The 53,871-nt window shown below is 51.1% G+C and carries 49 protein-coding genes and 1 pseudogene; 44 read left to right on the top strand and 6 right to left on the bottom strand.

Annotated elements, in window-relative coordinates; genetic code table 11:
• Positions 1-759: 759 nt before the first annotated feature.
• From GHC22_RS24925 to pilV, 15 genes are all read left to right on the top strand, one after another.
• Positions 760-1,446 carry a PAS domain-containing protein gene (locus GHC22_RS24925; protein WP_356829360.1) on the top strand — a complete coding sequence of 229 codons (687 nt, stop codon included), beginning with the start codon at positions 760-762 and terminating at the stop codon, positions 1,444-1,446.
• Positions 1,447-1,897: 451 nt separating this feature from the next.
• Positions 1,898-2,158, top strand: a complete 261-nt coding sequence (locus GHC22_RS24045; RefSeq protein ID WP_153754050.1) for a sigma-70 family RNA polymerase sigma factor — start codon at positions 1,898-1,900, stop codon at positions 2,156-2,158.
• Positions 2,159-2,443: 285 nt separating this feature from the next.
• Entirely contained in the window at positions 2,444-2,953 is a 510-nt protein-coding gene (locus GHC22_RS24040) for a transcription termination/antitermination NusG family protein (RefSeq protein ID WP_153754049.1), read from the top strand.
• Positions 2,954-3,190: 237 nt separating this feature from the next.
• Positions 3,191-3,871 carry a hypothetical protein gene (locus GHC22_RS24035; protein WP_153754048.1) on the top strand — a complete coding sequence of 227 codons (681 nt, stop codon included), beginning with the start codon at positions 3,191-3,193 and terminating at the stop codon, positions 3,869-3,871.
• A gap of 22 nt (positions 3,872-3,893) precedes the next feature.
• A complete protein-coding gene (locus GHC22_RS24030) occupies positions 3,894-5,012 on the top strand; it encodes a toxin co-regulated pilus biosynthesis Q family protein (protein WP_228553293.1) in 1,119 nt (372 codons plus the stop codon).
• A gap of 26 nt (positions 5,013-5,038) precedes the next feature.
• On the top strand, positions 5,039-5,449 hold the full coding sequence (pilM, locus tag GHC22_RS24025) for a type IV pilus biogenesis protein PilM (RefSeq protein WP_228553291.1): 411 nt from the start codon (positions 5,039-5,041) through the stop codon (positions 5,447-5,449).
• Positions 5,450-5,463: 14 nt separating this feature from the next.
• Positions 5,464-7,140 carry a PilN family type IVB pilus formation outer membrane protein gene (locus GHC22_RS24020; RefSeq protein ID WP_040231333.1) on the top strand — a complete coding sequence of 559 codons (1,677 nt, stop codon included), beginning with the start codon at positions 5,464-5,466 and terminating at the stop codon, positions 7,138-7,140.
• Between the two features lies 1 nt (position 7,141).
• Positions 7,142-8,446: a type 4b pilus protein PilO2 gene (gene pilO2, locus GHC22_RS24015; protein ID WP_153754047.1), complete on the top strand. Its 1,305-nt coding sequence runs from the start codon at positions 7,142-7,144 to the stop codon at positions 8,444-8,446.
• Complete coding sequence (gene pilP, locus GHC22_RS24010; RefSeq protein WP_153754046.1) at positions 8,430-8,930, top strand: type IV pilus biogenesis protein PilP; 501 nt, start codon at positions 8,430-8,432, stop codon at positions 8,928-8,930. The genes pilO2 and pilP overlap by 17 nt, the downstream gene beginning before the upstream one ends.
• A gap of 2 nt (positions 8,931-8,932) precedes the next feature.
• A complete protein-coding gene (locus GHC22_RS24005) occupies positions 8,933-10,492 on the top strand; it encodes a GspE/PulE family protein (RefSeq protein ID WP_153754045.1) in 1,560 nt (519 codons plus the stop codon).
• Positions 10,485-11,579, top strand: coding sequence for a type II secretion system F family protein (locus GHC22_RS24000; RefSeq protein WP_040231337.1), 1,095 nt, complete (start codon positions 10,485-10,487; stop codon positions 11,577-11,579). Before GHC22_RS24005 ends, GHC22_RS24000 begins: the two co-directional genes overlap by 8 nt.
• A 13-nt stretch (positions 11,580-11,592) precedes the next feature.
• The gene (locus tag GHC22_RS23995) at positions 11,593-12,207 is read left to right on the top strand and encodes a type 4 pilus major pilin (RefSeq protein ID WP_052463753.1); all 615 of its coding nucleotides are present in this window, start codon (positions 11,593-11,595) and stop codon (positions 12,205-12,207) included.
• A gap of 84 nt (positions 12,208-12,291) precedes the next feature.
• Positions 12,292-12,774, top strand: coding sequence for a lytic transglycosylase domain-containing protein (locus GHC22_RS23990; protein ID WP_123924696.1), 483 nt, complete (start codon positions 12,292-12,294; stop codon positions 12,772-12,774).
• Entirely contained in the window at positions 12,759-13,433 is a 675-nt protein-coding gene (locus tag GHC22_RS23985) for a prepilin peptidase (RefSeq protein WP_040231341.1), read from the top strand. Before GHC22_RS23990 ends, GHC22_RS23985 begins: the two co-directional genes overlap by 16 nt.
• Positions 13,430-14,653, top strand: coding sequence for a shufflon system plasmid conjugative transfer pilus tip adhesin PilV (gene pilV, locus GHC22_RS23980; protein WP_153754044.1), 1,224 nt, complete (start codon positions 13,430-13,432; stop codon positions 14,651-14,653). Before GHC22_RS23985 ends, pilV begins: the two co-directional genes overlap by 4 nt.
• Before the next feature lie 837 nt (positions 14,654-15,490).
• Here pilV and GHC22_RS23975 read toward each other — a convergent pair.
• A complete protein-coding gene (locus tag GHC22_RS23975) occupies positions 15,491-15,787 on the bottom strand; it encodes a hypothetical protein (protein WP_153754043.1) in 297 nt (98 codons plus the stop codon).
• Between the two features lie 581 nt (positions 15,788-16,368).
• Here GHC22_RS23975 and GHC22_RS23970 point away from each other — a divergent pair.
• The 28 genes and pseudogenes from GHC22_RS23970 to GHC22_RS23835 all read left to right on the top strand — a co-directional run bounded on the left by GHC22_RS23970 (position 16,369) and on the right by GHC22_RS23835 (position 48,406).
• Positions 16,369-17,532: a site-specific integrase gene (locus GHC22_RS23970; protein WP_370458822.1), complete on the top strand. Its 1,164-nt coding sequence runs from the start codon at positions 16,369-16,371 to the stop codon at positions 17,530-17,532.
• 19 nt (positions 17,533-17,551) lie between these two features.
• Positions 17,552-18,028, top strand: coding sequence for a hypothetical protein (locus GHC22_RS23965; RefSeq protein ID WP_123924625.1), 477 nt, complete (start codon positions 17,552-17,554; stop codon positions 18,026-18,028).
• A 144-nt stretch (positions 18,029-18,172) separates the two neighbouring features.
• A complete protein-coding gene (locus tag GHC22_RS23960) occupies positions 18,173-19,009 on the top strand; it encodes a hypothetical protein (protein ID WP_040231179.1) in 837 nt (278 codons plus the stop codon).
• Positions 19,010-19,111: 102 nt separating this feature from the next.
• Entirely contained in the window at positions 19,112-20,320 is a 1,209-nt protein-coding gene (locus tag GHC22_RS23955) for a conjugal transfer protein TraF (RefSeq protein ID WP_153754042.1), read from the top strand.
• A gap of 132 nt (positions 20,321-20,452) precedes the next feature.
• On the top strand, positions 20,453-20,926 hold the full coding sequence (locus GHC22_RS23950) for a DotD/TraH family lipoprotein (RefSeq protein ID WP_040231184.1): 474 nt from the start codon (positions 20,453-20,455) through the stop codon (positions 20,924-20,926).
• Entirely contained in the window at positions 20,923-21,729 is an 807-nt protein-coding gene (locus GHC22_RS23945; protein ID WP_153754041.1) for a type IV secretory system conjugative DNA transfer family protein, read from the top strand. The genes GHC22_RS23950 and GHC22_RS23945 overlap by 4 nt, the downstream gene beginning before the upstream one ends.
• Positions 21,730-21,740: 11 nt before the next feature.
• Positions 21,741-22,901: a plasmid transfer ATPase TraJ gene (gene traJ, locus GHC22_RS23940; RefSeq protein ID WP_153754040.1), complete on the top strand. Its 1,161-nt coding sequence runs from the start codon at positions 21,741-21,743 to the stop codon at positions 22,899-22,901.
• On the top strand, positions 22,898-23,185 hold the full coding sequence (locus GHC22_RS23935) for a hypothetical protein (protein ID WP_040231189.1): 288 nt from the start codon (positions 22,898-22,900) through the stop codon (positions 23,183-23,185). The genes traJ and GHC22_RS23935 overlap by 4 nt, the downstream gene beginning before the upstream one ends.
• A 40-nt stretch (positions 23,186-23,225) precedes the next feature.
• Positions 23,226-23,765, top strand: coding sequence for a hypothetical protein (locus GHC22_RS23930; protein WP_153754039.1), 540 nt, complete (start codon positions 23,226-23,228; stop codon positions 23,763-23,765).
• 361 nt (positions 23,766-24,126) lie between these two features.
• A pseudogene (locus tag GHC22_RS24920) lies at positions 24,127-27,342 on the top strand (LPD7 domain-containing protein); the annotation flags it as partial.
• A 1,289-nt stretch (positions 27,343-28,631) separates the two neighbouring features.
• Entirely contained in the window at positions 28,632-28,991 is a 360-nt protein-coding gene (locus GHC22_RS23920) for a conjugal transfer protein (protein ID WP_228553289.1), read from the top strand.
• A complete protein-coding gene (locus tag GHC22_RS23915) occupies positions 28,988-29,689 on the top strand; it encodes a DotI/IcmL/TraM family protein (protein ID WP_040231195.1) in 702 nt (233 codons plus the stop codon). Before GHC22_RS23920 ends, GHC22_RS23915 begins: the two co-directional genes overlap by 4 nt.
• Positions 29,690-29,699: 10 nt before the next feature.
• Positions 29,700-30,683, top strand: a complete 984-nt coding sequence (locus tag GHC22_RS23910) for a DotH/IcmK family type IV secretion protein (protein ID WP_123924694.1) — start codon at positions 29,700-29,702, stop codon at positions 30,681-30,683.
• The gene (traO, locus tag GHC22_RS23905; RefSeq protein WP_153754037.1) at positions 30,683-31,999 is read left to right on the top strand and encodes a conjugal transfer protein TraO; all 1,317 of its coding nucleotides are present in this window, start codon (positions 30,683-30,685) and stop codon (positions 31,997-31,999) included. Before GHC22_RS23910 ends, traO begins: the two co-directional genes overlap by 1 nt.
• Entirely contained in the window at positions 31,980-32,753 is a 774-nt protein-coding gene (gene traP / locus GHC22_RS23900; protein WP_153754036.1) for a conjugal transfer protein TraP, read from the top strand. Before traO ends, traP begins: the two co-directional genes overlap by 20 nt.
• Positions 32,753-33,277, top strand: coding sequence for a conjugal transfer protein TraQ (gene traQ, locus GHC22_RS23895; RefSeq protein WP_040231200.1), 525 nt, complete (start codon positions 32,753-32,755; stop codon positions 33,275-33,277). Before traP ends, traQ begins: the two co-directional genes overlap by 1 nt.
• Before the next feature lie 33 nt (positions 33,278-33,310).
• Complete coding sequence (locus GHC22_RS23890) at positions 33,311-33,715, top strand: DUF6750 family protein (RefSeq protein ID WP_040231201.1); 405 nt, start codon at positions 33,311-33,313, stop codon at positions 33,713-33,715.
• A 183-nt stretch (positions 33,716-33,898) separates the two neighbouring features.
• Positions 33,899-34,630, top strand: a complete 732-nt coding sequence (locus GHC22_RS23885) for a conjugal transfer protein TraT (protein ID WP_228553287.1) — start codon at positions 33,899-33,901, stop codon at positions 34,628-34,630.
• Positions 34,631-34,701: 71 nt separating this feature from the next.
• Positions 34,702-37,755, top strand: coding sequence for an ATP-binding protein (locus GHC22_RS23880; protein ID WP_153754035.1), 3,054 nt, complete (start codon positions 34,702-34,704; stop codon positions 37,753-37,755).
• Positions 37,752-38,324: a conjugal transfer protein TraV gene (locus GHC22_RS23875; protein ID WP_153754034.1), complete on the top strand. Its 573-nt coding sequence runs from the start codon at positions 37,752-37,754 to the stop codon at positions 38,322-38,324. Before GHC22_RS23880 ends, GHC22_RS23875 begins: the two co-directional genes overlap by 4 nt.
• Before the next feature lie 12 nt (positions 38,325-38,336).
• Positions 38,337-39,539: a conjugal transfer protein TraW gene (gene traW / locus GHC22_RS23870; protein WP_153754033.1), complete on the top strand. Its 1,203-nt coding sequence runs from the start codon at positions 38,337-38,339 to the stop codon at positions 39,537-39,539.
• The gene (traX, locus tag GHC22_RS23865; RefSeq protein WP_153754032.1) at positions 39,536-40,078 is read left to right on the top strand and encodes a conjugal transfer protein TraX; all 543 of its coding nucleotides are present in this window, start codon (positions 39,536-39,538) and stop codon (positions 40,076-40,078) included. The genes traW and traX overlap by 4 nt, the downstream gene beginning before the upstream one ends.
• 57 nt (positions 40,079-40,135) lie before the next feature.
• Positions 40,136-42,295: a DotA/TraY family protein gene (locus tag GHC22_RS23860; protein WP_153754031.1), complete on the top strand. Its 2,160-nt coding sequence runs from the start codon at positions 40,136-40,138 to the stop codon at positions 42,293-42,295.
• 61 nt (positions 42,296-42,356) lie between these two features.
• A complete protein-coding gene (excA, locus tag GHC22_RS23855) occupies positions 42,357-42,989 on the top strand; it encodes a plasmid IncI1-type surface exclusion protein ExcA (RefSeq protein ID WP_153754030.1) in 633 nt (210 codons plus the stop codon).
• Positions 42,990-43,299: 310 nt separating this feature from the next.
• Complete coding sequence (locus tag GHC22_RS23850) at positions 43,300-44,508, top strand: conjugal transfer protein TrbA (protein WP_153754029.1); 1,209 nt, start codon at positions 43,300-43,302, stop codon at positions 44,506-44,508.
• A 52-nt stretch (positions 44,509-44,560) separates the two neighbouring features.
• Complete coding sequence (locus tag GHC22_RS23845) at positions 44,561-45,760, top strand: thioredoxin fold domain-containing protein (RefSeq protein ID WP_153754028.1); 1,200 nt, start codon at positions 44,561-44,563, stop codon at positions 45,758-45,760.
• Between the two features lie 3 nt (positions 45,761-45,763).
• Positions 45,764-48,064 (top strand): F-type conjugative transfer protein TrbC, encoded by a 2,301-nt coding sequence (gene trbC / locus GHC22_RS23840; protein ID WP_115490298.1) that lies wholly within the window; start codon positions 45,764-45,766, stop codon positions 48,062-48,064.
• A 72-nt stretch (positions 48,065-48,136) separates the two neighbouring features.
• Positions 48,137-48,406 carry a hypothetical protein gene (locus tag GHC22_RS23835; protein ID WP_115490299.1) on the top strand — a complete coding sequence of 90 codons (270 nt, stop codon included), beginning with the start codon at positions 48,137-48,139 and terminating at the stop codon, positions 48,404-48,406.
• Positions 48,407-48,468: 62 nt separating this feature from the next.
• Here GHC22_RS23835 and GHC22_RS23830 read toward each other — a convergent pair whose 3' ends face one another.
• From GHC22_RS23830 to mobA, 4 genes are all read right to left on the bottom strand, one after another.
• Positions 48,469-48,984, bottom strand: a complete 516-nt coding sequence (locus GHC22_RS23830) for a type II toxin-antitoxin system YafO family toxin (protein WP_167335593.1) — start codon at positions 48,982-48,984, stop codon at positions 48,469-48,471.
• A 20-nt stretch (positions 48,985-49,004) separates the two neighbouring features.
• Positions 49,005-49,238 carry a hypothetical protein gene (locus GHC22_RS23825; protein ID WP_040231217.1) on the bottom strand — a complete coding sequence of 78 codons (234 nt, stop codon included), beginning with the start codon at positions 49,236-49,238 and terminating at the stop codon, positions 49,005-49,007.
• Positions 49,239-49,330: 92 nt separating this feature from the next.
• Positions 49,331-52,030 (bottom strand): relaxase/mobilization nuclease domain-containing protein, encoded by a 2,700-nt coding sequence (locus GHC22_RS23820; RefSeq protein ID WP_153754027.1) that lies wholly within the window; start codon positions 52,028-52,030, stop codon positions 49,331-49,333.
• 21 nt (positions 52,031-52,051) lie between these two features.
• Positions 52,052-52,387, bottom strand: coding sequence for a plasmid mobilization protein MobA (gene mobA / locus GHC22_RS23815; RefSeq protein WP_115490302.1), 336 nt, complete (start codon positions 52,385-52,387; stop codon positions 52,052-52,054).
• Positions 52,388-52,617: 230 nt separating this feature from the next.
• On the opposite strand from mobA, the gene GHC22_RS23810 reads away from it, so the two are divergent.
• Entirely contained in the window at positions 52,618-52,926 is a 309-nt protein-coding gene (locus GHC22_RS23810; protein WP_115490312.1) for a molybdopterin-guanine dinucleotide biosynthesis protein MobC, read from the top strand.
• Between the two features lie 79 nt (positions 52,927-53,005).
• Here the strand turns inward: GHC22_RS23810 and GHC22_RS23805 are convergent, their stop codons facing one another.
• Positions 53,006-53,839 (bottom strand): DUF932 domain-containing protein, encoded by an 834-nt coding sequence (locus GHC22_RS23805; RefSeq protein WP_115490303.1) that lies wholly within the window; start codon positions 53,837-53,839, stop codon positions 53,006-53,008.
• Positions 53,840-53,871: the final 32 nt, after the last annotated feature.

Here is a 53,871-nt window from a genome sequence, read left to right as displayed (position 1 = left end):
TACTTCCTGCGCTTATGTTGCACAGAAGGAGTAAGCACGGAATCTCTTGTCTTTTTTCGCGCACGGGTTATACTCCCATACAGAAGCAACAACTTCTGCATGATTTGTTAAGGACCCCGTTAATCTCGCGATGCCGCCAAGTATCTAAGATTATCGGGGTTTTTGCTTTTCTGGGCTTAGCTAACTAACCTGCCAGAACCTGTCACCTTCTTAGGCGTGACAACCTAATAAATTCATTTATAACAATAAGTTCACCGACTTTATCACCACAACAATGCAGGATCAATTTTTAGGATCTCTCCAGCTCCTAGATTAAGCTTCACTTCTTGAACGATGCGCTTCTGCGTCTCGTTTTAAGCTCTCGAAAAGCTCTAGTGGTACAAGATAAAACGCCGGCGCGCTACGATTCAGAATAGCAATAGCATCACCCTCTGCTGACTCGACAGTCCCTAACGGATCCCTTTTGAACTCCGTGATACCAGCGACTTTCGTGCAATGTATCGGATGTGCCATAACTCCTCCTGGTTTACAGATAGCACCTACGAATTATTGTATCGTAGCATACAATCAGACACTTAAAAGCATCATTAACTAATATTATGATCGCTGATCAAACTCAGTTAAGTGTAGTTTTACATGATATAGTACATCCGCACACAGAATATACCTCTAAAATTCAAATAGATACGGCCATTAGCGGATGATGTCTAAAATCATTTCTTCAAAAAAAAATTCCAACTTGCTCCTCAGGTTTTAAACCTGATTTCCAACAGCAGAGAACCTATGACGATCAAGAATGGTAGTCTGCAGTATGTAGCAGTTAACCAAGCCTTTCTTAGGTTATTAAAACTCCCTAATGATTATCCTATTGTAGGTAAAACATTAGACCAACTTCCTACATCCTTAGCTTACCTTTCACAGCGAATACACAATCAGGAAGAACTCGTTATGGAGCATGAAGACCAATTCTCTTCTATCGTTACGCATCCAATAGGTGAGAGCAACTCTATACATGCTTTGTGCTTCGAGTCCCGGCCCTATTATGACGATGAAGGAATCTGTTCAGGTACTATGCTTCAGGTAAGACCTGTTGATATTTTTGGACCAGATAGCTTGCTATCGGGAGACGTCCCCAAATCGTTGGTTTATAGGGTACCGTCCGAGATATTTACTAATGCTGAATGGGAGATCATTTTTTTAATATCTCTTAAATACAGCAGGAAAATTATGTCTCGGATATTAGGGACTTCTTTAAAAGCGGTAGAGCATAGAATCAGCAGATGCCTGCAGAAAACCGGGACCGCATCAGGGAGCGAGCTATTAGAAGTTTGCAAGAAGAATAACTGGGATGCCTACATACCCCCTCGATTTTTAAAGCCGAGATTTAGATTATTCAGAGCTGATCCTGATGCGTATCTAGTTGACTCATCACTAAGCAAACAGTAGTCTTCAAAAGTCATAGTAAATCCTGTGACCGGGCGTGAGAACCCGTATCTACACGTGCACATTGACACGCATCGCGTGTTTTTTTGTGTACTGAACCAGCACATCTGTGTAATGGCGGTTCAGGTAGGGCAACCGTAAGGTTGGCCGGTACCGTGTAGGCCGGTTTCTCACCCCTGCCTGGGCTGCCACCAGAGCGTGAGAACTCCGTGGCAGCCGATATCATATCTACACGGGAGCTTCATCTACAATGCGCAAGAACTTATCAAAGAATCCTCAATCCCCCCTAGCAAATATACTTGGCTTTCAATGGCTTGTAGCTGGTGTATTCTCTAAACAGAATGTCCTAACCCATACCACATATCACAACACGTTCAATGGGGTTTCTCCCCATTAAGGGAGATGCATTTTACGCGTAAATTTATTACGTACTGATTTGCCAGGGGACTTCACAATGATTAATGAGAACACTATTAACGCCCTGCATAGCGTTTTTCCGGAACTTTCCAGAAAGCAGTTAGAAATTGTGACTCTGTATGCCCACGGAAATACATATGAATCCATTGCTGACATTTGCAATATCTCTGTTGAGACGGTCCGATCACATCTTAAGCGAAGCACTAAAGCTCTGAACTTAAAAAGCAATGATGCAATGCGTGCTGTAATATTGTCACGCTCATACTTTTTTATGATTTCATTAATGATCACAAATTAATCAAAAAATGCACCCCTCAAGGGTGCATTTTTAAGACTTGGACTATTTACACTTTACTTTGATTTACCGAGATAGAATCATAAGCGCAGACCATTAAGTATTGCCGCCAATTTTACTTGAGGGTCTACCCTACAAGAGCACCCTGAACTATGAGACCCCCAATAACAGCTGACAAACTTAAGTGCTTGTTAGTAAGACTGTTAAGTCATCATGGTTGAGTATGTTCGACCCCGTTGAACATTGAATTATCCCGTCATGGATCAATTCTGCGCGAAGCGTTCAAAAATGAATATTGAGACTGTATGTAACCAACAATGGTATCTTGCTCTCTATATTACGGGGGGCAAAAATCGCGAGAAATTATTCGACTGGCTACACGACAGGAGAATTACCCCCTGGACGCCATTATCCTTAACGAAAATACGGCGTGCTGATGCACCGCATGTTTTCAGAAAAAGGGTATCTGCAGTTTTTCCTGGATATTTTTTCCTAAAAGCCAATTTTGATGTTCAAAAGATAGATACTATTAGGGCGCACTCAGCGTTCTGCGATTTTGTGAAGTTCGGTAGCCAAATCACCCCGGTGAACACAAGGGTGGTTGAAGCATTAATGAAAAAATACCCCGATCCTACCCATCACCCTGCTGCAAGGGATGAACTGGAAGTTGCATCAAATATCTGGCTTACAAAAAGTCAGTACAAACGACTGACACAGCTAGAACAAATGGAGCACCCCATATCCAGGACAGCGATGTTGTTCGATATGATCACCCATGCTGATGCATGGGGGTTTTGAAATGTACTTTACCGTAGCCTCTTAAACTGGCCTTAACCAGTTATCACTCCATCCCTTTTAATTCCCCCGTCTACGGGGGCTTTTTTTGCACCGTTTTCCGGCAATGACGTCTGGGCTGGTCCTGCCCGATGAACACCCTCTGTTCCTTTAACCAGCCTGCACTCAGGCTTCCTTCACTCTGGCGGAATGAAGGTACAGACGTCATTGCCAGAAACCGGAACCTAAGAGAGACAAACCATGCAATCCACCCAGGAACAGGTCAGCCATCTCTTGTGGTGCATTCTCGTTGCCTTACGTACGGCAGTCGAAAACCATCACATAACCTCAGAGCGTGGCAAACGTAGATTCATCACTGAATGGTTAAGCGGAGCAAGAAGAATACCGACATTCAAAGGAATGGGAAGCGAGTTTATGACTATCCGGCAGTTACTCGAAACCGAAAAAAACCGCTCCATTGATGCCGTTCTGACTACGCTCTGGACCAACTCTGTATCAACCGGAAACTGCGATCTTTTTCGGTTCCGGGCAGTACTTAATTCACTTCTAGGACTTGGCTGGAAACACTGCCTCTGCCCCTGGCCTGAACAAGTTGTCACCGAAATAATGGAGCGCCAGCGCACTCGGAAGAATCACATCCTGCAACTCACTCGTATGGAAGAAGCATTTACCGCAACAGGCTCAATGATTTCACCTATTACATTTCAACTCCTGCTGAAACAAAACGAGGACGAAGAAGTTGAAAAGTCTTTCTATCTCGATCGTTTCTCTGTTGTTCGAGGCCGGGACACCTCGTTGTCTAAAGCTACTTTACGCACTCTCTATATCGGACATAGTACCCTGCCGGAATCCGCCTGGGGCGCATGGGGAGATCGCGAAAATGTCGGCAGCGGTAATCTCTGGCGGCCAGACCTTCACTGACCGATAACAAAAGGAACAAACCATGAAGTTTCGACCATTCACCCGGGACGTCAGCGTGCATAAAATTGCCCTGCCCCTGTTAATACCGTCACTGTTAAGCAGCTGCACGGGATTTCAAAACCGTAACGTCGCACCAGACACCCCTGCACTCGTGTTTGTAGACGGTCAGATCAGCGACAGCGCTGATATAATCAAACAAACACAACGGCGGATAGCGCCCCCGGTCGCTACACCTGTTCCCGTACGACAGCCGGCAACTGCAGCGCAGGTATCGAAGACCTCGCCTTTGCCTCAACCAACAATGCTGTCTTCCTCCACAAGTAAATCCAGCGCACCTGGTTCAGTCACGAATCCATCACTGCCAGCACTTACATTTATTGGCACACCAGGTCCCGTTGCAGTTCTGTCATTATCCCCGGCGCGCAACCTCACACTCGAACAGTGGGTCAAACGTATCATTCCCACAGGTTGGGCACTGAACTACGAGAATGCACTGCGCCCTGTCCTGAATACCCGTATCGTCTCGGTATACACCAATGACCAGTGGACCAGAGTGCTCAACCGTTTGCTGGAAGAGCAATCAATCCAGGCGCAGGTGGACTGGAATCGTCATGCCATCACACTGCAGCGAAGGGGTCAATCCGCTCAGTTGACAACCTCTGCGTCGTTCACTGAAAACCGAACAACTCCTGCCCAAGCAGCTGGCATACCGAGAAATCCATTCAGCGGCCCGGATTCAGCCCAACCAGTAGCGCAGACAACTGTTAAATCTCCGGCCCCTGTAACGACAAAACCGGCACCGGTAGCGGTGAAACCACAGCCAGTCACAGGACAACCTATCGCACCTGTGATTCAGGGCAAAACCTGGACGGCACCGGCTGGTACAACTCTGCGAGAAATGCTGATGAAATGGGCACAGGACACACGCTGTGAATCTGGCGCTTCACCACACTGGACGGTTATATGGCCTGTCGCCGTGACGGATTATCGGCTTGATGCTCCGCTGACATTCCGCGGTTCATTTGAAACCATGCTCGGCCAAATGTTCGACCTTTACCGTACCGCACAGAAACCGCTTTATGCAGAAGCTTCCCGCATGCAGTGCGTGGTATCAGTCACAGATACTCCGGCAGGTCGATGATGGGCTGGGTCATACTGGCCATCGGCATGATATTTTTCCTTATCGCCGGTGATATAGATTCCCAACGCAATCAGAACAGTCGGACAGCTATACAAACACAGAGCGGCCAGTTTTATGCTTCCCAGTTCCTGACCATCGCTAATCGTGTTAATGACTGGCGTTACAAGACAGGTCAGAAGGACGGCTCCATCCCAACCGATCAACTGGGTCTTCCCTTCACCCCCGACAGCCGAATCCAGTACCGGTTACTTCAGAGCAGATTGTGGATCTGGATGCCGGAACAACCTGGGCTCGTTGATGCGTTACGGGCACAGAGTCGCGGTTCGGCACTTATCGGCACCATGAGAAGTGGTCAGCTAATCTGGCTTTCCGGTCTTGCCACCGGACTCACGGCACCACAGGGCGTTTCTGAAGGCGCCGTGGTTTACCTCAACTAATCCGGATTTTCCCCATGAAGAAAACCCTTTTGCGGCGCCTGCTGATGGCGTCCTGCTTTGCCATGCTCGCAGGCTGTACCTTCTCTGAAATCAATAAAATGCAGACGAAGGCTCAATCTGATGCCACGGTAGCCCGCGCGCAGGCGCAGCTGCCACGAACCCAACACCAACAACCACTGACCTGGACGGACCGGCAGTGGATTAACCCCAGCCCCATTCCTGTCGCCGTACGGGAAAGAAACCGCCAGGCTCCGTCCTGCAACATAACCCAGGCAAAAAAGAACATTACGCTGCAGGAACTGGCACAACGCATCACAGCTTTGTGCGGCACACCGGTGATCTTTACTCCTGATGCCATTGATATCAGCCAAAGTAGTGTCAGCACCGGCGTCACACGCCAGATGAGTGGCTCACTCCCGCCCCCCGATGACAATGGGAGGACACCACTGGCAAGCCTGGGTGGCGTAACCTCTCCGGCAACAAGCGGAACCAGCCAGCCACTGAATCTTACCGGATTGATGTGGCAGGGCGATCTGGGCGGGCTTCTGGATCTGATGGCCAGCCGTAGCGGTCTCTACTGGCGAATGGATAATGGCACCATCGTGTTTTACCTGATGGAAACCCGGACCTATTCGTTGGCCATGCTGAATACCAAAACGTCCAGCACGTCGAGCGTCAGTTCAGGAACGACCAGCAGTATGGGGGCCACCAGTGGCACTGATAACTCCGCATCCGGGGAATCCACCACCTCCCAGAGCACAACTACCGGTCAGGAATACGATCTGTATGCTGATCTGCGCAAAGCTGTTGAGTCCATGCTGACGCCAAATAAAGGCCGCTACTGGCTGTCCTCGTCCAGCTCATCACTGATTGTGACGGATACACCTTCAGTACAGGCTGCCGTGGCCCGTTACGTGAACGAGCAGAATCTCATCATGAACCGGCAGGTAGCGCTGAATGTTGAAGTACTGAGCGTCGGTAATTCACGAAATGAAGATTTCCGGATTGACTGGAACCTGGTCTACAAGTCACTTCATTCAGCTGGCGCAACGCTTAATAACGCTACCGGGGATCTCTCTGGCGGTATATCTGCCGGCGCGTCCATTCTTGATACCGCTACCGGTAATGCCGCGAAGTTTGCTGGCTCCAGCCTGCTGCTAAAAGCATTGTCTGAACAGGGTGATGTCAGCGTCGTCACCTCTCAGTCCAGCACCGTGACAAACCTGACGCCCGTGCCTATCCAGATGGCAGATCAGACGGTTTATGTGGCACAGTCGGCTACAACAACAACCACTGATGTTGGCGCCACCACAACTCTGACACCGGGGATGATCACTACAGGGTTCAACATGACCCTGCTGCCGTTAATTCAGGAAACAGGTAATGTTCAGCTGCAGGTGAACTTCAATCTGTCTGATCCACCTACTATTCGTAACTTCACGTCAAAAGACGGCAACTCCTATATAGAGATGCCATATACCAAACTGCGCTCCCTGAGCCAGAAGGCAAACCTCCGGGCCGGGCAGTCGCTGATCCTCACCGGCTTTGATCAGAACAATACCTCCGTCAATAAGTCCGGTACCTTCACGCCAGGGAACCCGCTCCTGGGCGGAGGTCAGTCAGGTAAAAACGAGCGAACCACTTTGGTCATAGTGATCACGCCAACGTTCCCGCAGAACTCTGGAGGCTGAAATGAATGATGAGGCTTACCTGTTTACAATTCGGGATGGAAAATCCCGCAGCCGTTACTGGCTGGCGGGAATGGACTGGGCACCAAAGGAAAGGCAGAAATTCCGGCTACAGTCATTTCACCTGAGAAAAGCACAGCCAGCCAGTACTGCAGGCATCGGTGTTAATACTTCCAGTGAACGAATAAATGGACGGGACAGGCAGCAACAGGTAGTTGGGGGCGGCCGATTGCCAGCCCGTCATCGCCGGCATCAGCTTTACTCACTGGCGCTCGCTTTTTGTGCCAGCACACGAAACGGATATGGTATTTACCGACTGAATAGTACTGATTTCGTGTTTCTGGCCAGCATCAATGGATTGCCTGCCGTCACCGCCGATAAAACGGGGGGCACAGACAAAATGCAAACGCTGCTGACACTGTTCCTGAGCATGAATGAACCGCCGTCAGAAGGATGGGAATGTCTGGCCACAGTGGACACCCCGCTTGAAGCAAACAGTCTCTTTACCGGACTATCTGCGCGTAGACGACAGCAATGCCGTGTACATGTTGATGGACTGCAAAGACAACGCTGGTTTTTGGCCTGCACGATATTGCTAATAGGTACAGGTGCCATTACCTGGTGGCAGGCTGCCACGCCACCAGAGGAGCCGACACTCACCGCCGAGGAAATCCAGGCCAGGGCGCGTGCGATGTTTGCCACCCAGGTAAAACCTCAATCCCTGCCTCACCCCTGGGCACATGAAGTTACGGCTACGGATCTTCTCAATGATTGTCAGAGACAGACCGATCCGGCGAAGTATGTTCTGGAAAGCTGGAAGCTGACATCCGGAACCTGTTCACCTGATGGGATAACACTTCTGTACCAGATTATGCCGGGCGGTACAGTAGAGGGATTCCTGGCCCGCGCCCGGGAAGTTTTCGGTGTCACACCTGTATTCAATCTGAAAGAGGGGGGGCGGGAAGCCAGGGTTACACTGGCCCCCCCTGACAGCCCACTCAAAGATGAAGCCGTGCCGAACAGCTCAGCGCAGTTCATCCGTATCCTCTCCTGGTTCCAGCGACAACAGGTCATGCTCAACATCACTGATGTAGCAGCACCTCCAGCCCTGCCTGGGGCAAACGGAGAGCCGCCTCCCGTGCAGGACTGGCAGGAATACGTGTTTAGTTTCTCCGCCCCTCTCCCCTCCATCATGTTATTCGACGGTCTGGATGAAACCGGTATCCGACTAACCCGAATCTCTTTCGAGCTGAATGGCAGTGCGTTCAGCTATACCACTGAAGGTAAAATTTATGCGTCAGCACAGTAACTTTCTGCGACAAGCGACATTCTGGCTCCTGCTGCCAGTATTGAGTCCATTACCCGTTCAGGCCTCTCAGTCAACTAACCAGCAGGTATCACAACCAGCCGAAGTGACAAAAGGACAGCTTGAGCAACTGCATATCCGAAACATCATCCTCCAGGCAGAAGTTCAGGGGGCGCAACTTCAGCGCCAGCTGGAGGAAAACCAAGCCGGTGCCGGTACCATCGCCCCCTCCCTTCCCGGAGCTATCGCCGGCGATACTTCACTGCCCGGCCAACCTGCACGCACAGTTCCCTCAAATAATCGCCCTGTCGTGCTGGAAATCAACGGTCGCGACCAAAAACTCCGCGCCACACTACAACTACCATCAGGACAGTCATTGGTTGTATCGCCGGGGAGCCGTATTCCTGGTCTGGAGAGCACAGTCAGGAGTATTACGCTTGCCGGTGTCACACTCAGCGATGGCACACTGCTTGCCTTCGGAGACTAACCATGAACGGTATTACTGCAGAATCTCTCCTGCTGTTTGATGACGGAGAAAAGAAAGAAATCCTTATCGACACCAACCAGCGAGGCGACCCTGGTGTACAAGCCGCGCTGATGGATTTAATGAACAAGCATCCAGGGATCAAACATCGTTTTGTCACTCTCTCGGACTTACGTGAAGCGAAAAAAAAACAGGCTGCTCAACCTCAGGCCAGCGATAAGGCTGGTTTGACGCTGGCAGATCTGGGTGGCGACAGCAGCCACAGCGAGCAACGGATCCTGAACTATTTCTCAGTGGCCAGAAAGCTCGGATCCTCAGATATTCACTTCCTGATTTCAGACTCGCTCTTCCAGGTCAAAATGCGGGTTCACGGCTATTTACATGTGGTGGATGAACGTCAGAGAGAGGAAGGAATGTCCCTCTGTGCCACCTGTATTCTCTCTATGTCGGATGTGTCAGAAACCAGTTTCTACCCACACCGTGAGCAGGATGCACGACTCTCTCCAGCCATGATGCGGAAAATAGGCCTGTTTGGTGCCCGCTACAGCCACCGTCCAACTGGCGATGGTCTGATTGCGGTAATGCGCCTTATCCCGGATGACGGCAATAACGTACCTGACTTTCTACAACTGGGGTATTTGCCCGAACAAATCAAGCTACTGATACGCATGATTGACCGCCCTGAAGGGAAAATCATTCTCTCGGGACCTACCGGTTCAGGTAAGTCCACTACGCTGCGTACCGCCTGTCGGGTATACCTCGATACCAACCCCGGGCAACACCTTCTGACCATTGAAGATCCGCTTGAGGGACAGGTCGTGGGTGCCGTTCAGACCCCGATCATCTGCGACAAATCTGATGAAGAAGCAGTACATATCGCCTGGGGAAAAGCCATCTCGTCAGCTTTGCGACTGGACCCTGACTCAATCATGATGCAGGAAATGCGCGACCTTATCTCGATGCTGGCCACCATTTATGCCGCCCAGACCGGACACCTGGTGATGACTACACTGCACACAAACTCTGCACTCGGTATCCCGGAACGCATGGTTACGCTCGGCATTAACGAAAATCTGCTGTGTGATGCCCAGTTATTGATTGGACTTATCAGCCAGCGCCTGGTACCCACGCTATGTCCTGAATGTCGTATATCCTGGCAGGATAAGGTCGCCAGCCTGACTGTCGAGGAAAAGGACTGGCTGGAGAAATACTGCAACATTGAAGGTATCTGTTCGACCGATAAGCTCTATTTCCACAACCCAGAGGGATGTGAAGCATGTACACAAGTGGTGGAGATAAACGGTCAGGTTCGCGGTAAAGTCGGTCAGGGGATCAGGGGGCGTACCGTCATTGCCGAGGTTATCGAGACCAATAACCGTCTTTTTAAGCTGCTGAAAACAGACGGAAAAGTCGCGGCGCGCCAATACTGGATAAATCACATGCAGGGGATCAGCCGTGTCCGGCACGTCCTGCATAAAATCAACGAAGGACTGGTCGACCCGCTGATGGCCAACCGTATCATTCCGCTCGATGAAGATGAACGTCTGGAGGTGGATGATGCGTGAAATGCACGTCCTGAAACGACTCCGATATACCCTGGTTCGCAAGACGTTCAGCGGTCGATACCGTGTTCAGTTCTATGATGCCCTGCGATTTCTGATTGAAAACCAGCAACAACTTAAGCCTTCACTGGAGAAAATGCGCAATGCATGGACAAACTTCGGCCAGAACTGGCATCCCTACGTTGAGCTGACGGATGACTGTGTTGATGCCTTAAGGGAAAACAGCGGGGAAAAAACGCTGGAGCGTACGCTCTCCCGATGGCTACCGGCCGCAGAAGCGTCCGTCATAAGCGCAGGCATACGCAGCGAGTCACTACCACGCGCGCTAAGATACGCCTGTGCTCTGACCAGCGCCGGTAAGCGTATTCGTGCTGCAGTATGGCAGATGGCCATCTATCCGATCGGCTTTGCCATCATGATGGCCAGCACCATTTATGTGCTGAATACTGAGTTACTTCCCACGTTGACAGAAATCAGCCCGCCAGAGAACTGGACCGGTGCACTCGGTTTTCTTTATGGTATCTCGCTGTATTTCAGTGAATATGGCGTAATAACTGCCATCGCTACTATCGCATCAACTATCTGGACTATCTGGTCACTCCCCCGCTGGCACCGCCCCGACAAACTTCGCCGTGCATTCGACGGTCTGATGCCATGGTCGGTTTATAAGGATATTCAGGGTGCAACTTTCCTGTTGAACATCGGTGCACTACTGCAGTCCGGCGTCAAAACTAAAGACGCGCTGGAGATTCTGCAGGAAACGGCATCCCCCTGGCTTGCTGTGCGTATCGAAGCAATTACCGAACACGTTCGTGAAGGTAAACATTTCGGACTGGCCCTGAAAGATTGCGGTTATGACTTTCCGTCGCAGGAAGCTGCCAACTTTCTCTCCCTTCTACAGGGGGACGGCGATGATGAAATCATAATTAACTACGGCCAGCGCTGGCTTGAACAAACTCTGGAGCGAGTAGCAAAACGTGCAGTCGTTATCCGCGGTCTCATGTTCCTGGCAATGATCCTGATGCTTTTGCTTCTGGTCCTTGTCGTTATGGATATCAATGCCCTTAACAGCTCGTCGGGCGCTTTTTAAACGAGGAAAAATCATGCAATTTAATTCTGAATCAACTTCTCAGACATACAAACCGGTTAAGACAGTGTTGCACCATCGAGGCTGGGGGTTTCTGGAACAGGGGAGTATTGCCCTGATCGTCCTGGTCGTCATCGGCCTTGTGCTGGCGGGATACTTCGCCCTCAAAAATAACGTCAACGTGGGTAAGGAATCATCGAATATTCAATCTCTCATCACCAGTACACAAAACCTGCTGAAAGGGGGAGATGGTTACACATTCACTTCCGGAGCCAAAATGATGGGCGCGCTTATCCAGATGAAAGTCCAGCCTAAAAGTATGACTGTACGGGGTACAGCCTCTTCCGGGACTGCCACACTTTACAATGGATGGGGTGGTGCAGTGACACTGTCACCTGTAACTGTATCTGGATTCTCAAACGGATTCTCATTGACCTACGAAATGGTTCCTCAGGATGCCTGCGTCTCGCTTGCCACACAGCTCAGCCGGGCCAAAATTGCTGATGCCATTACCGTCAACTCCACGGCACACAGTGATGGAATCGTGACAACCGAAGAAGCCAGCGCACAATGCACAGCTGACAATGGGAGTACCGGTACTAACAAGCTGATCTTCACGCTCAACAGCTAAGGAGACGATATGCGGAGGGAACGCATTCTCTCCTGCAACCTGGCAATGACTCTGCTCATTTTATCCTTTTCCCCAGGTCCATTGATGGCCAGTTCGAACTCCCCTCCTGATACGTATGATGCCTGCTTTAATAGTGCCGGTGCCCGATACCAGATAGAGCCACTGCTGCTTAAGGCAATGGCCAAAGGGGAGTCCTGGCTCCGTCCATGGGTCACAAACACTAACAGGGATAAAAAGGGTAATCCGGTCAGCACGGACTATGGGTTGATGCAGATAAATTCAACCCATGTGCCAAAGCTCATCCGAATGGGCATCATCCAGAGTGCAGAAGACCTGCTGAAACGACCCTGTCTGAATATTCAGATCGGAGCGTGGATACTGGCCCGCCACTTTCAGGTATGTGGTGTGACATGGAATTGCCTCGGGTCTTACAACGCCGGATTTCGTAAAGACAGGCACGAAACTCGCGAACAGTATGCCAACCGTATCTGGGGGTTCTATCTGGAACTGAAAGGACTTCGAGTCTGCCGGCAGGAGAAAGGAAAGCGAATATGCGAACCATCATAGTCACCAGCCTGGCAACAGCATGGAGCCTGCCGCTACTGCTGGGTTTTGCGCTCATTGGCAGAGGCCTGATGTGGAGAGTACTCGACTTTCTGGAAGATACCACTGCTCATGGTAAGGAGAGGAACTCGCTTTTAACTGGTGGGATTTGGCTTTTCGCCACGTTCAGTATGATCGCCGCCCTGTCACCGGCTCCAATTGCCGATCGGGCTGCAGCCATCATGATGATGGGCTTCCTGCTTCAGTCCGGTATCACCGACGCAGTCAGTGGATATTTGCCACGTACTTTCACAGCACGTCTGTTACTTGGAGGACTTATTTGGGGAGTAACAAAAGACGTTTCGATTGCAGGTGTATATACGCAATTGGTGGAAATCGCTGTGGTGGGTGGCCTGATGACGTTGCTGAGTGTCCTGATAAACCGGGGCGATCAGCGTCTTGGTCGGGGAGATTTATGGCTGATAACAGGTCTGACGGCCTGGATGGGGGGGAAAGATGCAGCACTGGCCACTCTGCTTGGTACTGCAGCCTTTATGCTCTGGCTGCTAACCTGGCATTTGTCCGGAAAAAAAGAGGGGCCGCTTGGCCCCTGGCTGTGTCTTAGCGGGAGTCTCTTCCAGCTATCCAATCTGTATCAACCCGTATGGATATCAATCTTATGAAAAAGCACGATCGTGGCTGGGCGAATCTTGATGTTGCTCTGGCGCTCATAGTTGTGATGGCAATGACCGTCTTTGGACTCACTAAATATAAAGACTGGCAGCAGGAGAAAAACTGGCAGGTTGAAGCATCCCATATCAGTACATACGCAGCTGCTGCACGGGGATACGTCGGTCGTAACTACGCCACTCTGTTAAGCGCAACCAGTACCACCGCGCCGACAGTGATAACTACGGCCATGCTTAAAAACACGGGTTTCCTGCCGTCCGGTTTCACCGAAACAAACAGTCAGGGCCAGCGTTTGAACACTTATCTGGTCAGGAATGGGCAAAACACGGAGTTACTACAGGGCATGGTAGTATCCAGCGGTGGCAGTGTATACCCGGACAAGGCATTGAGGCTGATATCAAGGGATATTAAAACCGGTTTCGGGGGCTACATTGATGATGGTAAAACCGCCACAGGTGCCCTGCGTACCTGGAAAATCCTGCTGAGCAGTTACGGTGCCACCTCTGGTAATGGACATATTGCAGTACTCCTCTCAACAGATGAGCTGTCTGGCGCGCAGGAGGACAATGACAGGCTGTACCGTTTTCAGGTAAATGGCCGCCCCGATCTGAATAAAATGCACACTGCTATCGACATGGGTGGTAACAACCTGAACAGTGTCGGCACTATTAATGGTCAGACTGGGACATTTAGCGGAAACGTCAGTGGGTCAAACGGTATTTTTACCAGTAATGTCAGCGGTGCAAACGGTAGTTTCACCCAAAACATTACAGCCGGAGCACAGGTAAAAGGAGCAACGGTCCGTGCCGACAGCGACATTAGTGCCGGACGCAATATTACGGCAACTAACGAGGTTTCTGGGGCCACAGTCAAGGCAACAGGCAACTTGTCAGCAGGTGGGGTTTTGCAGTTGGATCGGATCAACGTTGCAGGCATCGCTTGTTACCCGAATGGGCAGATAAGCCGCGATGCCAATGGCGGCGTACTTTCCTGTCAATCCGGTGTGTGGGCTAATTCTGGGGAAAAAAAAATACAGCGTTACACATGGTCAGTAAATTCAGGGAATAACTACGGCGATATTTGCCAGACTTCCTTGAATTCGAGCGGGTTAACGGCACAAGGTTGGATCGCCACTGGATCTGATGCTTGTACAGAAGATAACCAGACTTGCACTATAGACAACGTTAGATGTTTTGCAGTCAGACTGAATTAATTAATCTGTCAATCCGGTGCCTGGCGTTCCCCCTCTCCATCTGATGGCATTTACACCTCTCTCGGAGCGTTTAAAGGCGTTTTTAGTAGCAGCAACACAACTGGAAAACAGTTTAAAATCTATGCCTGGGGAGGCAATCCTCCCCCCCAAAAAATCAACTTTGGTAACTCAGATAACTGTGCAAATACGTTTTCACTGACAGCCTCAGTTGGCGGCTACACCGTCGCAAATTCGGTAGACGGAAACTCACAGTGGGGTAAAAGTGGTAGCATTGTTTTTGACGTTCCGAATGGCTCTACGTTCACAATCGCATCGAATGGAATGATGAGCTACGGTTGCGATTACGGCACGTTCAGCGTGTTTCGTTTCCAGTAATGTAAACAGCCAAAAAGTAGTTATATGCGCTATAAAATCAATACCCTATACCCATTATCACGGACATAAATCCCTCACTATCACATGACACATAGATATCATCAGCAAGTGGGTCGCCACGCCCAGAACCAGTGGCCTTAATATTGGCATTTCTAATCGGCTGGCCTGTTCGTGTATCCCTGCATGGGATTCTGTAAGAGGGTTTTGCCCACACGCCGGATTGACAGTTAGCTAAATGGACAGCAATACGCATCGACATGCTCATCGTCAACGCTCTTAGATACGCCGAACATTCGCGTGCCGGTCATTACATAGCCAGCAGGACAAATCACAGGTTTGTACGTTACATCACCGCCAGCACCACCTGCAAAATAGTTGTACGCCACTGGCGACTCGAACCAGGCACAACCTTGAATACTAACTTTGCCGCCACCGCTCCACACGCCGGATTGACAGGTAAATTCAGCACGTAGGTGTGTAACCGATTACTCTCCAGTAGTAACCTTCAACTGGATAATCGTCGTTAGTCACTAGCATGCCGGAACTCGATAAATTGTAAGCACCCATATCACCTCCGCGTACACCGTTTTTCGGCATATTAATTGCGGTAACAGTTGCACTAAATGCGGCGGTCATATAGTGCGGAAATGATTCATAACGCGAGCCATCATTACCAAGAGCGCCGCCCTGTCCCCATTGTTCGATAAGACCAGTTCGGGGATTACATGACCAGCCGTTCTTGCCTAATTGCACAATCATATCTCCGCTTTTCCACACGCCGGATTGACAGGTTAGCTAAATGGGCAGCAATACACATCAACATGCTCATCATCTAAGGCTTTAGGCCATAACATGAATCGACTTCCTGTTTGAACAAATCCCACAGGACATAAAGCAGTTTTATAAAACTGTCGCTGTCCTGGATTTACCCACGCATCAGGTGAAACTATCCACTGACAAGCGGAATTGTTTATCTTTCCAGCACCGCGCCACACGCCGGATTGACAGTTACCTTGCGCACATTGCATAAGCTGCAAAACAGTTGTTATTTGAACCAGCCCCTGTGACTACCCATCTGTTATTAGCTACATCGGGATAACTGCCGTCAGGGGCGTTGTAGGCATTACTGGCATTGCCTGAGAAATAGGTCAGGTTATATCCGCCAGATAACAACCGATTACCAGCCGGACATGCAGCATATGAGTAGGTTTTATTGCAGCCACTGGCACCAATAACAACGAAACTCTCTATATCTGAACGGGCTGATTTCCACACGCCGGATTGACAGGATTATTGCATTTTTCTCTGAAGGCTTTATTTTCTTCACCTTTTTAGGAGTAATGATGTCTTCCGTTGCGCGTATTAGAAAAATGCCCCTCAGTCGTGGCCTCGATAAATATTACGAATCAGTATCCGTTCATAAAAAGGGTCACCTTCAGGAGTTTTACCGAACCAACGTCATTAAGCGCCACCCACTGGCCAGCAGGAATATGGACGAAATCACCACGGTTGATATTGCCGCCTACCGTGATGAAAGACTGACCCAGCGCAACCCCAGGACGGGGAACCCTATCACCGGTAATACAGTAAGACTTGAGCTGGCGCTATTGTCATCGCTTTTCGGTATTGCACGTGTGGAATGGGGAACCTGCCGTAGCAATCCGGTCGAATTAGTGCGTAAACCAAAAGTATCAAAAGGTCGTGATCGCCGCCTGACATCCACTGAAGAGCGCAGACTGTCCCGGTATTTCCGCGAGCGAAACTTAATGCTGTATATAATCTTTCATCTCGCGCTGGAAACGGCCATGCGTCAGGGTGAAATCCTTAACCTGAAATGGGAATATATTGACCTGCAGCATGGCGTAGCACACCTGCCAGACACCAAGAATGGGTCATCGCGTGACGTCCCCCTCTCACGTAAGGCACGCAATCTACTTCAGATGATGCCGGCCCTGCTCAAAGGTAAAGTATTTTCATATACGTCATCCGGTTTCAAAAGCGCCTGGCGGCTCGCCCTCAAGGCCCTCACGATCGAAAATCTGCATTTTCATGATCTTCGACACGAGGCCATCAGTCGCTTTTTCGAGCTCGGTACACTGAACGTTATGGAAGTCGCTGCCATTTCGGGTCATCGGTCGATGAATATGCTTAAACGCTACACCCATCTGAGAGCCTACCAACTGGTCAGCAAGCTGGACGCGCGACGGCGCCAGACTCAAAAGATTGCCCCCTACTTCGTACCCTATCCCGCACTGGTAGAACAGGATTGCGGAAGTACTGGTGACATAAGAGTGATGCTATGCGACTTTGAAAACTTAATGGTGTCGGCGCCGACCCGCGAACTTGCTCTGACCCGCGCCAGCGAACTGCTACTGCGCACTCTGGCACTTGCAGCCCAGCGCGGCGAACGAGTCCCTGCACCAGGGGAACTCCCCATCAAGACAAACGACCACATCATGATTTGTCCGCTTAACCCCGCCCAGGCTCTCTCGGCCCGGGCGTAACCTTTATCCTGGAGGGACTGTGTATCTGATTATCCTTTCAGCAGTACCACTGACATTACTGCTGTATTGCCCGGTAATGACAATCGTTAGTGCCGTGACGCCCTGGAAAGGGTTTCGTGCGGCCTCGGTTCGTCACCGAAAGAAGCATTACACTACCCTGCACCTTTCGACATTTGACCGGGTTGGTCATCTTAATCTTCGTCGTGCAGCGCGCTTTCACCGTAGTTTTCTTGCCACGTTGCAACTGACGTTACAAAGGAACAGCGCCCCCGTGTACTTCACATCCCATTTGATGCGCCCGGCACACATGAAAAGCATGACCGTACTGATGGGAAAAATGGACGATACACACCGCTGGCGCTGCGCCACAGTCTCAATTCCTGCTGTCGTCAGAAATGGGATACGCCTGCAAACATTGATACAGGAGTGGCGCTGGATAACCGTACCTGAAACCGGCGTGCTTGTGCTTATTCGACCGCGCCGGAATGTGCGTTAAAACCAAGCGCACTAACGCAATCAGAATGCACACGCAAACGCAGTCGATCTACACGATCGAATTAACTCGTTATACATGCGCGACACGATTAATTATTCTTTAACTCACTGAACCGCAAGATGTAATTTTACTTAAGGGGGCCACGTGGCAAACAGTCTTACCGCGATTTTCACCTCGCTTCTGGCGCTCCCCGACCTTGATCGGAATAGGATTGCAGAACTGCTTCAGCGCAATGAAAAGAAGCCTATGCAGACCACATCACTCCGAATGAGGCCCGGCACCCGCCAGTTGATTGATGAGTTGTCAGGCAAGATTGGGATATCTCAATCGGAGCTACTGAATCTGGTTATAGAAGGTTCTCTGCGCGATATTTTCCTGCCGTTCAGCAATACCGCGCTTAGTATCATCGATCGCTTTGAAGTGCTGATGCAGGCACATGAGCTTAACCCGACTGATATCGCAGAGTTGCTTTCATCATGGAATGTTCGGGTGAGCGTACTGCAGGACAGGGAACGAACGATGGACTATCTGTCCACTCCGCTCCTGCAGGCGCTCGCTCAGTGGTTTTTCGTTTCACCGGACTGGTTGTTAGGCAGGAATGTTCCAACGGTCGACACCACCCTGGTTCAACATCAATGGCCACAAACGGAAGATGCCTTACGGAAGATGATAATTCCTTCAGATGAGAATAATAATGACAGCGTTATTTTCTGGACGACCGAAAATACAGGTGAGGATGAATATCAGGAACGAACCGGCATATTAATTAAGAAGAAAATTGCTTCATCGCAGCTGACATATTTCCCGGTGTTATCCATTATTCCGCTCGTTCTGGACAAAGAGCAAAAATACTGGAAAGAACGCCTCCTCAGGGAACATGCCGCAACAGGCACTCTGCGCACCGTCACGGTCAGCAAGGGACTATCCACAGCGCTTGAACAAGGAATAACGCTACCCGCACTTATATTCAGACAGCTTTAAACCACGCAGAAATATTGAATTAAAAAAGAAAAAGAAATTTTTGATGCTGCCGCATCAGGACTTTCTTTTGCCCAAAATCCAGACCTGACTACAGGAAATTTAATGATGAAAAAGACTTACATTGCAAAAACACTGATTTCTTCCGCCGTCATGATGACTTTTCATGCAGGTGCAGCAACCTCCTACATGGAAGCCCGCAGCGATGCCATGGGGGGCACCGGCGTGGCCTCTGCACACTACGGCACTGCCGCCTTATCCAATCCGGCACTCCTGACGAAGTTTGGCGCGAATGATGACTTCAGTCTGGTGCTGCCGTCTGTGGGTGTCCAGGTGGCAGACCCCGATAAGGCCATTGATACTGCCGATGACGTGAAAGATCTGTGGAACAATTTTGACAATGCTGTCGACAGCCAAAGCGGTGTTAGCGAAAGCGCTGCCGCGTTACGCAATAAGCTGGAAGATTTGAAAGATGTGAAGGCAAATGGGCAGGTCGGGGCATCTGTTATTGCCACCACCCCGAATAAAGTACTCCCATTTGCTGTTGTCGTGAAATCATGGGGCACCGTTTCCGTAAACGGCACGGTCAGCGACCACGATCTGCAGTATCTCGACAAAATCGCCAGCGGGGCCATACCAGCAGATGCGGTAGACAAAGATGCACTAACGTCCCGTGCCTATGGTCGGGCGGCCGTTATCACCGACGTAGGTGTAGCTATGGCGCATGAATTTGAAACGGCAGGACACAGTTGGTCCCTGGGCATTACGCCCAAGTATCAGCGAATCGATCTTTTCAATTACAGCGCAACGGTAAACGACTTCGACAAAAATGACGTGAACTCAGACGATTACCGCAACACCAAAACCGGATTTAACGCCGACATAGGTCTGGCCACAAACCTCGGAGATAACTGGATGCTGGGTCTGGCGGTACAGAACATCATTGCCTGCAGTGTTGACACTAAAGAAGTGAACGGCGAGAAAGAAACGTTCAAAGTGAAACCTCAGGCCACTGCTGGCGTCGCCTGGAGCAACAACATCCTGACCACCGCACTCGATGTGGATCTGACCGAAGCCAGCCGTTTTGAGCGAGATGACAAACGCCAGTTCGCCAGTGTAGGGGCTGAGCTGAACGCCTGGAGCTGGATGCAGGTCCGTGCTGGCTATCGCCAGAACATGGTCTCCAGCGAGGGTAACGCCTTCACCGCTGGTCTGGGCTTCTCTCCGTTTGATGTTGTACATCTGGACCTTACCGGTATAGCCGGAACTGATCGTACCTACGGCGCTGTTGCGCAGTTGCAGTTCACGTTCTGATAATCACTGGGAAGCCCGCAATGGGCTTCCTCTGCCGTTTACTTCCGATCAATATTTCTACCGTCTGCAAAACTCCGTCGCCCTGAATCTTCTGGCCTTAACCTCAGTCGCCCTCCCGGCAAGGTAACTACTATGAACTACTTAATTCTTCCCGGCGTGCTGGCTATCTCCCTTCTTGCCGGCTGCCAGCCTTGGAGTCCACCATCGACACCTCCAGCTTCAGTATCTCCCGACCGCTACGGTGCAGCATCATCTGTCGCCGTTGCCCGTCACACGCAATATCAGATGTGGAATAACGGTCTTTGGTCCGGTTCGAAAAATGCGCCATCTCCCATGGAAATAATACGTACTAACAGTGCTGAGGTTTCCTTCGACTGGGAAGGTGATGCTGTGGAGTTACTGGCTGAACTGGCGCGTGCACGAGGCCTGCAATTCAACTACAGCGGCGTGCGTCTGCCCCTACCCGTAACGCTACACGTTCGGGGTATGACGTTCAGCAACGTGCTGCGCGTGATTGAAGCGCAGACAGCATGGCGAGCTACCCTGAATCAGTATCCGGGACTGCTCCAGCTCAACTTCATGCAACCGGAGACCAGTAAGAAATGAAAGGCTTTCTCTTATTACTTTTCCCTGTACTGCTCCTGACCGGTTGTGCCACCGATCGTCCTGCGTCACCAACAGATGCGAGTGTGTCTCCACCAGATATGCAGGCCTGGCTCAATCCGGAGCGACAGAGACCTGACAGTATTTCCGAAACTCGCTGGCAGATGCTTACTGATGCTGGCAGAACACTGGGATTTCGAGGGGGTAAATCTCAGCGGGCGTGGGAGTTGACCCAGGCGCTAAATGCCCGAGAGTCAACCCTCAACGCCCTTTACGATTTCCGGCCGCTTATCAGCCCTGAGGGCTGGCTGCCGCCGGTTATCGATGAAGCGCAGGACGTTGCACGCATCACTCCTGATCAAATCCGCACCGCCTCAAAGGTCTGGACCATTATCCGACCGGAGAGATTTGTCAGTAACCCGCCCAGTTGGCGCAGTTGGTTACTTCGCGGGCTGGCCACCACGGCAACCCCGGGCACAGAAGGGCTGGTCGTACCGGAAGACAGCTCTCAGAGAAAGGTATGGGAAGACGCGCTGAAAAAAGGCTGGCAGGAAGGTCGCGAAAATGCCGATCTGACCCTTGAAGCCAGTATGAATCAGCTCACCCGTGATTATCGGGGCATGATGCTTTACTCCCTGCTCTGGCGTCGGGGAATGATTTCCCGACCGGAAGTTACCGAACAACAGCAGACTGTGACCGGCAGTGGGCAGAAACTCATTACTGGCGATCGCGTACGCCGACTCAAATCACATGCGTCGTTTGAGCTCCAGAAGTCCCGCTGGCGCCCGTCTGTTACCATTCAGTGAGGAGTTTTCTCGTGAACACATCTGTTATCCCGGATAAGTTCGGGATTTTTCCATTTAGTGGTGCCTTCACAGCCGACGAGTTCAGGGCATTTTTTGCCTGGTGCTCAGCACAAGCTGTAAGTGACGTGGACCTGGTCGGTGGATCTCCCGTTTCCGTTAGCCGTTACGGTCGGCGTGAGAGAGTCTCCGACACCGTACTGCCGAATACCATGCTGGGAAATATGCTTGATGACCTGCTGGGACCAGAAGTGCGCCCTAGAGTGCAGGGTGGTAAACCGTCGGACAGAGCCATCCAGATCGACGGCGACATGCACGGGCGTTATGGCCTGAAACGGGGTGAACGCGTGCGACTGCGCGCGCACATTATTCAGGGAACCTCTGCCCGGGAAGAAAAGGCATTATCCGTCACTCTGCGCGTGATCCCACACATCATTCCCGACTTTCTGAAGATGGGTATAGAGCCTGATCTGGCAGCCTCCATGTTGCCAAAAACCGGGCTGGGTCTCATCTGCGGCGAAACAGGTTCCGGAAAATCAACACTTCAGGCGGCGTTGTATCGACACTGTCAGAACACTCAACCTGACCGCAAGATTGTGACCTACGAAGATCCGGTTGAGTACATTCTTGGCCGTCCCGATGACCTTTTGCCACCGCATCAGGCTCAGGTAGGCCGTGACGTGGCAAGTTTTGCAGATGGGCTTCGCTCCGCCATGCGCCGTAACCCGGAGATCATCGGTATCGGGGAGATCCGTGATACTGAAACAGCAGAAGCCTCTGTTCAGGCCGGGGAAAGCGGACACATGACTATCGGGACTCTGCACTCAAAGTCACCGGGTGAAACCCTGAACCGATTACTTGGTTTGTTCCCGCCTCAGATTCGAGACGCGCGCGCGTGGGAGCTTCTTGGTATGTTGCGTTTCATCGCAGTCCAGGTACTTGTCAAAACAACTGATGGCAAACGTCGTGCCCTTCGGGAATACATCGTATTCGACGATGACTTACGCGACGCGCTTCAGAATATCCCGTCAGAAAAGTGGCCGGCGCACATCGACACCATTCTGAGGATGGAAAAGCGGCGTATTGTCGATCAGGTGCGGGAAGGTTTCGTAACAGGTGACATAGACAGAGATGAAGCGGCGCTCTATCTGTCAGGTAAGGAACTAACGCAATGAAACGAGAAGGGTTCTGGCGTTATGCCACTCCGCCGGTCAGCTTTTTTGGTATTCCGCTGCCGTTCCTGCTGCTGTATCTGGTTTGGTTTCGCTGGCCATCCATGAACACGCTGTATATCTGTTCCGCCATTCTGGGATTCTTTGTTGCACTGAATTTCTTTGGCTGGAGTATACGAGCCATCTGCCTGCGCGTGGTTAGTACCTTCAGAGGAAAGATTGCCTCCGGTCGTCCCTGGTGGTACCGACATTTCATTGAAAAGCCGAGAGACTGGACCGGGTTGTGAAGTTGTTAGGAATATAAAAACGAATATAGTGAGGAAAATTATGATAATTAACCTGTGTAAAAAAACAATGTCGCTCATCGACAAAAAAAGATATGAGCTATTTAATCGCACTCAATACCCCGCAAACCGAGAAGAAATGGTTAAACTGGTAATTCAGAAAGGTTTAGAAAGCCTTACCCTGGAAAGTTTAGATGGAATGATAAACATATCAGGTTTACACCACCCCGGAGTTTTCTTCTATAATAAGCTTGACGTTGAATTGCGTGGAATACTCTGGAGACCTGATCCGAATGAATGTGCATCCATACTGAAAGAGATGGCTCCTTGTTTTGTTGCAGTTTTTGGGAAACCGGGTTCCGGCGTCACAACTTTGATTAACGAGATAGCAACTCTTTCAGACCAAGGATTGATGGTCTGTGATGGAAAACCAAATAATATAAACATATCTATAGGCGTAAATGCTTTTCTCAATAAAAGAAGTGTACTGACAGCTGTGACAGCCATTGGAATTAATGATGTTATTGCTGAATTATCTCATCATTCACTTTTTATTATGCCGGACGGCAAAAAGATCATATAAACATCTCATTAAGTAACCCTGTAAAACACAAAATCAAAGATATTTATTTTCACCAGACTTCTATTGGATGATGTGATTATGTCTTTAATTCATCTTTATGGGTTTGTATCCCTGGGATTTATATCTCTTTTAATTCTGTCATTTATGCAGTCAAAAAATCTTTTAAATATGAAGTTGAACCATCATAAGTCAATATCAGAAATATCAGCAGCAACTGCATCTGAGACGAATGCTTGCGTTTTCTGTCACTGCTTCTGCCCACCGGATATGCCTTTCCGGATTATCTCTGCGACTGAATGAACCCCTTACCGTAACGCATCTTCCCGCGTTATCCCATTCGCCTCCGCCCTGGAGCAAGGTCATGAAAAAGAATCACCGCGTATGGCTTGCCGTGCCTCATGAAGAGAAGGATGAAGCCATCAATGCCCACCCACGTTTCAGCAATGGTCAGAAAGCCCTTGAATGGGACAATGAACACCGGCTCTGGTATGCCCAACCAGGTGCCGAGCTGAGCAGGTTCGAACGATGGATGCCCCGGCCACACGAACTGTCGATGAATGCAGATGATCCGGTAACAGAGTTTGCACAAAAACTCGAAGAAGCAGGGCTGATTGTTAAAGGGGTGCCCGTGATGGATGGCAGCCTTCAGCGTGTACCGACAAAACAGGACAAAAAGGGTTCCAAAAGCGGAGCTTACAAAGCATACCTGGATGGGCGCCCTGCCGGATGGTACCGCGATTATCGCAGCGCCGACGCAAAACCAACGCAGTGGGTGTTTTCAGGTGGTGGCGAGATGGACCCGCTTGCGCGCCTTCATCTCCGGGCTCACGCCCAGCAAACCCGTGAAGACAATGCGCGTGCTCTTGAGCAGCAGTATAAACGTCAGGCGGAATATGCCGCCCGATACGTTGACCGGTACCCACAGGCTACATCAAACGCCTACCTGACCCGCAAGGGAGTAGAGGCCGCTCCGGGTATAAGAATCAACGATAAGCAAGAGCTTGTTATCCCCTTCAGCAACGCGCATGGCGACATTCGCTCTTACCAGCGTATTCCTCTTACCGGTGGGAAAGACGCCCGGATTCTTAAAGACAGTGAAAAAACAGGTAACTGGTTTGCTCTGGGGACCCCGCAGAATGGCCAGCCGCTGCTGTTTGCTGAAGGATATGCAACAGCAGCCTCCATACATGAGGCATCAGGTCTGCCGGTACTGATGACTATTGATGCAGGAAACATGATTGCCGTTGGTCAGAACGCCCGTGCCGTCTGGCCTGACAGTCAGTTTATCTTCTGCGCAGACAACGACCATCAGTTAAAAAACCCGTTGACTGGTGAGCCTGAGAATAAAGGCATCCTAAGTGCCACCAGGGCCGCCGAACTGACGAACGGTGAAGTAATAGCCCCAGCATTTACACCGGCAGAGCTTGAACAAAACCTTACTGACTTCAACGATTTGATCCTCAGTAGAGGAAAAGACCTCGCCAGGCATCTCATCAATGTTCAGCTTCACGCTATGGGGATAGAAACCCCATTCAACACAAACTCACAAACCCGTAACGCCTTTGTAGAAGGCGGTCTTGTCTTCACCCCTGTTCAGGAAACTGCTATGGATAATCATGAATCTCCGGATATCGCACATATATCCGATAATGACATCGTCCGTGAACATACCGTTAGTAAGTTGGCCGAGGCCACTGCAGCAGAAAAACCAGCGACGGAGGCACCAGCGCAGCCTCCAGAAAACCAGACATCACAGAAAGTCGGGCGTGAAACGATAACATTGTTTCATGGTTCACCTGCCACCTTCAGTGCCATTGATTCTGAAAAAATAGGATTAGGTCAAAATCTGGTGGGGAAAGGTTTTTATACTGACACGTCTATTTTAGGCGTGCAGTATGTGATGGAGGAAATAAATCATAAGGACTTTCACATATATGAATTAGAGATCCCTTCTAAATCTGTTGTTTTAGATCGTTGGGATAATTCCACATTAACAGATGAACTACGGGAACGAATCAGAGAAGCTGGAAAATCGGGGCATCAGCAACTCAATGAAAGCGAAAATGTTTCTCGCTCAGAGATCGGAAATAAACTCGCTGACAGCAAGGCGATAGATGACACCTTTCTTAACTTCGCCAGCAGCCCTCAGGGGATGAGCATTCTGAAAGAGGCAGGCGTTGATGCATTAAAAGACAATAGTTATGTCGCTATTATCAATACGGATTTAATTGATAATATTCGTTTGCGCTCTGCAGGTGGAAATATAAAAGCAGAAATGACGCAATATATAGACAAGGCATTAAGTAACGTTGCTCAGGATGCTTCGAGATTGTCAGAGATATTGCAAAAGGAACAGAATATTTCAATACATTATGAAGCCATCCGTTCTGAACTAATAAATCTGACAGTGGCTCAAAACCGGCCCGATGAAGCTGAAAGGTTGACGGCTCTACTTACACATACATTCGTTGAAACTATTGATAGTCCCCCTGATAGAAAAACAAATATTACCCCCTTAAACCGACTATATGCGGAGGCAATAAGAAGCCTTGACCTGAATCATGATAATAGCGCTGCGCCACTGGGCCGCATTATTGATAGTGCTGTCGTAAACATAAACCCTGACCAGAAATTCGTTGCAGAACCCAATAAACCAGAGCCGGCAACTCCTGCCAACGAACAGAATCCCGCGCCGACTGAGCCGGAACAACCTCAACCTGCAGATGTACACGATGAGCCATCCCCCATGCCCCCAATAGAAGCTGACGTTTTAATTCCTGATACGCAGAACAACCCTGATGGGACGCTCGGGACATCTCCCGATGATTCCAGTCAGAGTAGCCAGAGCGTCGTCGAAGCAGGGTCGCATACACCGTTACCTGACCTGGATGATTATGCAGACATACGCGCGCAAATGGACGACCCACAGTTTGGTGAATGGATGCACAGTCAGTCTGATGACTTACCCCCTATGCCTGCTCAGGAACAACTTACAGCCCATGAACGGCAGGAAACGGATAAACAGGCTGTAAAACCTGAGGCGGCGTTACATGATAAAAACGCGGAGCCCCCGGCACCGATCTCGTCTGAATTGCCAATCCCTCCACAGTCCCCTGGAGTACCATCAACCGGGAAAAAACAGGAACAAACTCAGACAGCCGATGCAGAGGCAGACATTCCAGAGCCGAAACCGAACTGGGCGAAAACGGCAGAGAATGAGGTGAATGAAGCGGATGGACTTGTCTATGGGCCTCGTAGACCGGAACCGCTGCAACGTGAAGATCTGGATAAAATCATCAAAGCCCTGTCAACGGAAGAGCAGCGCGACAACACGGTGCTCTACCGCCTCGACGGGGAAGATGCCTTTCGCGATCTCGGCAACCGCCTCGAAATGTGTAACGGTGCAAGTCAGGACAAACGAAGGGTACTCGCCGCGCTGGCGGTTGCATCACGTTTTTACGGCGGCGTGGTGGAGCTAACCGGCAGTACGGAGTTTAAAGAGCAGGCTATGCGTCTTATTATCGAAAATGACCTCGATATCCGCATGAAGTTGCCTGCGCAGCGCGCGCAACTTGAGGCACTTCGGCAACAGATGGGGACGACCAGTGATTCAATCACAACGCATATACCTACGCCGGATCTGAATCGGCAGACACCATCACCTGATGCCGCACCGCCACTGTCATCGGCAACAGCCGCACCTGAAGCTGTTTCCTCTAACGCGCCTGGCACACCAACACCCCCTGCATCACCAAACCCGGTATCACAGGCACAAGAACCCGGCACGCCTCAGCCTGCGTTTTCAACCTCTACTGAGGCTGTCGCGTCAAAGGCTGCCGACAGTATCCGGGTCCCGGAAATGCCCGCTGAGCCAGCGCCCTCCACACTGAAACCAGGGCAGAGCATCACGGCGGTATTGAAAAACTTTGGCGAGGCGACCTACGAAAATAAAGAGCAAAAGGGTGGGAGCTTCTTTATCGAGCTACAGAACCGTGGAGGGAGTCATACCTACTGGGGGCAGGATTTAAGAGAACTTATAGAAAACCACAAAACCGGTGATGTGGTTACACTGACGCTTAACTCCCGTGACAGCTGGCATGTACCAGGAGAGGAAAATGGACGCGTAAAAAATAACTGGTCATTGACGTCCGCTTCGACTGGCCTTGCCGTGGCGCACGATCGGCCAGAGCAGGGGCAACCCCTGCAAGTTTTTCCGGTCGATACGTTTGGCCGTCTCACTCAGCAAATCCGTCAGGCCTGGCCCGAGTACACCACAGACCTGAAGCTGCCACCTCGCCTGGAAGAACGTCAGTTTTATCTGGGTGAAGACAGACACCCGGTGAAGTCACCGGTAGCTGCAGCAAGCATTTTGCCACCATCCACAGACGCCCCGGACAGGTTGATACCCGTTATGGCCTCTATGGACACACAGTCAAACCAGTTAGACCTGCTGCTTGTACAGTCAGCGGGGGAACATCTGCAGGGTATGGTGCGACTGGATGGCACACTGTATCCGGCACTGGCCACACCAACCACCGACAATAGTCAGTTGGTTATCAATGCAATCACCGACGACGGTCCCCGCTTTGCGGGTTACGGACAGGCGGTGAATTTCGAACCCGACGGCACTACCCGTGCCGCTCCTCAGTTGATGACGTTCCACCTGAAAGGTCGGGAAGAGGACACACCGCTTCCCGCCCGACTCTACACACCGGAAAAACAGGCAGACACCCTGTTCCAGCGTCTTGGTTTTGAACAGACCTGGAAACAATGGGATGACGCACGAAAGCCGGAGGGCAGACAGGAAAAAACGCTTCATCAGGAACACTCCCACAGCCCCGGCCGCTAAGCCGATAAGGAGAGAGAATGCGATATCAAATGCTTAAAGCCGGACTCTTGTCCGGCTTCATGCTTTTATCTACCGCCGCTACGGCGGCGACCTGCCGAGCAGGAAGTGCCGCTGAAGCGGGTAGTCAGGCTGGTTATGAGCGGGCCAGGGCGGCCGCAACAGCCTGGGAACAGCGCGAAAGCAATGTCTCATCCTCCCTGCAGTCCTGTCTGTCCCGTATCAAGAGCGTCAAAGTGAGCCTGCCGCAATTCCCCGGGCTCGATGAAATCATTTCTCAACTGGAAAATAAGGTCTGCGAAGCTGCCCTTGATAAGGTCAACGAACAGATTCCAGACAATATCGATCCCTGGAAAAACTTCAACTCCCGAAACCTATGACAAAACTGACTCAACCGGCCCCCCCTGCAAAGGGGCGGGCCTCCTCCGCTACGGAGGATCCGCTGAACGACGCCGTAAAAATGATGATCACGGCAGAAAAGCGCCAAAAAATGGCACCAGAGCTGATGAAGAGTAATCTCCGACTGGGGACTGGCCTACTTATCAGCATAATACTCAACGCCGGTTTAACCTGGGCTCTGATACAACAGCCACGGGATTACTTTGCCACCGACAGCGGACGCCTGGTTCGCCTGGCTCCCACATCCGAACCGGCATGGAGCCAGGACGATGCAATCGCCTTTGGCAGCAAGGCTCTGATGCGAGCCTTTAACCTGGACTTCGTTCACTATCGTGAGCAGGTATCTTCCACGGCCTCGCTGTTCTCTGAAGAAGGGCACGCCAGTTACATCCAGGCGCTTACTAACTCCAATATCTATGATGCCCTGAAGCGTGAACGTATGAACCTTACCGGCTCCGTTGGGGCTGGTGTCGTCATCCGGCGTGGACGCCTGTCTGACGGAACCTGGTTCTGGACTATGCAATATCCGGTACGTCTGCGTCTGGTTGGTCAGACAACCAGCAAGCCCGAACAGCCGTTTGTTTTCGAAATCACCATCCAGCGCGTAGATCCACGACAGAAACCTGTCGGGATGGAAATCCGCCAGATGATCTCACGCAACGCCCCCCGCAACCTCTGAGGCTCCCGCCATGAAACTTCGTTATCTCATGACCACCCTACTGCTGTGTGGTCCGGCTCTCGCAGCCGCTGCTGACAATACTGGCTGGCAGAACGCCAGGACACCTGGCGCAACAAGTGCAGCTCCAGCCCAGCAAGGTGCTGAACCACATACAACGGACGTACCCGCAACCCGGATTAGTGGGGAGTTACCGGCACCAGGACAAAGCTCACCGCTGGTAGACGAAGCGGCAAGCATGGACTCGCCTCTGTCAGCGGATGAGATACGCGAACTGCGTCTGCGACTGACAGACAACGAGCGGTCGGTAAATGCCCCAATGATAAGCGTGGTTCCGCGCATCAGTTCGTTAACCCTTAATCTTTCACCAGGAGCCAGTATCCCGTTGGTACGTACGGCCATGAACAACCAGAGCGTCGTTACCCTGACAGACATCAGTGGTGCGCCGTGGCCACAGTCGGATCCGCCGATTAATGCCAGTCCGAAGAGTTTTGACGTGAAATTCAATGCTGGCACCAACATGCTGGCGATAACCCCGCTGCGTCCGTGGGCGGCAGGGAACATTTCCGTGTATCTGAAGGGACTCGATGTTCCGATCATGATTAACGTGACAAGTGGTGAGACTGACACCCGCACAGCCAGCCAGGAGATCGACAGCCGGCTGGATTTACGTGTCCCACGCCTGGGGCCTGGCACCGCACTCCCCGGCGTGACCGTCGATAAAATCGCACTCCACAGTGCCACTTTGCAGGCCTTTCTGGATGGCACGCCACCGAAAGATGCCCGTCGCCTGAAATTCCAGGGCAACGTTCCAGACACCATCATCTGGCAAAGCGGTGATGATCTGATGGTTCGTTCCCGGGCAATGCTTCGCGATGAGTTTGAACAGACACTTTCTTCAGCGGACGGCACACATCTCTGGAAACTCCCCCTCACCCCGTTACTGACCTTCTCAGTGAACGGGAAATCCGTTAACGTCACGCCGGAGCTTCAGTAATGAGCGCAGAACAGGATGCCGGAAATAACGGCAAAAAACTTATTTCAATAATCGGATTTGGAGCCCTAGCTTTACTGACTGCCGGTTACTGGTTAGTGTCATGGCTGACACATGACCCTTCAGGAAAGGATTCTGCCGTTAACCTTAACGGCACGGCCTCAAGTGCCGTAACCACCACAACGGAAAGCCCGCGATACCGTGAGCTGCTGAAAGCCTCAAACGACTTAGGTGCGCAAGAAGCCGCACGGACTGATTCATCTTTTATCGCCAGCCTCCCGGTAGGCCTTGAAGTCACGGAACCCCCGCCTGATAAGCCGCCGGTAACAAAGCCAGCATCACAAGATCCACCATCGCCACAGTCGGTAAAATCGTCACGACGCACGGAAAACACGGCCGGAGAAGAGCAGGCGAACGAGAAACGCCAGGCTCAACTCCAGAAACTGCTTACGCGAATCAGTGCCGCGCAGGCGGGCGGTGATGCACCGGTTCTTGCCACTGCACTGGCAAGCGTTACGCGGACTTCACCAGCGTCTGGTGCTGGCCGCCAGGCAGAATCCACAGCTAAAACAGAAAGCGCACAGGTCTTCATCCCTGCACTCACTCGTGCGTCCGGTTATATGGAGACTGCCGTGGATTCGGATAACCCCAACTCAGAGGTGGTTGCGGTCATACCTGCCGGGCCGCTGGCTGGTGCCAGACTTCATAGCCCTTCAGTAAAACTTGCCGGAAATGGACTCGATATCAAATTCACCAGTATGAACTGGAACGGTATGGAACTGAACGTAAAAGCAAGCGCACAGAGCGAGAAAAACCTGATGTCTTCGGTGGCCTCCGATGTCAACCATCGATGGGGGACACACATCGTTCTGCCAGCTGTATTAGGTGGTCTTGGCGACCTGGGGGGACTGTACAAAGATGCTAACACGCAGGTCATGCAGTCCAGCGTCGGAACCGTCACCGGACGCGTGGGGAAACCTGACGGCAGCACAGTAGCTGGCGTAATGGTCGGTGGCACAGCCCAGACAGGTGCGGAAGTCATCAAACAGGAGATGGCCCGCGAGCCGTTCCGCCAGGTCACAGTGAAGCAGAAAGAGGTTATCTCCATTCTCTTCGTTGAATCAGTAACTTCAGACGACGTTATCAGTAATAAGAAAGTCGCACTCCCCGCTACCAGTACATCAGTACTAACACCCGTTGCAGCAGAGCAGCAAACAGAATCCCGCCTGCAGGAAGCCATCGTGCGCCGCCAGGCTGAAATCCGTCGTCAATATGGCGATACCGTACCCGTGAGGAACAATGATGAATCAGCAAATTGACATATCTGAAGAAGACACGCTGGAAAACGAGGATGATTTTGGTGCGCCAGATCCCCGTCAGAAACTGCCTTTCTGGAAGCGGGAGCTGCTGTTTGGCTATTCTCTGCCGTGGCTTCTCGGGATAACGCTTCTGGCAGTGGTCAGTCTCTGGTATCTGTTCGGTCCGTCACTGTCATTTACAAGTAACACACCGTCTGAAAGCAGCTTCAGTGAGGTTGAAAGTACGCTCGACGGTGCACCGCACAGTTCGGTTGAGACTATTCAGCCCACGAGGCCCCCGATCCCCGTAGCGCAGCCAGCGACACAAACTGCACCTCCGATGCTCCAGGGCGATACGACGAGCATGATGACGGATATTCGTGACGAGCTGAACGACCGCGATCGAAAGATAAATGACTCTCTGACGTCACTGAAAGACAGCGTCACCCGTCTGTCTGATGCTATCAAGAGGGATGAGGCATACGCGGTAGAAACGCGTGCCCAGCTTACTGACCTGATACAAAAGCTGGCAGTGCTGGAAGCCCGGGCAAGCGCCTCTGATACCTCAAAACCCGCTTCCAGGCTCCAAAAACGGCAGGTAGCCAGTGCTATTTCAGGCATGAAAATCATGTCACTGGAGTCGGGAATGGCCTGGATCAAATGGCAGGGCAGTACCTGGTCCGTCCGGGAGGGGGATACGCTGGGTAAAGTCACTATTCGTCAGATTGATCCCGCCACACGCTCAGTGGTGACAACAGGAGGAACCCTGCGCTAATGGCACTGGATGCCATTACGCTAATAGAGAACCTGGCTTCGGGCATCTTCACCGCTGGACTGGATTTACTGTTCAGTTGGTCTGAGATGATTGGTTTTTTTGGCCTCATCGCCCTACTGGTCCGGCAACGTTCCAGTCGTGGTCCCTTATCTCCGGGCAGGTTCGCTATTGGCCTTTTTTCCTGCGCCGCACTGGTATCCCTTCCCTCCATAATTAATGCCAGTGGTGCGCAGCTTGGTTTTGGCGCCACATCTTTTGATGCGATCGCTTATGTGCAGCCCGCCACCTACGGCGTTGCTGCAGGGGCCGCTAACGCCGTGCTTTCCCTGGTTCGGCTCGCAGGAGTGGGATTTGTCTATGCGGCACTCGATATGTTTCGACGTTCAGAACTTGAGGGGCATACCGCGCTCAGTTCAAGCGAAAGTATTCGTGCCGCGACCGTAAAGCTGATGGCCGGAACCGCGATGGTCTTTTCACCTCAGCTCATCGATGCCGCACTCTCCACCTTCGGACTCGCTTTTTAACACCATTCGTTTTTTATAACCCAAGGAGACACCATGTCACTTTTCCGTGCTATTTCCGCGCGTATTTATGCCGTTGTTATTTTCTGTCAGCTGACCATGATGCAGTGCCGTGAGCGAATGATTCAGGGGCTATGTGCCCTGGTTACGTTCCTGTTACCCGGCATGGCCTTCGCTGAAGGCGATATTGCCGACATGATGCGCAGCGCCGCTGACGGTGCTAAAAGCGGTAAAACTTCCGGGCTGGAAATTGCCCAGGCGATCGGCGTTTTCATCTTCATCGGTTCCCTACTGGCCTTCAAAAAAATTGGTACCAACCCGCAGGTAACACTCGGCCGCTGCTGTGCAGGTCTGGCTATTGGCGGTCTGCTGGCCGTTGTCCCTGAAATCATGAGTCGTACCCAGAAACAGCTCGGTACCAGCTCCGTCACCATCAGCTAATCACAGGAAAGGGTCGGTAAACACCGACCCTTTCAGGAGAAAACGATGAGTAATAAGAAAAAGACACCTGACCTTCGGTGGCTACATCCGCTTCCAGTGCCTGATGTTGTCCATACCACAGCCCCCCAACTTCCTGCCCCCGTGAGCGTTTCAGGGGGACGCTGTTATTGCTGCGGTGCTGATATGAAACATCTGTTTATGTTACCGGAATCCCTGCCCTTAACCCGGCTGGCGGAAGACGCGCAGGATGCAGAGGCCCGGCTACTCAGAGCGAAAGATACGCTGGCTCAGCTGGCGTCCCGCCCCACGCCGCAGGTACCGGCTGAATACGAAAAACATACTCGGGCACTGAAAGCCGCACAAACCGGGATGCAGCACGCATCACTTGCCGCCCGCCGCCTTGCCCTGCGCCACATTCCGACCGCGCTTCTGACCGATACCGGTTTACTGTCTGATACTGAATATGCTGAGTTCGAACGGCTCACGCTGCCGTTTAATCTCTGTTTTATCTGCCACGCCTGGCATGCCCTCAACGGATTTGCTGCTGCTCAGGGTGTAATGGTCTGGTTACCGGACCTGCATCCACGTAATGTCGTCGCCCTGAACCGAAAAGCTCTGCAGGCCGTTTTCAGCAACATTCCTTACAAAATTCGGGAGGGTCGCCGGGTGCTGTCGGAATTGATCCGGCATCGATTGCCTCTGGAAGAACGTTTCGGAGGGTGGCGGCCTGCTGATTATGCAGATGCGCTTAAACGCTTCCCGCCAGTCATTCGCGATGAAATGCGACAGAAAATGAACGGCGTGGCGTTGATCCTTACACCGGATTCAGTCACGGACAGTGACGTGCTGTCAGAAATCCCGCAGAAAAAAATAGTATCGGCGCAGCCCCCAGGCACCACTGTCACACAAAACTGAAGCGCACCTCGTCACACAGATGCGCCATCGCGCCCATCAATACACGCCATCCTGGTGGAGTCTTCACTGCTATGAATATCAACCGCCTTGTCTTCGCCATTGAAGACGTTATGAACACCTTTTCCCGTTTCACCATCTCTGCTGACTTTGTCGACTATTGCGACATTCGTACAGTGATCGGACTGGACAAACACGACCTGGAGCTCAGACCCTGGCTGGAAGCACCTTATATTGGTGTCACCCATCATGGCTATTACCTTTCTGTATTCGAAATTTCCGGGGCATTGCGTGAACTGTCAGAAACAGCTTCAGCCGACCATCCGGATGCGTTTGAAGGAATGATCGCTCACCTCACTTCCACACTCAGTACGACCTGGAAAAATACCGGCCATAAGTTGGCCTTCATTTTTGAACGTGATCCGGAAAAGGGGCGTGACGAAGTCAGCGCCATGATCGCCCCACAAAAGCGTTCCATTCAGCACATCGGCATCCAGTTGGATGACCTGCTCAATGAAAAGGTAAACGTAATCTCACCGTGGCTTGTCCGTGAGCGATGCTGGCTTGCCGTCTGGAGCTCACCGACACTGGTGAGCCATCAGGAAAGAACAGATTTCAACGCCACCGTTCGGGCTATCCAGGATAAAGCGCCGGTCGCGCGTTTTGGCCAGGAACCCTGGCGCTGGCAAATGTCTGGTCTGAAGATCAGGCATGACAGCTTTATCTCTACTCTTGAAAAAGCACTCGTACGCGGCGGAGACGGCCTGCTTGTCCGCCTGCTCGACGTGCCTGAGTTCTGTAACGAAATCAGACGTGAAACAGCACGTAACAGCACATCGGCAGCATGGCGCCCTGCACTACCGGGGAAGGCCGCCCCCTCAGGTACGCTTCATGATGATGACGCCACGGCTCTGCTTGCTCCCTTCCTGAATCTTCAGGTCTTTGGTTGTACACCAAAAACTGAAGGTAATCTGGTGTATGCAGAGGGGCTGTGGCACGGCATGGTAGCCATAACTCTGCCTCCTCAGCACCCCAGCCCCTTCAATGAACTGGTTAAACTGGTTCCACGTGCCGTTCCCTGGCGTATTCGGATCGACATCATGCCGGGTGGGATGAAGGCGCTGGGCTGGAAAAAGAATATTTCATCATTTGGACAATTTATTCCCTCCATTCGTCCGCTTTACGACGCTTTTACGCAGTTGGCTGAAACGGATGAACGAGACCCAGTTTGCGTGATGACCATTGTAGCTTCCACCTGGGGGCGTACCCGTGAAGTATGCACCCGTAATCAGATGCTGCTTGAATCAGCTATGCAGGGGTGGGGGGTTTGTAACACAACCACAACCTTCGGTGATCCACGCCGGGGATGGGTCAACAGCATGTTGGCAGCGTCAGCAGGCTCAGGCCCCGTCCCGCTTTATCCGCCACTCTCCCATGCGCTTTCTATGCTGCCTTTCAACCGACCAGGTTCCGTCTGGCGCGGGGAAGGTAATTTGATGCTGCACACTGAAGACGGCTGCGCCTGGGAAGTTGGGCTGGGTTCTTCACGACAGAACAAGCACACCGAACTTGCCCCGGGTGACTCAGGCCTTGGTAAGTCGGTACTGATTAATACCCTGACGGAAATACAGGTATCTTCCGCCCAGGTTTCACTTCCCTATGTGGCGCATATCGATAAAGGATTCAGCGCTATGGGGTTCATCCAACTGATTCGTGACAGTTTGCCGGAGGAGCGAAAGGACGAAGCCGTTGGTATTATTCTTAGCAACGACCCGTCTAAGTCGCGCAATGTTTTCGACATCCTGTACGGTGCCCATAAGCCAGTAACGCCGGAGAAGCAATTTATCGCGTCCATGCTGATGGCCTTCTGTATTGAACCAGATAAAGGAACACCTCCGAACCCGACCGATACCCGGCAGATAGTGAACCGCCTGATTGATCTGGCGTACGACATGCGCAGCGGTATTGAGCCAAACATGTTCCGGTCAAACGTAGAGCCAGAAGTGGACGAGGCGCTGGAGTCATGCGGGTTGAGAGATGAGCACGATCAGGAATGGTGGACTGCGACTCCATGGTATGAAGTACGTGATCTCCTCCATGAGCGTGGGCAGTTGTCCGCGGCTCAACGGGCGCACTATCAGGCTGTACCAGAACTCGCTGATATGCCAGCGTTGCTACGCAGTGAGGCAATTCAGGAGAGTTTTGGCAGAGTACAGCGTGACGGTTCACAGGAGCCACTACTGGAGTACATTGAGCGTTGTATGATTCAGGCACGACAGGACTATCCGATGATGGCCAGTCGGACTCGCTTCGCGCTGAACCCGAACACACGCATTATTGCCGTAGACTTAAACAACGTCGCTGGCGATAAGACCCCGGCAGGCAGACTGAAAACCGGCATCATGTTCCTCTTTGCTGGCCACATAACAGCTGGTGATTTTACGCTTCCTCAGTATCAGGAAGAGATATTGAAAACGGTGCCGGAAGCCTATCTCCCGGGCATTATACGGCGCATCAACCAGCTCGACAGCGAAATGAAAACAAAAATCTACGACGAGCTGCACAACGTCAAGGGCATTGATTTCATCTTCGAGGCGCTGGACACGCAGGACAGGGAACAGCGTAAGTTTGGCATCCGCACAGTGTTAAGTACCCAGTTCCTTACCGATTACCCGAAAAGCCTGCTCGACTCTGCCAACACCCTCTGGCTGCTGCGCTTCCGCCAGGAAGACATTCCTCTTTTACGAGACAGTTTTAAGATCCCCGAACACAATCTCCATGCTTTCCTGCGTATGCCAGCCGGTCCTGCTGCAGACGGTAGTGGAGTACCGATGCTGTGTATGATGCGCACGACCCAGGGCACGCTGGCGCGGATTGTCCGGTTTACGCTCGGACCGCTGGAGCTGTGGTCGCTTAACTCAGACAAAAAAGACGGTGCGCTACGCAAAAATCTCTCCGCGACGATCGGCACTGCCCGTGCCCGTCAGTTGCTGGCAGATAAGTTCCCACGAGGGTCTGCAAAAAAACTCATTGAGTACAGAGAGCGTAACAGTGGCGTCCGTGGCGATAAGGGTGTCATCGAATTGATGGCGGACGAAATGATTAACGAACTGGGGTATGACCTGTGATGTGTTCCATCCACCTGACGCCACGCTGCCGTCGCCCGGCAAAGGGACAGGTCAGACTTTCACGCCTGATGATCGATGTTGACGGCGTGGAGTTTGTTCTACCATCTCGTCACTTTCGTACAGACAGTGCAGTGAACTCTCGGGCTGTATACGCTACTGATCGTCGGGCTCCACAAGAAGCCTGTGGCGTTCTTCTTACGATCAAAGATCGTCCTCGCCAATTGGTAACTACGGCCATATGGCAGGTACAAGAGCCAGGCGAACAGGTGCGAGAATCGCGTCATGTGGTCCAGTGGCTGTTACCTGAGGATATAAGGACGGTGTTAAGTGATGATACCTGGTTATGGCCGGAGGGGGCAGAGACCCCACAACTCAGCCCAGGAGACTGGCCTGTACTGGATATTACCCCTTCAACTCACTCACGGATCGCTCGTCGTGGGTTGACTATCATAGACACCCGCAGCCGGGAAGGACGTATCAGCAGACGCTTTCAGACCTTCCCTCTGGTAGCCCTCGCCCCCGACCCACAGTCAACTCGCCTTCCCAACGTATTTACCCCGCTCAACTAAATGGAGAATTTCATGATACAACGCCATCTCCCCGCGCTGGCACTTGCCATCGCGTCCAGCCTTCCCACTGTTGCCAGTGCTTTCACAGTCAACGTGAACTCCAGTGTTCCGATAACTACTCAGGTTCTGCCTGAGATGGCCACCATCCAGGCAACGTTGGTCGAAATACTACAGATGCAGCAGGCCACCGGTACAGCAATCACACAGAATGCTGACAAGCTCGGCGCGCTGATTAATCAGGATGGACAGGCCACCCGTCAGCAAATGATTTTCAATAATGAAACCCAACGGCTGGAAGAAGCTAGACAGAGTTTTTCGGTACCGGATTCGGTCTGCAGTGATTCAGCCTCCGGCGTTGCTGCACAAAGTAAAAGTGCGTCAGGTAGTACCGCATCAAAACTCTCTTCCGGCAAAGGCGTTTCCAGCTCAGCGGTGCGTAAGAGGATTTCCACTGCATCAGAAGAGCAGGCCCGCGACGCTTATGACGGTGCGAACGTGCATGCAGCGTACTGCACAGCAGCAGAATATGAGCGTTTTGGTGGGACGGGGATCTGCCCAGCAGTCAGTAAAATGCCCGGTGGTGACAGCCAAGTACGCTCGATCTATGGTGGAGCAGGACCGGAAGGGACGGCACCAGCACTGTCCTGGACACAGGAACAGACCGACGCCGCAATGGCCTACATGAAAAACACATCTCGCCCTTCGGCCGGTCGCACGCCCGGTAAAGGTGAAGTCAACACCGTAACCGGACGGACGTATGTAGGATTGCTCAACGAGTACAACGGTATCACCGATGCCGCCTCTGAACCTCAGCTCTCGCTGATTGCCGACAGTAAGCCCAGTGAAACCACCCGTGATGCTCTGAAAGAAGCACTGCAGTCCCCTTCCGCAGCGCAGTATTTTGATGATGTGGCTTCACCCGAGGCGAAAGCGAAGGGCTACATGAGCCAGCGAGAATTTGAATCCTTTGAGGCCGGACGTCGATATGCAAATACAGCCTATCTCTCTGACCTGCAGCAAATGAACGGAGATAACCTTATGCGCGAACTCATCCGAACCACGGCGCAGATGAACTGGCAACTTAATGACATTAAAGAGTTGATGCGCAAAGGGAACGTTATCGACGGCCAGTTGCTCGCTGCCTTTGCCCGTCAGTCCTATGCCCCACGACTAAAACAACTCGAATCAGCCATGAACCAGGGAGCGGCCAAATGACATCTGAAAAAATAGTCTCACGAAAAAAAAGCCTCACCGGGCGTATCACCATCGGATTGCTTAGCATCTTTCTACCAGTGCAGGAAACGAAGTGGTTTCTGCGGTCAGCGAGACACATGACGTCACGTAATCTGGAGCGAATGCGTGATGCCTTTCCTGAGCTCAATACCGACGACAAACCGCCTGCAGCGCCTGACTGGGAAAAAGCCATTGAAGAATCCGGCTTTACTCCCGAACAACTGGATAAGGGGTATGTTAGCCAGCGCCGGCGCTGGCGATTTCTGTTCTGGCTTATGGTTATACCCGTTCCGCTTGCGCCACTGACAACATTCATTATCGGTGGGAGTATCACAGCGCACCAGATCAGCACCTGTGTGGTGCTGTTTTCCGGCGCTGGCGTGGCGTGGTCAAAAGCGCTAATCGTAACCTATCGACTGTGGCAGTTACGCAACCGGCGTGTAAGTCTTGCCGAAGGAGGCACCTTTCAGCACTTCATGACGGAAACACATGCCGTACGAGATGCCATTCTCAGAAAATAACGACCCTCCTCTGCTCCATATCGCCATCCCGGCATTCATGTTTTATCCGGAGTTACCGTGAAAAATCTCATTCGTGCGCTTTGCGCAGGGCTGCTTATACCTGTTACGCCGGCACGCGCCGGTGTAACTTACGATGACATAGTCTCTGCTGCGACTAATGCACAGGACCTCTCCCGGCAGGCACTGGTCACTATCTTCGGCGACGTGGTACTGGACCCTCTCGCCGCCGGTAATACCACGATGATCGGGAATCTGTTTGCGCTGTTTAACGGAATTATTGCCGTCCTTGCCGTCGTCTGGTTTGTGATTATTGGCCTGAAGCACATCAACAAAACGGGGCATCAGGGAAAGGTATTCAGTGGTGATCGCGATATCACCAGTACACTGAGCACCGTCTCAGGATTTTTGATGATTATCCCGACAGCCAATGGCTGGAGCATGTCTCAGCTCATCATCCTCTGGGGCGCATCGATTATGGGCGTGGGCTCTGCCAACCTGATGGTGTCCAAAGCTGCAAATGATATTGCCAGCGGCTACTCCCTGACGGTACAGCCCACTCAGGCCTCGACCCGCACATCTGCACGCGGTATTTTTGAGATGCAGCTGTGCAAATACGCCATCAACACGGCACTGGACGATTACAGCAGCACTGCCAATTCCACCACAGCAAAAATGACGGAGATATTCGGTTCGTCTGGAGGAAATTATACCTACCGGGTCACTAACGGCAGTGGAGTGTGTGGCACAGCGACAATCCCGGAACAACAGAAATCGGGCTCCTCGTCTGGCTCCGGGAGCTTCTTTAACCCCTTCAGTAATAGCGACACACGAGAAGTCGTGGACGCACAAAACAAAGCAATGGAAGCCATGATCCAGGATATGGACAGTGCGGCCAGCGAGTTTGTGACAGGGTTTATGAATAAGCGAACGACCGGCAGCGGCACACTCCCGGATATCGAAACCCGCATTCAGCGGGCTGCCAGCAACTATGAACAAACGGTCCAGCGCGCGCTGCCGGCACAGAATGAGCAGAATGGCATTCAGGATGCAGTCAGGAATTACCTCGACACATACGGCTGGGCGGCTCTCGGTGCCTGGTACCAGACTTTCGCCACGGCCAACCAGCGCCTGACTGAAGTTGCCAGTCGCGCACCAGCGACCAGTGGGATGTCCTCTTTAGGGGAAATTGGTAGCGGTGATCTTTTCAGCGCGTTAATGAGTACCTATCGAACTCAGTTGCAGAACTCCAGCTATGCTCCCCCTGCAGGTACAACAACATCGAAAAATGAGTTAAGCGCATCAGAGGGTAATGACCCCAATAGCATACTCATGAACTCCATTACCCCATTTTTCGTAAGCTTAACAAGCAATATTGCAACAAATTATAGTGGGACTGGTACTACAACAGGACAAGTAAACCCTTTAGTTAAGATGAAAAACGTTGGGGATTATACTCTTGTTGCAGCTGAGGGGACTTTGACAGCTTACACCATCCTACGTGCTGCGGTTGCAGGGGGGGAATCATCGCTTCTTGGAAAAGTTGTCGATATGACAGGGGTAATTAGTGCTGTAGATAAAGGGCTTGATGCCATTTCCCCAGCTGTTTACTTCTTGTTATTACTTATGTTTAGCGCTGGATTTACACTTTCAATTTACTTGCCATTTATTCCGTTTATCTACTGGATGACTGGTATTGGTAACTGGATAGTAAGTGTTTTGGTAGGTTGTGCAGCTGGACCTCTGTGGGGGGCCACACATCTGGGTACGTCTCAGGATAGAGGTAGTCGTGCAGCATATGGTTACATCTACTTTATCGATACCATGATTCGTCCCTCACTCATGGTTTTTGGATTTTTCTTTGCTTCCGTTGCTATTGTTGCGACCGGAACTATCCTTCATGCACTCTTTGGCGCCGCGCTGGTCAATGTTCAAGCCAACTCGTTGACAGGGTTATTCAGCATGGCCGGTTTTTTAATGATTTATGCTCGAATTTGCACGACACTTGTATCTAGTATATTTGCATTGCAGGCCTATTTACCTGACTACGTCATTTCCTTCCTTGGTGGTCGGGATGCTGCCAATACCCTTGGAAGTATGGCAGGTTCAGTGAAAGATATGTTTGTAGCCGGTGGGCGAAATATACGCCATACACCTGGAGTTAATACTAAGGGAATGAATGGTCCTGGTGAAAATAATAATGATGGAATAAAAAGCTAATGAGTGGACATCTATACAGTATCGCTATAATATAGATAACAAAACATAAGGAGGGTTGACTATGAAAGATAGATTCCCTAAGTGGTGGGTTTTATACTCTGTAGCAAAATCATTATTTTTGAAGTTTGGCATTATCTCATTCGTGCTGATCTTCTTGCTTTGCTCACTTTCTATATCAATGGATGAGTTTGTTCGTGCAGAGGCGTATCTATACGCATTAACGAGTTGCTTTCTGTTAGTCACTCCGTTTGCTATCAATTATGCTATAGCCAATAAACGTAAGAAAAAGATCCTTGCTGTTATTGAGAAAATCAAGGAAACAGGGCACTTTAACCCAGCAAGCAGTTCAGAAGTCTGGCTCTTCTGGCAGAGTACCTACCTGGGTTTCGACTTCCAGCAGGGAACGTTTTTGTTCATCCGAATCTATCCAGGTAACGTCATGGATGTCATTGGTTTCGATGCTTACAGCCTTACCAGTACACAGGTTGAAGATTCAAAGTTGCGCCTGTTCACAAAGTTCACATCGTTACCGATGATTCCTATTGATACCGGCGCTGCATCCAATATTGCTAACCATTTGCACGCAATGAACAATAAAGGGTACAGCTATAACTTTAACTTCAACGATGTCGTGAATAAAAAACGTGCCGAGATCGAAGCTCTGACAGGACTACCAGTTCCCGTTCTTGCCTGAAACACATCAACCACCCTCCAATAAATAGCCGGTTTAATTACCGGCTATTTTTATTTGCGTAGATCATTGCCCTGAAAATTCACCATAAAACAGACAATGATAATAAAACAACAATCAAGCTCCTTATTGATCACCACTCAAATAAAGGAGATCCATATCAGATCCACAATAATTTAATATTTGACCAATCAATATATTTTCACCTTCCGTTGTCACCAGTAAACACGCCTGCAGACTTTAGATAAGCCCAGGCGTTGTTGCCCTCTTTTATTCAGTTAGTCTTCATCGTTCTTATTTAGGGAGTTTATCCATGACATCCGCTCGCGCGGGAATGACTGACCCGCTTGAATTTCTCGGCGCCCTCGCCATCCTGGGTATTATGATTCTGCTTGTCGCATGGCTGTATCTGCCCGAGTTTGTGTACTGGTCATGTTTTATTTTGCATATCCTGTGGGGGATGGCGGACTTTGGCCCCTTCCACACCTGGGCCGCGCCGCGCTATAACCTGCTGGCCGTCACCGCCAACAATGCCGAATACGTCACGTACGATCAGTGGATCAATGTGATGAAGCAAACGACGGGGATCTTGATGATATTCCTCATTCCCCTGTCCACCGCATCCCTGTGGAGCTGGTTACACCATCCAGCCCGCAACTGGCAAACACGACGGGTACTCAACATAAGTACATTGCCGTTCGCCATGGAATCTATTTCTCCTGCAATTGCCCCCATCCTTAATGAGGGAGATGCCAGTCGCCTCTTACTGGATAAACGTCGTCCGGAAAGACGTCCGGCACAAACCCCGGAGGGTTTTGCAGAAGAACATCAACTCATCAGTAACATGCAGCTCGATGTTGCCCGCTGCCGCGCGGTTTTCATGGCGCAGCTGGGACGCCCTCTGAATGGATGGAAAAGCCTCGCGCCTCACGAAAAAACGCTGTTCGCAATCTTCGGCCTTCAGTTTTTCCTGGACGATCGCCCGGCCGCAACAGCGCTGATGGATGACCTGAACCGTTCCTGCCGTCTCAAAAGTCGCCGCGATAAGGGTAAATTTTCAGTACCAGTCTATGCGCTGGCCCGAACAGCCTTTAAGCGTGTCATCCAGAGTGAAGGAGCGAAACAGTGGCTGCATGAACATCATTACGTCAGAAGTGGCATGGTCTGGCTGTACGCACATGATTTACGACTGACACCACCTAACTGGTTATGGCTCAAGGGAGTGGACCGCCCCCTCTTCTATGCCCTGCACCGGGCAAACACCACCAAAGGATTTATTGAAGGAGCGGGTATCGTCGCCGTCGCCCGCACCGAGAGTGAGGCTATACGACTTGGCCTGCCCTGCCCGCAAGCCTGCGTCGATGAAGCCATTGAGGGGCTGCGCATCGATATGCTGTCCCTGGGTCTAATCTGGGATGAACCTCAGCCAGATCGAGACCGCAAGCGTCGCATCCGGACCAACTGGTCACTGACGGAAGATGTCATCACTCGCCCGGGAGGCGACGATGATCCCATCTTCTGAAAATCCGAACATATCTAACGCGAATTAACATACCGTCTACTGGAGTCTCCTTATGTCACAGAAAAGCACCTACACCACCTTTCGTTGTAACGATTTCATTTACGACACAATTGTGGTTTTACATCAAAGCGGAGACGGCGATCCTCAGGCCCTGCTCATATTCCGCGAACCACAGCGTATGGCCATTCATGATAAAAAACTCATTGCCTTTTATGAGCTTTCAAAAGAAGCCGTGACACTTCTTGATGACCCGATGCACGATGCGGTAGAAGTCTTCAACACCATTGCACTGCAACTCAAAACTCAGAGTAAGGCGGTGATAAAACGGCGAATTAAAGCCCTTGTCCTGTTTGTTGGCGGTGCGTTGATTGCGTCCTCGTTATGGTTCATGGGTACAAGCAACCATACCTCACTTAATTTCAGTGGCACAGAACTGACAATACCTGAAGGGCCTGTCCCTGTTCAGCCACGACAGTCTGCCGCTATTCAGGGACAACCTAAAATGACGGTTCTCCCGTCGACTGACAATACAGTCAGCCACGCTGTACAGGCTGAATCCGCCAACATGCAGAATATTATGAAGGAAAGCCATGAATCCTTGCCGGCCTCTCCTGCTGAAGCATTGCAGACGGCAGCAACACCGATAACTCCACCCACGCCAGTAACAACAGAAGCGACGGAACAGTCAGCCCGACAGAAGATGGTAGCCATACTGAAGCGCAGCGCCGATCGGGGTCTGTTCACAATCCCGCTCTCAACCGGGCATGAACGTACGCTGTATGCATTCCTCGATCCAACCTGTGCGGTTTGCAAAAGCATGGAACCAGAGATCGAACAGCTGGCACAACATTACAACGTGATCATTTTTCCTGTATCTGTAGTCAATGACGGTGGCGATGCCGTAGATAAAATCGTTCCGGTATTGTGCGAGAAAGACCTGACTGCCCGTGCTGTAGCATGGAGCGATCTTTTCCGCCCGGACGCTGGCATGCAGGTTCCTGGACAGGCGGCCTCTCAACAGGTGAGTTCAGACTGTTCCGTGTCGTCTCAAGCCGTAGTGGCCGTAAACGATACAGGCTTCCGCGCATTTGGTTTCTCAGGTACGCCGACAGTGCTGACTGACACAGGCATTCGCCTGGCAACAGGCATGCTGGCCGCACCAGATAAAATTGCTCACTTCATGAAAATTACCGATCCAATGACACAAGAACAGGTCGACCGTTTTGTGAGTTCCCTTAGCATCCAGGAGTAACCCATGAATAATACGCCCGTAAATCAGGCGCTAATGAAGCGCAACGCCTGGAATTCCCCTGTTCTTGAGCTTATGCGCGACCACCTGCTGTATGCCGGAATTATGGCTGGAAGTGTAGTGGCGGGTTTTATCTGGCCACTCGCCATACCGCTCTTTCTTTTGCTGGCCATAGTGGCCAGCATCAGCTTCGGTACCCACCGCTGGCGCATGCCGATGCGAATGCCAGTCCACCTCAATAAAGTAGATCCGTCTGAAGACAGGAAGGTACGACGCAGTTTTTTCAGAGCATTTCCCTCACTGTTTCAGTACGAAACAACGCAGGAAAGCAAAGGTAAGGGGATATTCTACATTGGCTATAAGCGAATGAATGATATCGGACGCGAGCTGTGGCTCACCCTTGATGATCTGACCCGCCATGTAATGTTCTTTGCCTCGACCGGTGGCGGGAAAACCGAAACCATCTATGCGTGGATGCTTAATTCATTTTGCTGGGGACGGGGATTCACCTTTGTTGACGGCAAGGCGCAGAACGACACGGCACGCACCTGCTACTATCTGGCTCGCCGCTTTGGGCGTGAGGACGATGTGGAGTACATCAACTTCATGAACAGCGGCATGTCCCGCAGTGAGATGATCCAGAACGGAGATAAAAGTCGGCCACAGTCTCACCAGTGGAACCCCTTCTGCTATAGCACTGAGGCCTTTGTTGCTGAGACGATGCAATCAATGCTGCCAACCAACGTACAGGGTGGAGAATGGCAGTCCAGAGCTATTGCAATGAACAAGGCGCTGGTCTTTGGCACAAAGTTTTACTGTGTCCGTGAAAACAAAACCATGTCATTGCAGCTGCTCCGCGAGTTTATGCCGCTGGAGAAACTGGCCGGGCTTTACTGCCGTGCCGTGGATGATCAGTGGCCAGAAGAAGCTGTCTCTCCACTCTATAATTATCTGGTAGATGTACCGGGTTTCGATATGGCCACCGTGCGCCAGCCTTCAGCCTGGACAGAAGAGCCGCGCAAGCAGCACAGCTACCTGACGGGCCAGTTTCTGGAAACCTTCAACACATTCACCGAAACGTTCGGCAATATCTTCGCTGAGGATGCCGGCGACATCGATATTCGTGACAGTATTCACAGCGACCGCATACTCCTGGTGTTGATCCCGGCCATGAACACGTCGCAGCACACAACCTCTGCACTGGGGAGAATGTTTGTTACCCAGCAGAGCATGATCCTGGCCCGGGACCTTGGACACAAGCTGGAGGGACTGGACTCCGAAGCGCTTGAAATCACCAAATACAAAGGCAAATTCCCCTACATGAATTATCTCGATGAGGTGGGAGCCTACTACACTGAGCGAATAGCCGTTCAGGCTACACAGGTACGCTCTCTTGAGTTCGCACTAGTAATGATGAGTCAGGACCAGGAGCGAATTGAAAACCAGACCTCAGCGGCCAACGTTGCAACCCTTATGCAGAACGCAGGCACCAAAATCGCCGGTAAAATCGTGAGTGATGATAAGACGGCAAAAACAATCAGTAATGCTGCAGGACAGGAAGCCCGGGCGAACATGGTCAGTCTGCAGCGACAGGAAGGTATCATTGGCACCTCCTGGATCGATGGCGACCACATCAATATCCAGATGGAGAACAAAATCAATGTGCAGGATCTGATTAAGCTGCAGCCGGGTGAGAACTACACGGTGTTTCAGGGCGATCCGGTTCCCGGAGCATCTTTCTACATCGAGCCTCAGGACAAAACCTGCAATGCGCCCGTCATTATCAACCGGTATATCACGATTAACCCACCGACCCTAAAACACCTGCGCAGACTTGTCCCGCGTACCGCACAGCGCCGTCTTCCGGCACCGGAGAACGTCAGCAGAATCATAGGTGTTCTGACAGAAAAGCCGTCACGCCGGCGTAAAGCGGCCAGAACTGAACCCTGGAAGATAATCGATACCTTTCAGCAGCGTCTGGCCAATCGCCAGGAAGCGCACAACCTGATGACAGAATATGACATGGACCACCGCGGGCGGGAAGAAAATCTCTGGGCAGAAGCGCTGGAGATAATCAGCACAACCACGATGGCGGAACGTACAATCCGCTACATCACGCTCAATAAACCTGAGTCGGAATCGGCGGAAGTAAACGCAGAAGACATTCAGCTGGCACCGGATGCAATATTGAGAAACCTGACACTCCCACAACCCGCGAGTGTTCCTCCGGCCCGGCATCGAAACGAGCCATTAATCCCCCCTAAACAGACAGATTCACCACAGCCAGATATGGAATGGCCAGAGTGACAGATCAAAAATTTGTCGGCTTTCAGGAACTGCTGCCGATAATCAAAATGATATAGCATGAAAGGAAATGAAATGAAGAAACTAATATTTGCCGCACTCTTTGGTTTTTCAGCCGTTGCCGCTGCAGCGCCCCAACCTGTTGTAGACGCCAATGCCGTGGCGCAACTGACTGAAATCCGTAGCATCCTCCTCTCGAACCAGCAGAAAGTGTACTCCTGCTCGGATGGCGAAAAAATTTATACTGTCGGACTGCACATAAAACATGACGGTTCGGAATACAAATGTGTTTTAAAGAATGACCATGCTGAATGGGAAGTCGTCCCGCGCATTGTATTCAACTAAAAAAGGCCGCGAAAGCGGCCTTTTTTGTTTCTGGCAAATGAACAGGTTTTTACTAAAAAAAATCAGCTTCTTACGCCAGTAGTTTGAAGTCGATAGCCCTCAGCACGTTTGGAAAGCGTTCCTTTAGTGTTTTCTTCACTTTGAAAAGAATGACCATCAGGTTCTTCAATAAATTTAAGGACATAAAAATAGTGAACATTTTGATGCTCAAAGTAGGAGTAAAACATAAGGCTATCACTACTTCTTTTAGACTGTTCACTCTGCTTCCAGCGATTGATATCCCAGTCATTCGTGCCGTCAAAGACATGCAAATGATGGAGTTTTTCACGCTTCGCTATCGGCTTGGGGAAAAAATTAGGCAAATCTTTACCAAACAAGTCAACTGCAGTAAGAAACTCCATTTGCACATGGTCTTGAGGGCGAGGAATATTACCGAGATCCGCACTTATTGTTTTGTATTCAATGAAATCTTTGTAAATGTCCTGAAAGTCATTAAGGCGTTCTTCAGGAATATCCAGCTTAGCATCTACGGCAAAGACAAGCTTGTGCCCATCACCTGAAGTTGATTCCATTCTCATACAACTTACATCCATGAGGTTTATGCCTTGTGCAATTTTCGCTCTGGTTTGATAGTCCCCTGGGCAGAAGGAACTCGCAACTGACGAACAGCCGCAGCTAAGCGGAGCATTTTTTCATTACTGGCGTCACCGACACCGGGTCTTTGTTTAACAGCCATTTTCACTATCTCCTTGCCGTTTTTTACGGCTATCAGGCTGGCCTGACAGAACTTAACCTCAAGAGATGAAGTTCTTTTATGCACTAATAATAGCATACCTCCCCCTCCAGGCATCAAGCTGTTTACGAAACATACGTTACGCGCTAAAGGGCGGGCTCTTACGCACAAATAGATAGGAATTTTAATCTTTACAGCGGTGAAGGCGGCTTCCAGCTTGACCCAGGCTCATTACGCGCGGGTTCCGAATTACTAACCTGACTCATCGTTTCAGAAAAACGAATTTCACTTTCAACACGTACCTGGTCGACGTCCGGCCGCGAGATCTGGTATTCACCTTCATCACGGTGATTCACATTGTGCCATGCCACCATTTTGGCAAATGCCGTATTGAACTGTTCATCATTCCCTTCTGGTGCCATCGCGACGGTCGGAGAACGGCTGAAGAGAACCGGTGCGACCTTGATCATATCCCGCTTAAGCGCATCATAATCGCCGGTGTTTCGGAAAATAACCCTGTCGCCATAGTCGGTACAAATGTGACGACCTGTCTCCGGATCACGGAACTGGACGCGACCATTTTTCTTCAGTGAAGCCTGCAGGCCAGGAACACCGGAATATATCGGTGTTCCGCCAGGTTCACAAATAACAACACATCTGCTGTCTGTCGTGGCTTTCACCGCATTACCACGACGATCCCTGTAATCCCATCCTCTCAGCTGCGATATCGCAGCCTTGTCACCTTTCACCGCTTCTGCTTCCACCCACTGCCGGTAAGACGGCGGATACCATTTCCCCTGTCCAATGAGTTCAGCACGTTCAGCCTTCATAGCTTCTTTCAGCGTAATCAGTGCCTGCATGCGTTGCAGTTCTGCAATATGGTAATGCAGCTTCCTCACCAGAGGGTCACGATGTTCGATGCGGATGCGCGCTTTACGTATCCGGCATTCATCATGAATCACCTGGTAGCGTTCACGACCATGCAAATCAGGACGCTGCCAGTTAGCCCGCCAGGCAGCATAGCGGGCTTTCAGATCTTCTCTCGCAGCTGCGCGCGCTTCACGGCGCTGGCGACGCAATTCAGGATCACGCTTCATGCCCGGAATATCACGATCACTCACGGCCAGCTCAGGGTTGTAACGGCTTACTGGCTTAATACGTTTAAAGATGTCTGCCGGAACCGGAACAAACGAACCTGCATGAGGTTCCGCACGCGCGAGCGTCAGATCAGGATGAACATGACTTGCCTTAACAGGCGTCTGTTCGCGATTGTAAGCATCCATGACTACCAGCCCCTGCTGCTCACGCACTAACAGCAACCCTTGTTTCGCGAACTGCTCATGACAGCGTTCCCAGGAAAAATGTTTACTGCTGATCAGCGTTTCAATCTCCTGACGACAGTGCGAAATCGCATAGCCCCAGAGGCTTTCCTTGTCGGAGAAAATCTCACGTTTCAGTGCTCCCTGCGGGCCCGAACCTGTACGCAGTTTACGCCATTCCCGATCGGAAACCGGAGTGGGTTCCAGACCGCCGCCGGTGAACTGCTCTGCAGGTGGAACCTGCTGGAAAATGTCTTTCGGTACCGGCTGCCAGCCACCTTTATACGAGTTCAGGACTGCTTTCGTCAGCGCTGGCCACACACGTTCTGCCCTGACGGGGGTGCGCGTTGGATCATATCCATCACAGATAACCAGTCGGTCATGTTGTTCTTTCAGATACAAACCAGACTGTGCCAGAAGCGTATGTACAGACTGTATAGTTCGCTGAGACGGGTCCTGATCAAGCGCAATCAGCGGTGCACGTAAACGGGCAATCGCATAGTCAGATAAGGATTCTTTCTCTGTCATACGTTCAGGACGCGACGACACAATAATCTTGTCTGGTTCGTAGCGACCCACAGCCGGAACTTGCGCAAAAATATCCTGTGCAGGTGGAATAAACTCACCCATTTTACGAATAAGTTTATCGGTATCGAAGGCGTGACCAAATGCAGAAAGCGTAACGCCAGGGCGTTCTCTGTTCCAGCCATCCTTCACTTTAAGCTCACCGTTATCCGCTGACAGGAACAAACCTTCTTTCGCAAAACGCTGATGGAGAGAGGACCAGCCGGTCACAGGGGATTCCCGCAGACTGGCAATTGCCGTATCGGCAACATACTCTTTCAGGCTCTGATTACGCCCCCGGGTCCAGGCACTTTGACGATCGCGTTCAACAGAAGTACGGCGAACGATACGGTTATCAGGCGCGATCACATAGCAACCATTATCCGGTGCGAAGCCATGCTTCAGTTCCAGTTCACGACAGGCCTTATGGAGTTTTTCCTGACTGTAGGAAAGCCAGTTAAGATAGCCCGTTCCAGGATGAACACGGTTCACTGCAACGTGGACATGAAGATTATCGGTGTCTGTGTGTATCGCAGCAACGAACTGATGGTCGCCCATACCCAGTCTTTTCAGGGAATGTCTGACTGAGTCATAAACCTGTTCAGGACGCGGACTTTCGTGTGATTGCCATGAAAGAAGATAATGGAAAACCGGGTCAGAGTTGCTGCGAGAATGCTTTGCCTGTCGTGCCGTAAATTCCATTTCTTCCGCAGCTGTTTCGATAGACGTACAGTTATGAAAGCAGGTTACACCGTAAAAATTCACCCATTCCCCGCCGTCCGGCATCACATCAACCAGCGAGATAAACGACTCATCGCGCAGCTTGGTGGCGTAGTCAACCAGACGGGAAAATCGGCTACTGTGCGGCATTTCCGGTCTGGTACCGGAGGCTTTCACAGCGTCCATTAAATCATCATCGCGCGGTTCATCACGCACGGAAACGTAAGACACCAGGTCCCCAAAGGAGGACTTTCCGTCTTGCCGTTTCGGTGGAATAACCGGGATCATGATGCTCTTCTTCTCTCCGCTCTAGTCGTTGCTCATCAGCTTTTTTCTGAGCGTGGTGGACAGTTCTGTTATTGCGACAAGAACCGTGGAGTATTCTTTATCCCCGACCCTTTTTCCTTCAACAAACAGATGCTTTTGCAGTCTTCCCAGCCTCAGTAGCTCCGTCATAAAGCTGTCGTCGATAACCGGAGTAACTTTTCTGTTCATCGCAGCATTTCGGATATAAGCCGAGATGCTTTGCCCAGTCGCTTCCGCTTTCCGTTCAATCTCTTCGATTTCATCGGGCGTGAATCTCAGGGTTCTGATCACGGTTTTCTGCCGTTTATCACTTCCCCTTCGGGATACTTTGTCGCTCATGCGTGCTCCTTACTCGGGTGTCGGGGCGGAGCCCTGACCAGGTGGTGTTTGTAATATCGTGCGCGCGCGGTATTACAAACACACATCCTGTCCCGTCTTTAGACCCAGTATACGCTTCGCTGCTGTTTTCGCCTAGTGGCAATTTGACGGCATCGGCAGTGCGGAGCACTGCCACTTTTATGGAAGAACTGATATGATTTTCAGGATTTTAAATATTTATGAGGTTTTCTATGAGCAGGAAGAATTTTTATTCAGACGAAGATATTGCACTGGCAAGAGAGGCGCTTTCCGGACTTCCTGATTTAACGCCTCAGAGAAAAACACAGAAAGAATTTCTGGACGGCATTAAGGATATGCTTCTGGCACTGATAAGAACAAAAGGATACACAGTGTCTGACATTAAAGAGACATTAAAATCCAGTGGTTATGAAATCAGTGAAAAGGCGCTGCGTGAATTAATCCGCGATGCAGGAAAAGCGAAAGACGGAAGGAAAGCAACCAGAAAACCGGCCGTAAAGACGGAACCTCTTCAGGAGTAACAGGCGCAGAATATTTTGTTACCTGCCGGACGATCCTGTGCAGACAGATTCGATACCTGTCTGCACCATTTTATCCCGGTCAGGATTTGAGTTCTTTCATCATTTCTGCCATTCCCCACAAAGCACGGTTAAGTTTGACATCCCCGTCAATGCCGGTCACAGCACGCGTGCGTTGCCTTTTCCCCTGCGCCGTTCTCCCCAGAAGGCCACCCTTCGTCATGTTCTCCTGAACACGCTGATACGTCGTCCAAAGGTCATTGGACTTGTCTTCATTGCGGCGAATGTTGAGTAAATCGGATGGTGCCAGTGGGATGTGCTTTCCTTCGGAATTTTCATCATAACGCCAGCCCAGCGCTGTCTGTGCAAAAATTTCCTGCTCCTCGCGTGTCAGCGCTGTACCTTTCATAATTTCTCTCGACTCGGTGATTTCGTCGAAAATCCCCAGAACCTCGTATGCCCCTTCTATGACCTGTCCCACGACATCACCTTTGTGCGGAACCCGGACCTCCCCGAACGTCTGCCCGCAAATCATCCCGTTGGTGCAGACGAACCGGAACATTCCCGGAATCATCTGGTAGCTGCTGCTGCCATCATGACTGTTCAGAAGAATAATTTCCGGCACTTCTTTACCAGTAATCTGCCCGGCCCGACGCAGACGCATCATATGTTTGGTGTGACCCCGTTTACCCTCATCGCGGGTACGTGTCTGGCAGGCAAAGAACGGCAGGAAACCTTCTTCGCGCAATTTTTCCAGAACGGTAATCGTTGGAATGTACGTGTAGCGTTCGCTACGTGAATCATGTTTGTCCTCGGAGAAAATACTCGGAACAACATGCATCAGTTCATCGTTCGTCAGTGGACGCTCGCGACGGATGACATTCATTGATGCAAAACGAGATGCTAAACGGGCCATAGTGATTCTCCTCATGATGATAAAAAAATTGC

This window comes from Citrobacter sp. H12-3-2 (assembly GCF_009649895.1).
Lineage (GTDB): Bacteria > Pseudomonadota > Gammaproteobacteria > Enterobacterales > Enterobacteriaceae > Citrobacter > Citrobacter portucalensis.
The sequence above is the reverse complement of the archived record's forward strand: the minus strand, read 5'-3'. Positions and strand labels throughout refer to the sequence as shown.

Excerpts from the sequence above, each read along its gene's own strand:
- GHC22_RS23920 (WP_228553289.1), top strand. The coding sequence starts at position 28,632 with ATGCGATATCAAATGCTTAAAGCCGGACTCTTGTCCGGCTTCATGCTT.
- GHC22_RS23930 (WP_153754039.1), top strand. The coding sequence starts at position 23,226 with ATGATAATTAACCTGTGTAAAAAAACAATGTCGCTCATCGACAAAAAA.
- traO (WP_153754037.1), top strand. The coding sequence starts at position 30,683 with ATGAGCGCAGAACAGGATGCCGGAAATAACGGCAAAAAACTTATTTCA.
- GHC22_RS23995 (WP_052463753.1), top strand. The coding sequence starts at position 11,593 with ATGCAATTTAATTCTGAATCAACTTCTCAGACATACAAACCGGTTAAG.
- GHC22_RS24030 (WP_228553293.1), top strand. The coding sequence starts at position 3,894 with ATGAAGTTTCGACCATTCACCCGGGACGTCAGCGTGCATAAAATTGCC.
- GHC22_RS23890 (WP_040231201.1), top strand. The coding sequence starts at position 33,311 with ATGTCACTTTTCCGTGCTATTTCCGCGCGTATTTATGCCGTTGTTATT.
- GHC22_RS23850 (WP_153754029.1), top strand. The coding sequence starts at position 43,300 with ATGACATCCGCTCGCGCGGGAATGACTGACCCGCTTGAATTTCTCGGC.
- mobA (WP_115490302.1), bottom strand. The coding sequence starts at position 52,387 with ATGAGCGACAAAGTATCCCGAAGGGGAAGTGATAAACGGCAGAAAACC.
- GHC22_RS24035 (WP_153754048.1), top strand. The coding sequence starts at position 3,191 with ATGCAATCCACCCAGGAACAGGTCAGCCATCTCTTGTGGTGCATTCTC.
- GHC22_RS23835 (WP_115490299.1), top strand. The coding sequence starts at position 48,137 with ATGAAGAAACTAATATTTGCCGCACTCTTTGGTTTTTCAGCCGTTGCC.
- GHC22_RS23945 (WP_153754041.1), top strand. The coding sequence starts at position 20,923 with ATGAAAGGCTTTCTCTTATTACTTTTCCCTGTACTGCTCCTGACCGGT.
- pilP (WP_153754046.1), top strand. The coding sequence starts at position 8,430 with ATGCGTCAGCACAGTAACTTTCTGCGACAAGCGACATTCTGGCTCCTG.
- GHC22_RS24000 (WP_040231337.1), top strand. The coding sequence starts at position 10,485 with ATGCGTGAAATGCACGTCCTGAAACGACTCCGATATACCCTGGTTCGC.
- trbC (WP_115490298.1), top strand. The coding sequence starts at position 45,764 with ATGAATAATACGCCCGTAAATCAGGCGCTAATGAAGCGCAACGCCTGG.
- GHC22_RS23910 (WP_123924694.1), top strand. The coding sequence starts at position 29,700 with ATGAAACTTCGTTATCTCATGACCACCCTACTGCTGTGTGGTCCGGCT.
- GHC22_RS23825 (WP_040231217.1), bottom strand. The coding sequence starts at position 49,238 with ATGCTATTATTAGTGCATAAAAGAACTTCATCTCTTGAGGTTAAGTTC.
- GHC22_RS23830 (WP_167335593.1), bottom strand. The coding sequence starts at position 48,984 with ATGAGAATGGAATCAACTTCAGGTGATGGGCACAAGCTTGTCTTTGCC.
- GHC22_RS23970 (WP_370458822.1), top strand. The coding sequence starts at position 16,369 with ATGATGTCTTCCGTTGCGCGTATTAGAAAAATGCCCCTCAGTCGTGGC.
- pilM (WP_228553291.1), top strand. The coding sequence starts at position 5,039 with ATGATATTTTTCCTTATCGCCGGTGATATAGATTCCCAACGCAATCAG.
- GHC22_RS23915 (WP_040231195.1), top strand. The coding sequence starts at position 28,988 with ATGACAAAACTGACTCAACCGGCCCCCCCTGCAAAGGGGCGGGCCTCC.
- GHC22_RS24005 (WP_153754045.1), top strand. The coding sequence starts at position 8,933 with ATGAACGGTATTACTGCAGAATCTCTCCTGCTGTTTGATGACGGAGAA.
- pilO2 (WP_153754047.1), top strand. The coding sequence starts at position 7,142 with ATGAATGATGAGGCTTACCTGTTTACAATTCGGGATGGAAAATCCCGC.
- traP (WP_153754036.1), top strand. The coding sequence starts at position 31,980 with ATGATGAATCAGCAAATTGACATATCTGAAGAAGACACGCTGGAAAAC.
- pilV (WP_153754044.1), top strand. The coding sequence starts at position 13,430 with ATGAAAAAGCACGATCGTGGCTGGGCGAATCTTGATGTTGCTCTGGCG.
- traQ (WP_040231200.1), top strand. The coding sequence starts at position 32,753 with ATGGCACTGGATGCCATTACGCTAATAGAGAACCTGGCTTCGGGCATC.
- traW (WP_153754033.1), top strand. The coding sequence starts at position 38,337 with ATGATACAACGCCATCTCCCCGCGCTGGCACTTGCCATCGCGTCCAGC.
- GHC22_RS24020 (WP_040231333.1), top strand. The coding sequence starts at position 5,464 with ATGAAGAAAACCCTTTTGCGGCGCCTGCTGATGGCGTCCTGCTTTGCC.
- GHC22_RS24045 (WP_153754050.1), top strand. The coding sequence starts at position 1,898 with ATGATTAATGAGAACACTATTAACGCCCTGCATAGCGTTTTTCCGGAA.
- GHC22_RS23950 (WP_040231184.1), top strand. The coding sequence starts at position 20,453 with ATGAACTACTTAATTCTTCCCGGCGTGCTGGCTATCTCCCTTCTTGCC.
- GHC22_RS23955 (WP_153754042.1), top strand. The coding sequence starts at position 19,112 with ATGATGAAAAAGACTTACATTGCAAAAACACTGATTTCTTCCGCCGTC.
- GHC22_RS23990 (WP_123924696.1), top strand. The coding sequence starts at position 12,292 with ATGGCCAGTTCGAACTCCCCTCCTGATACGTATGATGCCTGCTTTAAT.
- GHC22_RS23985 (WP_040231341.1), top strand. The coding sequence starts at position 12,759 with ATGCGAACCATCATAGTCACCAGCCTGGCAACAGCATGGAGCCTGCCG.
- GHC22_RS23810 (WP_115490312.1), top strand. The coding sequence starts at position 52,618 with ATGAGCAGGAAGAATTTTTATTCAGACGAAGATATTGCACTGGCAAGA.
- GHC22_RS24040 (WP_153754049.1), top strand. The coding sequence starts at position 2,444 with ATGAATATTGAGACTGTATGTAACCAACAATGGTATCTTGCTCTCTAT.
- GHC22_RS23845 (WP_153754028.1), top strand. The coding sequence starts at position 44,561 with ATGTCACAGAAAAGCACCTACACCACCTTTCGTTGTAACGATTTCATT.
- GHC22_RS23880 (WP_153754035.1), top strand. The coding sequence starts at position 34,702 with ATGAATATCAACCGCCTTGTCTTCGCCATTGAAGACGTTATGAACACC.
- GHC22_RS23935 (WP_040231189.1), top strand. The coding sequence starts at position 22,898 with ATGAAACGAGAAGGGTTCTGGCGTTATGCCACTCCGCCGGTCAGCTTT.
- GHC22_RS23805 (WP_115490303.1), bottom strand. The coding sequence starts at position 53,839 with ATGGCCCGTTTAGCATCTCGTTTTGCATCAATGAATGTCATCCGTCGC.
- GHC22_RS23820 (WP_153754027.1), bottom strand. The coding sequence starts at position 52,030 with ATGATCCCGGTTATTCCACCGAAACGGCAAGACGGAAAGTCCTCCTTT.
- excA (WP_153754030.1), top strand. The coding sequence starts at position 42,357 with ATGAAAGATAGATTCCCTAAGTGGTGGGTTTTATACTCTGTAGCAAAA.
- traX (WP_153754032.1), top strand. The coding sequence starts at position 39,536 with ATGACATCTGAAAAAATAGTCTCACGAAAAAAAAGCCTCACCGGGCGT.
- GHC22_RS23885 (WP_228553287.1), top strand. The coding sequence starts at position 33,899 with ATGAAACATCTGTTTATGTTACCGGAATCCCTGCCCTTAACCCGGCTG.
- GHC22_RS23975 (WP_153754043.1), bottom strand. The coding sequence starts at position 15,787 with ATGATTGTGCAATTAGGCAAGAACGGCTGGTCATGTAATCCCCGAACT.